Annotated in this window: 55 protein-coding genes (1 of these 55 cut by a window edge); 25 read left to right on the forward strand and 30 right to left on the reverse strand. The window is 67.8% G+C overall.

Annotation, left to right across the window (positions count from 1 at the left end; translation table 11 throughout):
• Positions 1-425, reverse strand: partial view of a phosphatase PAP2 family protein gene (locus BCO18175_RS23470; RefSeq protein ID WP_174984470.1) — the 5' portion only. 268 nt of this gene lie to the left of the window's left edge; only the first 425 of its 693 coding nucleotides appear in the window; it begins with the start codon at positions 423-425; its stop codon lies off the left edge, out of view.
• A 426-nt stretch (positions 426-851) separates the two neighbouring features.
• Entirely contained in the window at positions 852-2,084 is a 1,233-nt protein-coding gene (locus BCO18175_RS23475; RefSeq protein WP_174984473.1) for an MFS transporter, read from the reverse strand.
• Between the two features lie 101 nt (positions 2,085-2,185).
• Between BCO18175_RS23475 and BCO18175_RS23480 the strand changes: the two genes are divergently transcribed.
• Positions 2,186-3,169: a LysR family transcriptional regulator gene (locus BCO18175_RS23480; RefSeq protein WP_174984475.1), complete on the forward strand. Its 984-nt coding sequence runs from the start codon at positions 2,186-2,188 to the stop codon at positions 3,167-3,169.
• 18 nt (positions 3,170-3,187) lie between these two features.
• Here the strand turns inward: BCO18175_RS23480 and BCO18175_RS23485 are convergent, their stop codons facing one another.
• Positions 3,188-3,826 (reverse strand): 2-hydroxychromene-2-carboxylate isomerase, encoded by a 639-nt coding sequence (locus BCO18175_RS23485; protein ID WP_174971341.1) that lies wholly within the window; start codon positions 3,824-3,826, stop codon positions 3,188-3,190.
• Positions 3,827-3,964: 138 nt separating this feature from the next.
• Complete coding sequence (locus tag BCO18175_RS23490) at positions 3,965-4,786, reverse strand: IclR family transcriptional regulator (protein ID WP_254608158.1); 822 nt, start codon at positions 4,784-4,786, stop codon at positions 3,965-3,967.
• Between the two features lie 172 nt (positions 4,787-4,958).
• On the opposite strand from BCO18175_RS23490, the gene BCO18175_RS23495 reads away from it, so the two are divergent.
• The 4 genes from BCO18175_RS23495 to BCO18175_RS23510 all read left to right on the forward strand — a co-directional run bounded on the left by BCO18175_RS23495 (position 4,959) and on the right by BCO18175_RS23510 (position 9,745).
• Entirely contained in the window at positions 4,959-5,945 is a 987-nt protein-coding gene (locus BCO18175_RS23495) for a hydroxymethylglutaryl-CoA lyase (protein ID WP_174984477.1), read from the forward strand.
• Positions 5,942-7,222, forward strand: a complete 1,281-nt coding sequence (locus BCO18175_RS23500; RefSeq protein WP_174984480.1) for a CaiB/BaiF CoA transferase family protein — start codon at positions 5,942-5,944, stop codon at positions 7,220-7,222. The genes BCO18175_RS23495 and BCO18175_RS23500 overlap by 4 nt, the downstream gene beginning before the upstream one ends.
• An 83-nt stretch (positions 7,223-7,305) precedes the next feature.
• Complete coding sequence (locus BCO18175_RS23505; RefSeq protein ID WP_174984483.1) at positions 7,306-8,613, forward strand: MFS transporter; 1,308 nt, start codon at positions 7,306-7,308, stop codon at positions 8,611-8,613.
• Position 8,614: 1 nt separating this feature from the next.
• Positions 8,615-9,745 (forward strand): amidohydrolase family protein, encoded by a 1,131-nt coding sequence (locus BCO18175_RS23510; protein ID WP_174984486.1) that lies wholly within the window; start codon positions 8,615-8,617, stop codon positions 9,743-9,745.
• Between the two features lie 28 nt (positions 9,746-9,773).
• Here the strand turns inward: BCO18175_RS23510 and BCO18175_RS23515 are convergent, their stop codons facing one another.
• The 3 genes from BCO18175_RS23515 to BCO18175_RS23525 all read right to left on the reverse strand — a co-directional run bounded on the left by BCO18175_RS23515 (position 9,774) and on the right by BCO18175_RS23525 (position 11,188).
• Positions 9,774-10,250, reverse strand: a complete 477-nt coding sequence (locus tag BCO18175_RS23515) for an SRPBCC family protein (RefSeq protein ID WP_059487757.1) — start codon at positions 10,248-10,250, stop codon at positions 9,774-9,776.
• Between the two features lie 124 nt (positions 10,251-10,374).
• Complete coding sequence (locus BCO18175_RS23520) at positions 10,375-10,851, reverse strand: SRPBCC family protein (RefSeq protein WP_174971325.1); 477 nt, start codon at positions 10,849-10,851, stop codon at positions 10,375-10,377.
• Positions 10,832-11,188 (reverse strand): ArsR/SmtB family transcription factor, encoded by a 357-nt coding sequence (locus BCO18175_RS23525; protein WP_174984876.1) that lies wholly within the window; start codon positions 11,186-11,188, stop codon positions 10,832-10,834. Before BCO18175_RS23525 ends, BCO18175_RS23520 begins: the two co-directional genes overlap by 20 nt.
• A gap of 204 nt (positions 11,189-11,392) precedes the next feature.
• On the opposite strand from BCO18175_RS23525, the gene BCO18175_RS23530 reads away from it, so the two are divergent.
• Positions 11,393-11,923, forward strand: a complete 531-nt coding sequence (locus BCO18175_RS23530; protein ID WP_174984489.1) for a GNAT family N-acetyltransferase — start codon at positions 11,393-11,395, stop codon at positions 11,921-11,923.
• A gap of 11 nt (positions 11,924-11,934) precedes the next feature.
• Positions 11,935-12,720 carry a YhfC family intramembrane metalloprotease gene (locus tag BCO18175_RS23535; protein WP_174984492.1) on the forward strand — a complete coding sequence of 262 codons (786 nt, stop codon included), beginning with the start codon at positions 11,935-11,937 and terminating at the stop codon, positions 12,718-12,720.
• A 15-nt stretch (positions 12,721-12,735) separates the two neighbouring features.
• Here BCO18175_RS23535 and BCO18175_RS23540 read toward each other — a convergent pair whose 3' ends face one another.
• A complete protein-coding gene (locus tag BCO18175_RS23540) occupies positions 12,736-13,653 on the reverse strand; it encodes a DMT family transporter (RefSeq protein ID WP_174984495.1) in 918 nt (305 codons plus the stop codon).
• A gap of 283 nt (positions 13,654-13,936) precedes the next feature.
• On the opposite strand from BCO18175_RS23540, the gene BCO18175_RS23545 reads away from it, so the two are divergent.
• Positions 13,937-14,515 (forward strand): hypothetical protein, encoded by a 579-nt coding sequence (locus BCO18175_RS23545; protein WP_174984498.1) that lies wholly within the window; start codon positions 13,937-13,939, stop codon positions 14,513-14,515.
• A 93-nt stretch (positions 14,516-14,608) separates the two neighbouring features.
• Here BCO18175_RS23545 and BCO18175_RS23550 read toward each other — a convergent pair whose 3' ends face one another.
• On the reverse strand, positions 14,609-15,193 hold the full coding sequence (locus tag BCO18175_RS23550) for a TetR/AcrR family transcriptional regulator (RefSeq protein ID WP_174984501.1): 585 nt from the start codon (positions 15,191-15,193) through the stop codon (positions 14,609-14,611).
• Between the two features lie 343 nt (positions 15,194-15,536).
• Between BCO18175_RS23550 and BCO18175_RS23555 the strand changes: the two genes are divergently transcribed.
• Complete coding sequence (locus BCO18175_RS23555; protein ID WP_174984504.1) at positions 15,537-16,241, forward strand: SDR family oxidoreductase; 705 nt, start codon at positions 15,537-15,539, stop codon at positions 16,239-16,241.
• A 64-nt stretch (positions 16,242-16,305) separates the two neighbouring features.
• On the opposite strand, the gene fabV is transcribed toward BCO18175_RS23555, so the two are convergent.
• Complete coding sequence (gene fabV, locus BCO18175_RS23560; protein ID WP_174918006.1) at positions 16,306-17,508, reverse strand: enoyl-ACP reductase FabV; 1,203 nt, start codon at positions 17,506-17,508, stop codon at positions 16,306-16,308.
• 161 nt (positions 17,509-17,669) lie between these two features.
• Between fabV and BCO18175_RS23565 the strand changes: the two genes are divergently transcribed.
• From BCO18175_RS23565 to BCO18175_RS23590, 6 genes are all read left to right on the forward strand, one after another.
• Complete coding sequence (locus tag BCO18175_RS23565) at positions 17,670-18,203, forward strand: GbsR/MarR family transcriptional regulator (RefSeq protein ID WP_006480371.1); 534 nt, start codon at positions 17,670-17,672, stop codon at positions 18,201-18,203.
• Between the two features lie 89 nt (positions 18,204-18,292).
• Positions 18,293-19,600, forward strand: coding sequence for an SDR family oxidoreductase (locus tag BCO18175_RS23570; protein ID WP_254608159.1), 1,308 nt, complete (start codon positions 18,293-18,295; stop codon positions 19,598-19,600).
• The gene (locus BCO18175_RS23575) at positions 19,597-20,067 is read left to right on the forward strand and encodes a DUF2269 family protein (RefSeq protein ID WP_174984507.1); all 471 of its coding nucleotides are present in this window, start codon (positions 19,597-19,599) and stop codon (positions 20,065-20,067) included. Before BCO18175_RS23570 ends, BCO18175_RS23575 begins: the two co-directional genes overlap by 4 nt.
• Positions 20,068-20,167: 100 nt before the next feature.
• A complete protein-coding gene (locus BCO18175_RS23580) occupies positions 20,168-21,040 on the forward strand; it encodes a thiol-disulfide oxidoreductase DCC family protein (protein ID WP_174984510.1) in 873 nt (290 codons plus the stop codon).
• Positions 21,037-22,536 carry a TIGR01777 family oxidoreductase gene (locus BCO18175_RS23585; protein WP_174984513.1) on the forward strand — a complete coding sequence of 500 codons (1,500 nt, stop codon included), beginning with the start codon at positions 21,037-21,039 and terminating at the stop codon, positions 22,534-22,536. The genes BCO18175_RS23580 and BCO18175_RS23585 overlap by 4 nt, the downstream gene beginning before the upstream one ends.
• Before the next feature lie 72 nt (positions 22,537-22,608).
• A complete protein-coding gene (locus BCO18175_RS23590) occupies positions 22,609-23,232 on the forward strand; it encodes a glutathione S-transferase family protein (protein WP_174984515.1) in 624 nt (207 codons plus the stop codon).
• Between the two features lie 89 nt (positions 23,233-23,321).
• Here BCO18175_RS23590 and BCO18175_RS23595 read toward each other — a convergent pair whose 3' ends face one another.
• The gene (locus tag BCO18175_RS23595) at positions 23,322-24,722 is read right to left on the reverse strand and encodes a serine hydrolase domain-containing protein (RefSeq protein ID WP_174984518.1); all 1,401 of its coding nucleotides are present in this window, start codon (positions 24,720-24,722) and stop codon (positions 23,322-23,324) included.
• A 192-nt stretch (positions 24,723-24,914) separates the two neighbouring features.
• Positions 24,915-26,078, reverse strand: coding sequence for a hypothetical protein (locus tag BCO18175_RS23600; protein WP_174984521.1), 1,164 nt, complete (start codon positions 26,076-26,078; stop codon positions 24,915-24,917).
• Positions 26,079-26,373: 295 nt separating this feature from the next.
• Here BCO18175_RS23600 and BCO18175_RS23605 point away from each other — a divergent pair, with 295 nt between their 5' ends.
• The 5 genes from BCO18175_RS23605 to BCO18175_RS23625 all read left to right on the forward strand — a co-directional run bounded on the left by BCO18175_RS23605 (position 26,374) and on the right by BCO18175_RS23625 (position 30,541).
• Positions 26,374-26,793: an HIT family protein gene (locus BCO18175_RS23605; RefSeq protein ID WP_174984524.1), complete on the forward strand. Its 420-nt coding sequence runs from the start codon at positions 26,374-26,376 to the stop codon at positions 26,791-26,793.
• 249 nt (positions 26,794-27,042) lie between these two features.
• Positions 27,043-27,207 (forward strand): hypothetical protein, encoded by a 165-nt coding sequence (locus BCO18175_RS23610; RefSeq protein ID WP_011353821.1) that lies wholly within the window; start codon positions 27,043-27,045, stop codon positions 27,205-27,207.
• Positions 27,208-27,347: 140 nt separating this feature from the next.
• Positions 27,348-28,007 carry a methyltransferase family protein gene (locus BCO18175_RS23615; protein WP_174984527.1) on the forward strand — a complete coding sequence of 220 codons (660 nt, stop codon included), beginning with the start codon at positions 27,348-27,350 and terminating at the stop codon, positions 28,005-28,007.
• A 379-nt stretch (positions 28,008-28,386) separates the two neighbouring features.
• Positions 28,387-28,833 carry a hypothetical protein gene (locus BCO18175_RS23620; protein WP_174984530.1) on the forward strand — a complete coding sequence of 149 codons (447 nt, stop codon included), beginning with the start codon at positions 28,387-28,389 and terminating at the stop codon, positions 28,831-28,833.
• Positions 28,834-29,704: 871 nt separating this feature from the next.
• Positions 29,705-30,541: a bifunctional allantoicase/(S)-ureidoglycine aminohydrolase gene (locus BCO18175_RS23625; protein ID WP_011353825.1), complete on the forward strand. Its 837-nt coding sequence runs from the start codon at positions 29,705-29,707 to the stop codon at positions 30,539-30,541.
• 120 nt (positions 30,542-30,661) lie between these two features.
• On the opposite strand, the gene BCO18175_RS23630 is transcribed toward BCO18175_RS23625, so the two are convergent.
• Entirely contained in the window at positions 30,662-31,729 is a 1,068-nt protein-coding gene (locus tag BCO18175_RS23630) for a hypothetical protein (protein WP_174984881.1), read from the reverse strand.
• A 639-nt stretch (positions 31,730-32,368) separates the two neighbouring features.
• On the reverse strand, positions 32,369-33,163 hold the full coding sequence (locus BCO18175_RS23635; protein ID WP_174984533.1) for an aminoglycoside phosphotransferase family protein: 795 nt from the start codon (positions 33,161-33,163) through the stop codon (positions 32,369-32,371).
• Positions 33,164-33,401: 238 nt separating this feature from the next.
• On the opposite strand from BCO18175_RS23635, the gene BCO18175_RS23640 reads away from it, so the two are divergent.
• Together BCO18175_RS23640 and BCO18175_RS23645 are read left to right on the forward strand one after the other, a co-directional pair.
• The gene (locus BCO18175_RS23640; protein ID WP_174984536.1) at positions 33,402-35,519 is read left to right on the forward strand and encodes a penicillin-binding protein 1A; all 2,118 of its coding nucleotides are present in this window, start codon (positions 33,402-33,404) and stop codon (positions 35,517-35,519) included.
• An 8-nt stretch (positions 35,520-35,527) separates the two neighbouring features.
• Positions 35,528-36,139, forward strand: a complete 612-nt coding sequence (locus BCO18175_RS23645; RefSeq protein WP_174984539.1) for a trimeric intracellular cation channel family protein — start codon at positions 35,528-35,530, stop codon at positions 36,137-36,139.
• A gap of 86 nt (positions 36,140-36,225) precedes the next feature.
• Here the strand turns inward: BCO18175_RS23645 and BCO18175_RS23650 are convergent, their stop codons facing one another.
• The 10 genes from BCO18175_RS23650 to BCO18175_RS23695 form a co-directional block, all read right to left on the reverse strand.
• Positions 36,226-36,612, reverse strand: coding sequence for a VOC family protein (locus BCO18175_RS23650; RefSeq protein WP_174984542.1), 387 nt, complete (start codon positions 36,610-36,612; stop codon positions 36,226-36,228).
• A 112-nt stretch (positions 36,613-36,724) separates the two neighbouring features.
• Positions 36,725-37,546, reverse strand: a complete 822-nt coding sequence (locus BCO18175_RS23655) for a heme ABC transporter ATP-binding protein (protein WP_174971273.1) — start codon at positions 37,544-37,546, stop codon at positions 36,725-36,727.
• 19 nt (positions 37,547-37,565) lie between these two features.
• The gene (locus tag BCO18175_RS23660; protein WP_174984544.1) at positions 37,566-38,654 is read right to left on the reverse strand and encodes a FecCD family ABC transporter permease; all 1,089 of its coding nucleotides are present in this window, start codon (positions 38,652-38,654) and stop codon (positions 37,566-37,568) included.
• Positions 38,655-38,669: 15 nt separating this feature from the next.
• Positions 38,670-39,587, reverse strand: a complete 918-nt coding sequence (locus tag BCO18175_RS23665; protein WP_174984547.1) for a heme/hemin ABC transporter substrate-binding protein — start codon at positions 39,585-39,587, stop codon at positions 38,670-38,672.
• On the reverse strand, positions 39,584-40,675 hold the full coding sequence (locus tag BCO18175_RS23670; RefSeq protein WP_174984552.1) for a hemin-degrading factor: 1,092 nt from the start codon (positions 40,673-40,675) through the stop codon (positions 39,584-39,586). Before BCO18175_RS23670 ends, BCO18175_RS23665 begins: the two co-directional genes overlap by 4 nt.
• A gap of 49 nt (positions 40,676-40,724) precedes the next feature.
• Positions 40,725-42,992, reverse strand: coding sequence for a TonB-dependent hemoglobin/transferrin/lactoferrin family receptor (locus BCO18175_RS23675; RefSeq protein WP_174984555.1), 2,268 nt, complete (start codon positions 42,990-42,992; stop codon positions 40,725-40,727).
• A 238-nt stretch (positions 42,993-43,230) separates the two neighbouring features.
• A complete protein-coding gene (locus tag BCO18175_RS23680; RefSeq protein WP_174971261.1) occupies positions 43,231-43,458 on the reverse strand; it encodes a hypothetical protein in 228 nt (75 codons plus the stop codon).
• 199 nt (positions 43,459-43,657) lie between these two features.
• Positions 43,658-44,041 carry a DUF6232 family protein gene (locus BCO18175_RS23685; RefSeq protein WP_174971258.1) on the reverse strand — a complete coding sequence of 128 codons (384 nt, stop codon included), beginning with the start codon at positions 44,039-44,041 and terminating at the stop codon, positions 43,658-43,660.
• 124 nt (positions 44,042-44,165) lie between these two features.
• Positions 44,166-44,426: a DUF2866 domain-containing protein gene (locus tag BCO18175_RS23690; protein WP_174916372.1), complete on the reverse strand. Its 261-nt coding sequence runs from the start codon at positions 44,424-44,426 to the stop codon at positions 44,166-44,168.
• A gap of 207 nt (positions 44,427-44,633) precedes the next feature.
• On the reverse strand, positions 44,634-45,791 hold the full coding sequence (locus tag BCO18175_RS23695; protein ID WP_174984558.1) for a porin: 1,158 nt from the start codon (positions 45,789-45,791) through the stop codon (positions 44,634-44,636).
• Between the two features lie 308 nt (positions 45,792-46,099).
• Here BCO18175_RS23695 and BCO18175_RS23700 point away from each other — a divergent pair, with 308 nt between their 5' ends.
• Positions 46,100-46,906 carry a MetQ/NlpA family ABC transporter substrate-binding protein gene (locus tag BCO18175_RS23700; protein ID WP_174984561.1) on the forward strand — a complete coding sequence of 269 codons (807 nt, stop codon included), beginning with the start codon at positions 46,100-46,102 and terminating at the stop codon, positions 46,904-46,906.
• Between the two features lie 129 nt (positions 46,907-47,035).
• Here the strand turns inward: BCO18175_RS23700 and BCO18175_RS23705 are convergent, their stop codons facing one another.
• From BCO18175_RS23705 to BCO18175_RS23720, 4 genes are all read right to left on the reverse strand, one after another.
• On the reverse strand, positions 47,036-48,151 hold the full coding sequence (locus BCO18175_RS23705; protein WP_174984564.1) for a succinylglutamate desuccinylase/aspartoacylase family protein: 1,116 nt from the start codon (positions 48,149-48,151) through the stop codon (positions 47,036-47,038).
• Between the two features lie 226 nt (positions 48,152-48,377).
• The gene (locus BCO18175_RS23710; protein WP_174984568.1) at positions 48,378-49,160 is read right to left on the reverse strand and encodes an ABC transporter substrate-binding protein; all 783 of its coding nucleotides are present in this window, start codon (positions 49,158-49,160) and stop codon (positions 48,378-48,380) included.
• A gap of 226 nt (positions 49,161-49,386) precedes the next feature.
• Complete coding sequence (locus tag BCO18175_RS23715; RefSeq protein WP_174984571.1) at positions 49,387-50,307, reverse strand: LysR substrate-binding domain-containing protein; 921 nt, start codon at positions 50,305-50,307, stop codon at positions 49,387-49,389.
• A gap of 148 nt (positions 50,308-50,455) precedes the next feature.
• Positions 50,456-51,403 carry a GlxA family transcriptional regulator gene (locus tag BCO18175_RS23720; protein ID WP_174984574.1) on the reverse strand — a complete coding sequence of 316 codons (948 nt, stop codon included), beginning with the start codon at positions 51,401-51,403 and terminating at the stop codon, positions 50,456-50,458.
• A 106-nt stretch (positions 51,404-51,509) separates the two neighbouring features.
• Here BCO18175_RS23720 and BCO18175_RS23725 point away from each other — a divergent pair, with 106 nt between their 5' ends.
• Together BCO18175_RS23725 and BCO18175_RS23730 are read left to right on the forward strand one after the other, a co-directional pair.
• Positions 51,510-51,818 carry a DUF3817 domain-containing protein gene (locus tag BCO18175_RS23725; protein ID WP_174984576.1) on the forward strand — a complete coding sequence of 103 codons (309 nt, stop codon included), beginning with the start codon at positions 51,510-51,512 and terminating at the stop codon, positions 51,816-51,818.
• On the forward strand, positions 51,815-52,216 hold the full coding sequence (locus BCO18175_RS23730; RefSeq protein WP_174984579.1) for a CopD family protein: 402 nt from the start codon (positions 51,815-51,817) through the stop codon (positions 52,214-52,216). Before BCO18175_RS23725 ends, BCO18175_RS23730 begins: the two co-directional genes overlap by 4 nt.
• Before the next feature lie 31 nt (positions 52,217-52,247).
• Here BCO18175_RS23730 and BCO18175_RS23735 read toward each other — a convergent pair whose 3' ends face one another.
• Together BCO18175_RS23735 and BCO18175_RS23740 are read right to left on the reverse strand one after the other, a co-directional pair.
• Complete coding sequence (locus BCO18175_RS23735) at positions 52,248-52,841, reverse strand: hypothetical protein (RefSeq protein WP_174984581.1); 594 nt, start codon at positions 52,839-52,841, stop codon at positions 52,248-52,250.
• Between the two features lie 203 nt (positions 52,842-53,044).
• Positions 53,045-54,433 (reverse strand): NCS2 family permease, encoded by a 1,389-nt coding sequence (locus BCO18175_RS23740; RefSeq protein ID WP_174916357.1) that lies wholly within the window; start codon positions 54,431-54,433, stop codon positions 53,045-53,047.
• Positions 54,434-54,959 lie beyond the last annotated feature (526 nt).

The following is a 54,959-nucleotide window of genomic DNA, read 5'->3' on the forward strand; positions in this document are numbered from 1 at the left end:
AGCAGCGCGAACACGCCGACGCGGCGCGCGATGATGAAGATGCCGGTGGCGATCGCCATCCACAGCATTGCGTGATCGCTCGGAAACGAACTCCATGCCTGCAGCGTGGCCGCGCGCAGTCCGGCCGACGGGAAATGCAGGTGCAGGTCGGGGTTGTAGATCGGCCGCACGCGGAACGGCAGCACCTGTGCGAGCAGCCGGCCGAACGCGAGTGCGATGAGCCCGCTCGCGATCGTCGCGACGACCAGCTCGCGCTGCCGCTCGCGGTTCGGGCCCGGCTGGAACCACAGCCAGCACAGCACGGGAATGAGCACGAAGCCCTTGAACGTGTACAGGCCCGCGATCACGCGGATCGCGTGATTCATCAGCGGACCGAACGTCATGTGGGTGAGGAAGATCTGGATCGTGGTGTCGAAATTGTTCATGTCGTGAGACCCCGGCGGACCGCATGCATGACGTGCGACCGGCAGGATCTGGAAGCGCGCTCGCACCGGAGCGCAACGGGGGGCAAGTATGTCACCCGTTATTTCGAAGAAAATCCGAAAAAATACCGGGAATCCCCTGATAAATCGGGGCTGTGCGGCGGGGCCGGATGGGCGAGCGCCGCGTGGCGGGGTGCATCCGAATCGTCCGACGTTTGCGCATCGATGTGCACCGCCGTCGGAAAAATAATTGGTTGAACTGGATAATCGTGCGGGATCGTGCGGACCTTGCACGGGATGAGCGCTTTTTGAGTCCGGCCCGCGCGAATCTGCCAGGCTGCGCAGCATCATGCATGCGCCGATCGAAAATAAAAGAAAAGGCGGGCAAGCCCTGTGGGCCTGCCCGTCTTGTGTGTGCGATGCGGAATTTCAGTGGCGCCAGATCCGCACGGCGAGCGCGGCCAGCGACGTCACGACCGCCAGTGCAGTCACCGCATTCCAGCCCAGTTGCGCGAGCAACAAACTGCCGATCGCGGCGCCGGCCGCCATCCCGATGAACATGCCGACGAACAGCACCGCGTTGAGGCGGCTGCGCGACGCGGGGTCGATCCGGTAGACGATCGCCTGGTGCGCGATCAACGTGGCCTGCACGCCGAGATCGAAGCCGATCGTCGCGACCGCGAGCAGCACGAGTTGCGCATGCGGCGACATCAGCGGCGCGGCGGCCATCGACGCGAACGACACCGTCGCGATGCCGATGCCGATGCGCGTGACCCACTCGGGGCCGTGACGGTCGGCCAGGCGCCCGGCGATCGGCGCGGCCAGCGCGCCGGCGGCGCCCGCGAGGCCGAATGCGCCGGCGGCCGCGCTGCCGAGGTGGAACGGCGCGCCGTGCAGCATCACCGCGAGCGTCGACCAGAACGCGCTGAACCCGACGGCCAGCAGCCCCTGCGCGAGCGCGGCGCGGCGCAGCGCCGAATGCTGGCGCCACAGCGCGCCGAGCGATCCGATCAGTGCGCGATACGGCAGGCGCGTAGTCGGCTCGAAGTGCGGCAGCCCGCGCGCGGCCACGACGCCGATCGCGGCGACGCTGGCGGCCGCGAGCGCGAACATCGCGCGCCAGCCGGCCGTCTCGGCGACGAACCCGGCCACGACCCGCGACAGCAGGATGCCGAGCAGCAGCCCCGTCATCACCGTGCCGACGATGCGGCCGCGATGCGCGTCGTGCGCGAGCGTCGCGGCGGCCGGCACGACGTCCTGCGCCATCGTCGCGGCGAGGCCGATCGCGAAGCTCGCCGCAAGCAGCAGCCCGAGCGACGGCGCGATCGCGGCGAGCAGCAGCGCGACGACCAGCGTCGCGGCCTTGATCACGATCACGCGGCGCCGGTCGAAGCGGTCGCCGAGCGGTGCGAGCAGCAGGATGCCGAGTGCATAGCCGAGCTGCGTGAGCGTCGGCACGAAGCCGATCGCGCGCGCCGACGCACCGAGATCGGGGCCGAGCGCGCCGAGCATCGGCTGCGCGTAGTAGAGCGGGGCGACGCCGAGGCCGGCGGCGGCCGCGAGCAGCAGCACGAGCCGGCGATCGGGCATCGAATGGGCGGCCGGGTGGGCCGGGGCGTGTGCCGCGTGTGGCGCGGCATCGAGACGGGACGGGGTGGACATCGCGTGCATCCTGGGTTGAATGAAGGAATGGACGCGAGTTTGGCGATACGCGGCCGGCCACGGTAGTGCCGCCCTGCGCAGATTTGTTATACGCTCCACGCATGACTGAAAAACCTCCCTTCTCCCGCACTGCTGGCGGGTCTCCGCGCGTTCAGGCGGTGCCGGTGGACGGCGCCGGCTATCGTTTCGAGCTGATGGAAACCTTCGTGCGCATAGTCGAGGCCGGCAGCCTGTCGGCCGCTGCGGCGCAACTGCATACGACGCAGCCGACGATCAGCCGGCGGCTGCAGGCGCTCGAGCGCTCGCTCGGCATGCGGCTGCTGCAGCGGACGACGCATACGATGCGACTGACCGTCGATGGCGAGCGCTGCTTCAAGCGCGCGAAGGAACTGCTGGCGAACTGGGCGGCGTTCGAAGCCGATCTGCGCGGCGCACAGGAGGAGCCTGACGGGCTGCTGCGGGTCGCGGTGCCGCATGCGTTCGGCCAGGAGCGTTTCGTCGAGCCGCTCGCGCGGTTCCTGCGCGACTATCCGCGCGTGTCGGTCGAGTGGCTGCTGCAGGACGAGGTGCGGGATTTCGTCGGCAGCGGCATCGATTGCGCGATCCAGGTGGGCGAGCCGACCGATCCGGCCGTCGTCGCGATCCGGCTCTCGAAGGTGCCGCGCTTCGTGGTCGCCGCGCCGTCCGTGCTGAACGGCGCCGACGTGCCGGCCGACCCCGACGCGCTGGCCGCGTTGCCGTGGCTCGCGCTGCGCACGTACTACCGCACCGAGCTGGCGCTCACGCATTCGGTCACGGGCGAGACGCGGCGCATTGCGATCCGCCCGCGCATCACGACCGCGAACCTGTACGCGCTGCGCAGCGCGGCGTTGCTGGGGGTGGGGGCGTGCGTCGGCTCGTCATGGATGCTGGCCGACCACCTCGCGCGCGGCGAGCTCGTCCATCTCGCGCCTGAGTGGCAGGCCGCGCCGCTGCCTGTGTACCTGACTTACCCGCATGCGCAGTTCTATCCGTCGCGGCTCGTGCGGTTTGCCGCGATGATGCGCGAGGCCGTGCCGGGGCTGGTCGAAGGGCGTGACGCCTGATACGGGATGCGTCCGCCGTCAGCCGCGCCGGATCCCTTCGGGCAGCGCGCTGATGCGGCGCACCTCGGGCGAATCGAGCCACGCGCGCGACGTCGCGCAGTCGGCGAACATGTCGGTTGCATCCTCGCCCCAGAACAGGTCGCCGTCGAGTTCGAAGGTCGGCACGCCGAATACGCCGTGCGCGATCGCCGCATCGGTGTTCGCGCGCAGCGCGTCCTTTACCGGCTGGGCGTCGACGGCCGTCACGCCTTCCGGAAAGCCGACGGCTTCGCACAGCGCGGCGAAGCCTTCCGGCGTCGATACGTCCTGGCCGTCGCGCCAGATATGCCGGAAGATCCGCCGGATCGCGTCGGGTGAATTGCCCATCGCGATCGCGAGGCGCAGCGGCTTGATCGGATTGAACGGGTGCGCGGGCGGCATCCGGAACGGAATGGCGAGCTTGTCCGCGCGATATTGCGCGTGGCGATAGGTGAAGACGCGTTTCGCCGCAATCTCGGCCGGTGCTTTCTGGCCCCAGTGCGTGAGCAGTGCGCCGAGCACGATGGGCCGCGGCTCGAACGCGGCGGCGGCCGGCAACCGGTCGAACTGTTCCTGCTGCAGATAGGCGAACGGCGAAACGAAGTCGAAATACCAGGTGGCGGTGCGCGCGGCGTTCATGGTGGCTGCCCTCAAGCGTGTCCGGTTGGCGATGGCACGCGCGGCACGCCCGCAGGCGGCGCGCGATGCATTTATCGGTGGCCAGTGTCGCACGCGGTCGCCTTTTACGCTGTTACGTGGCCAGGCGCGCGCAGCCGGTTATGACGCTGCGTCGCCGTGGCCCGCCGCCGACACGAGCCGCGCGAGGCTGTTACGCACGGCAGCCGCGTCGTAGCGCGCGCCTGCGCCGCCGAGCGCCACGGTCGCCTTCTGCGCGAGCGGCAACAGCATCGCGAGCGCGGCCGCCATGGCCGGCGCGTCGGCGAGCCGCGATTTCGGGCCCGATACGGTCAGCGCGCCGACACACTCGCCGGCCGCACCGAACACGGGCGCGGATGCCGAAGCCGTCTCGGGGTCGCGCTCGCCGTACGACGCGGCCCACAGCTGTTCGCGCACATCGTTCCATTGCGCATCCTGCATGTCGGTGAACGCCAGCAGCACCTTCCCGGACGCGCCCTGGCGCACCGGAAATTCCTCGCCGACACGAATCGACACGCGCACCGCGCGAGCGGGCTCGACCCGGTACAGCACCGAGCGCATGTCGCCCTGGCGGACGTAGAACGACGCCGTTTCGCCGAGTTCGCGGCTCAGCGTCTCGAGCAGCGGCTCGACCACCGGGCCGACCCGGAACGAACGCTGGTACAGCGCGGCGAGCCGCTGCGGCTCGTGCCCGATCGCGTACTGGCCGTCGTCGAGCTTGCGCATGAAGCCGCCATGCTCGAGCGCCGCGAGCAGGCGCAGGATCGTGCTCTTGTACAGCCCGGTGCGGCGCGACAGCTCCGCGAGCGACAGCCGGTCGTCGGTCTGCCCGAACGCACGGAGGATCGCGAACGCGCGATCGAGAACGGCGACGCCGCTGGACGTTTCGTCGGCCGGCAAATCGGGCCCGTCGCCGGCGTGATCGGTGTGAGTCGTAGGCACTGCCTGCTTCCTTCGGATGGCGATCGGCCGACTATACCGTTCTGCCTGATAGAACTCAAGTTCCAGAAAATCGCAATTTCACGGGTATACCCCGCTTACAGCCCATTCGGCGCGCGCATAGAGTTCTATCAAACAGAACGATGTTCTTTCAGATAGAACGATGGAGTGTCAAATGAGCGTTTCCGAATATCCGAAGGTGCTGGTCAGCGAAGTCGGGCCGCGCGACGGCCTGCAGAGCATCAAGGCCGTGATGCCGACGGCCGGCAAGCTGCGCTGGATCACGGCGCTGGCCGCGGCCGGCCTGCGCGAGATCGAGGTCGGGTCGTTCGTGCCGGCCAGGCTTCTGCCGCAGATGGCCGATGTGCACGAAGTCGTCGCGCATGCGCTGACGATTTCCGGGCTGCACGTCGCCGCGCTCGCGCCGAACCTGCGCGGTGCCGAGGGCGCATTCGAAGCCGGCGTGCACAAGCTGACGCTGCCGGTCTCGGTGACGGAGGCGCATTCGCTGGCGAACATCCGCAAGACGCCCGCGCAGATGATCGACGAGGTGCGTGCGATCGTCGCGCTGCGCGACGCGCGGTTCCCGTCGGTGCAGATCGAGGCGGGCGTGTCGGTCGCGTTCGGCTGCACGATCGCGGGCGCCGTCAGCGACGACGAGACGATCGCGATGGCAGTGGCGATGGCCGAATGCGGCGTCGACGAGATCGGGCTGTCGGACACGAGCGGCTATGCGAACCCGGCGCAGGTGCGCCGGCTGTTCACCCGGCTGCACCGTGAAGTCGGCGACAAGGCCGGCGGCGCGCATTTCCACAACACGCGCGGGCAGGGGCTCGCGAACGTCGTCGCGGCACTCGACGCGGGCGTGACGACGATCGACGCGAGCCAGGGCGGCCTCGGCGGTTGTCCGTATGCGCCGGGTGCGACCGGCAACATCGTCACCGAGGATCTCGTGTTCCTGCTCGAAGCGATGGGATTCGACACGGGTATCGACGTCGATGCGCTGCTGGCCGCGCGCGCGATCCTGCACACGGCGCTGCCGGCCGAGGCGCTGTACGGCCATGTGCCGGACGCCGGATTGCCGAAGGGCTTCCGCTACGCGGACGGCCGTTCTCCCACCGCCGTGCAACCGGAAGGATGCCTGACGGGAGTCGCGCAATGAACGACCACCAACCGGCTTCGGCGCTGCCGTACGAAGGCGTGCGCGTGATCGAGATGACGCACATGGTGATGGGCCCGACCTGCGGGATGCTGCTCGCGGATCTCGGCGCGGAGGTCATCAAGATCGAACCGATCGCGGGCGACAGCACGCGCGCGCTGCGCGGTTCGGGCGCAGGTTTCTTCGGGATGTTCAACCGCAACAAGAAGAGCCTCGCGGTCGACGTGAAGGATCCGCGCGGGCTGGAAATCGTGCTGCGGCTCGTCGCGACGGCGGACGTCTTCAGCGAGAACTTCAAGAGCGGCACGATGGACCGGCTCGGCCTCGGCTATCCGGCGCTCTTCTCGCTGAATCCGCGCCTCGTGTACGTGTCGCACAAGGGCTTCCTGCCGGGGCCGTACGAGCATCGCACCGCGCTCGACGAGGTGGTGCAGATGATGGGCGGCCTCGCGTACATGACGGGCCCGGAAGGGCGGCCGCTGCGCGCGGGCGCGAGCGTGAACGACATCATGGGCGGCATGTTCGGCGCGATCGGCGCAATGGCCGCGCTCGCGCAGCGCGAGCGCACCGGCCGCGGCCAGCAGGTGCAGAGTTCGCTGTTCGAAAACAACGTGTTCCTCGTCGCGCAGCACATGATGCAGTTCGCGGTGACGGGGCACGCCGCGTCGCCGATGCCGAGCCGCATTTCCGCGTGGGCCGTCTACGACGTGTTTGCCGTCAAGGATGGCGAACAGATCTTTCTCGCGGTCGTGTCGGATACGCAGTGGGCGCTGTTCTGCGATGCATTCGGCCTGGCCGCGCTGAAGGACGATCCGCGCCTCGCGACCAACAACCTGCGCGTGCAGGCGCGCGAGTGGCTGCTGCCCGAGTTGCGTGCACGGCTCGCGCCGTATTCGGCCGCGGAGATCGGCGCGATCTTCGAATCGAACGGCTTGCCGTACGCGCCGATCACGAAACCGCATGACCTGTTCGACGACCCGCACCTGCTCGCCACGGGCGGCCTCGAAGCGGTGACGCTGCCGGCCGACGCGAGCTGTGCCGGGCGGCCGATCGACACGCGCACCGCGCTGCTGCCGCTGACGCTCGCGGGCGAACGCCTGCGGCTGCGCGCGGCGCCGCCGGCGCTCGGCCAGGACACCTGCGCGCTGCTCGGCGAACTCGGCTACACGCCTGACGACGCGCGTGCGCTGATCGAAGCCGGTGTCGTCGCGGGGCAGCATGGCGCGGACGACGCGGCACCGGGCGGCGCGCCGTCGCCGAACGAACTGGCGAGCGCGTAGCGCGGCCGCGATTCATCGAACGAACAAAGGCGTCCCGGCCGTGCCACGCACGGGCGCGGATCGCCCCATCCACGGAGACAACCATGACATCCGCTTCCCCGGCACTGGCCGCCGATCGCGAGACCGACGCGTCGATCGAGCAACGGGCCGTGCGCAAGGCCGCGTGGCGCTTCATCCCGCTGCTCGCGCTCGCGTACTTCTTCAACTACCTGGACCGCACGAGCGTCGGCTTCGCGGCGCTCACGATGAACCGCGATCTCGGGCTGACCGCGACGCAGTTCGGCTGGGGCGCGGGGATCATGTTCGCCGGCTACTGCGTGTTCGAAGTACCGAGCAATCTCGCGCTGTACCGTTTCGGCGCGCGCCGCTGGCTCGCCCGGATCATGATCACGTGGGGGCTGATGGCGGCCGCGACCGCGCTCGCGACCGGGCCGACGAGCTTCTATGCGATCCGGCTGCTGCTCGGCATCGGCGAAGCCGGTTTCTTTCCGGGCGTGATCTTCTTCCTCGCCGTGTGGTTTCCGGCGAGCTACCGCACGCGCGTGCTGGCGTGGTTCACCGTGTCGACGCCGCTGTCGTCGCTGATCGGCGGCCCGTTGTCGACCTGGCTGCTGCAGCTCGACGGCGTGCTCGGGCTCGCGGGGTGGAAGTGGATGTTCATCGTCGAAGGGCTGCCGGCGTGCGCACTCGGCTTTCTCGTGCTGAAGCTGTTGTCCGATTCGCCGACGCATGCCGCGTGGTTGTCGGACGACGAGCGTGCGGCGCTGCAGCGCGCGTTCGAGCGCGACGGCGCGGCCGCCGGCCGCAAGAAGCGCTTCGGCGTCGCGCTGCGTGACGTGCGCGTGTACGTGCTCGCGCTGATCTCGTTCGGCTTCACGATGGGTTCCTACGGGATCGGCATCTGGCTGCCGCAGATGCTGAAGGCGCACGGCATGTCGACGATGCAGACGGGCTGGCTGTCCGCGGTGCCGTACTTCTTCGCGACCGTCGCGCTACTGTGGTGGGCGAAGCGCGTCGACCGGCGCGGCGGCCCCGTCGTGAACCTGGCGATCGGGCTGTTCATCGGCGCGGTGGCGCTCGGCGTGTCGGCGCACTTCCTGACGCTCGGGCCGGCACTCGTCGGCATCACGCTCGCGCTGATCGGCACGATCGCCGGCCGCACGATCTTCTACACGCTGCCCTCGCGCTTCCTGTCCGGCCAGGCCGCGGCCGGCGGGCTCGCGCTGATCAACTCGATCGGCGCGCTCGGCGGCTTCGCGGGCCCTTATCTCGTCGGCTACCTGAAGGACAGCTTCGGCACCTTTACCGCCGGCATGCTCGGCCTCGCGATCGTGCTCGCGATCACGACGCTGCTCACGCTGTCGCTGTATGCGTTCGACCGGAGCGAATGACATGGACACGACAATTTCGATCAAGCGACGCCGGCTGCTCGGCGCGGCCGCCGCATCGCTCACGCTGCCCGCGTTCATCGAGACGCGCGCGGCAACCCAGGAGGGCGTTTCCCGCATGACGACGCAAAGCAACTATCTTGCGGTCCGGCCCGACTGGCTCGCGTCGGCGCTCGAACCCGCGCTCGAGCCCGACCTGCCGATCGTCGACGCGCATCATCATTTCTATGAGCGGCCGGGCTGGATCTACATGCTCGACGACTATTTGCAGGATGCGCGCTCGGGCCACAACATCCAGGCGTCCGTCTACATGCAGGCGCAGACGCGCTATCGCGATTCGGGCCCGGCCGAACTGAAACCGGTGGGCGAGACGGCCTACGTCGCGGGCGTGACCGAGCCGTTGCAGCACGGCCCGGTGGCGGTCGCGAAGGGCATCGTCGGTCACGCGGACCTGCGTCTCGGCGAACGCGTGCGCGAGGTGCTCGAAGCGCATCTCGAAGCCGGGCACGGGCGCTTCCGCGGGGTTCGTCACCTGACGACATGGGATGCCGATCCGACGCTCGCCAATCCGCTGTCGGCGGTGCCGCGCGGGCTGCTGCTCGATCCCGCGTACCGGGCGGGCGTCGCGCAGCTCGCGCCGCTCGGGCTTTCGTATGACGCGTGGCTGTTCTTTCCGCAACTGCCCGAATTGTTCGAGCTTGCGAAGGCGAACCCCGATACGCGCGTGATCGTCAATCACTGCGGCGGTGTCGTGCGGATCGCGAGTTATGCCGACAAGCGGCCGGAGGTGTTCGAACGCTGGTCAGCGTCGATGCGCACGCTCGCGCAACTGCCGAACGTGTACGTGAAGGTCGGCGGGCTCGGGATGCGCATCAACGGCTTCGATTTCGAGAAGGGCGAGCGGCCGCCGTCTTCCGTGCAACTCGCCGATGCGTGGAAGCCGTGGATGATGACCTGCATCGACGCATTCGGCCCCGAACGCTGCATGTTCGAGAGCAATTTCCCGGTCGACAAGGGCTCGTATTCGTTCGTGAACGGCTGGAATGCGTTCAAGCGGCTGACCGCGCAGGCCAGCCCGGACGAGCGAGACGCGCTGTTCCGCGGCACGGTCACGCGCGCTTACCGGCTCGGCTGACGCGCGCCGCGACCGGCGCGGCGCTTGCTCACCCGGCTTCCACCAGTGCCGCGAGCCTCGCCAGCGCCATTTGCCAGCCGGTCTCGTTGTCGGCGGCCGGCACGCCGGGCGGCACCCCGTCGTGCACGGCGTCCACGCGCGTGCCGCCCGCTTCGTCGGACAACGTGATCGTGATCGTCATCGCGCCGCGCAGCATTGGATCGTCGGTCTCGAACACGTCGATCTCGACGATCTGCTCGTCCGGTACGAGCGTGACGAAGCGGCCGTGATAGGTATCGGTGCGCGCGGTGGTCTTGCCGGTACCGGCTGACGGCGCGTCGTAGCTCAGCGACACGCGCAGCGCGCCGCCTTCGCGCGCGTCGTACGCATGCACGCGGCACGTCATGCCGTCGGGCACCTTCCATTGCTCGACCGCGTGCGGATCGAGCAGCGCGCGGTAGACGCGGCCGCGCGGGGCGTTCAGGTGCCGGCTGACCCGGGTTGAATGCGTGTGCGTGTGCAACATGTCGCCTCCCGCGGAACGCGCGCGACGGTGCACGCCGGCGGCCGGCGTGTCGTCATGCTTCCTTCAGGAATCCTAGGCGCGTGCGACGCGGCATGCAATCACCGCAAACGCTGTCGCGCTCGGCTCAGCGCAGCGCGGCGGCGAAGGCGTCGAGCTGCGTGATGCAGGTGTTCCAGCCCTCGAAGAAGCCGAGCGCTTCATGGCGTTCGCGCGTTGCGGCGTCCGGATGCATCACGCGCGCTTCGTAGCGGCTGCCCGCATCGTCGTCGGCCATCGTGATGATCGCCGTGAAGCCCATCCACGGCGCCTGCGGCCGCCAGCCGCCCGTGAGCATCGACGTGAACGCGATGCGCGATTCCGGCACGATTTCCAGGAAGCAGCCGGGATTGTCGCTCGTGCCGCCGTCGGGGCCGCGCATGAACGTGTGGAAGGCGCCGCCCGGCCGCAGGTCGAACGCGCGCACTTCGGTAGTCCACGGTTTCGGGCACCACCATTCCTTCAGCAGTTCGGGGTCGGTCCACGCGCGCCACAGCGCGTGGCGCGGCGCATGCAGCGTGCGCGTGATGACGAGATCATGGGCTTCAACGGGGTTTGCTGACATCGTGTTCCTCCTGGTGACGGCGTTCGACGAATTCGACGAGACGATCGGATCGTGCTTCCCACAGCGCGCGCTGCTCGGCGAGCCATGCCTCGGCCTCGGTCAGCCGGCTGCCGACCAGCGTGCAGGTGCGCGAGCGGCCGGCTTTGCGGGTCTGCACGAGACCGCTGCGCTCGAGCACCGCGACGTGCTTCATGAATGACGGCAGCGCCATGTCGAACGGCGCGGCCAGCGTGGAGACGGTCTGCTCGCCGCGGCCGAGCGCGCTGACGATCGCGCAGCGCGTCGGATCGGCGAGGGCGTGGAAGACGTCGCTGATGCTGGATTGAAGGTTAGCCATGTGGCTAAGTATAGGGAAGGTGAACGGCGATGCAACGGAAATTTTCGTCGCGTAGGATGATGGGGCGGCAACACGCGCCGACCGGGTGCGGCGTTGCCGCGCGCCTGCCGCCGTTGCGCGAGCCGCGATGACCGGCCGGTGTTCTTTCCGATCCGGCCGCACGCCGAACCCGCGCGTGCGGCCCACCTGACTACCGGAGATGGCATGACCGAACCCGTTACTGTCCGTCGCGTCGACGCGGGCGAAGCGATGACCCATGTCGATGCGCTGGCCGACGTCCTGATCGATTGCGTCGAGGGCGGCGCGTCCGTCAGCTTCATGTTGCCGATCGAGCGGCCGACCGCTGTCAAGTTCTGGACGAACGTCGCCGACGGCGTCGCGAACGGCGAGCGCATCCTGCTCGTTGCCGAGGACGCGGCCGGCCGCATCCTCGGCACCGTGCAGGTCGTGACCGCGCAGCCCGAGAACCAGCCGCATCGCGCGGATATCGCGAAGATGCTCGTGTCGCGGCACGCGCGCCGGCAGGGCATCGCCGCGCGGCTGATGGCGGCGGCCGACGCGGCCGCACGCGACGCCGGCAAGACCGTGCTGGTGCTCGACACCGTGACGGGCGGCGACGCCGAGCGGCTGTACGAGCGGGCCGGCTGGCAGCGTGTCGGCGTCGTGCCGAACTTTGCGCTGATGCCTGACGGCGCGCTCTGCGCGACGACGTATTTCCACAAGCAGCTGGCGTAACGGCATCCGTCATGCATCCCGTCGCCCCGGTGCTCGTGTTCCTCACGCTCGCGGCGGGTGTCGTGGCGCTGATTGCGCCGGCGTTGCTCGCGGCCGCGTGGTGGCGCCGCACGCAGGTTCCGTGGCGTGTGTTTTTCTACGGCATGCTGACCTTTTTCGTGTTCCAGCCGGTGCTGCGCCTGTCGTGGCAGATCCCGCTGTTCCACTGGCTCGGGTCCGGTCCGCGCTGGCATGTGCCGATGCTCGTGTTCGCGGCGCTGACGGCCGGGCTCTTCGAGGAATGCGGGCGCTGGGTCGCGTTCCGGTATCTGCTGCCGAAGCGGCACGACACGCAAACGGCCGTGATGCTCGGGCTCGGGCATGGCGGGCTGGAGGCGATGTTGCTGGTCGGCGTCGGGTTCGTCGTGCTCGGCACGGGCTACCTGCTCGCGCACGCGGGTTTCACCGTGTCGGCCGGCAATCAATCGCTGATCGGCGCGCAGTTCGCGGGCATGACGCTCGTGTCGCCGTTTCTCGCGCTGTTCGAACGCGCGAGCGCGATGGCCGCGCATGTGGGGCTGTCGCTGATCGTGCTGCAGGCGTTCGTCCGTGGCACGAAGCGCTGGCTCGCGTATGCGATCGCGTTCCATTTCATGTTCGACCTCGTTGCCGTACTGCTCACGCGGTACTGGCATGTCGATACCGTGCTGGTCGAGGTGCTCCTGTGCGTGTGCAGTGTCGTGCTCCTGTGGCTGGGGATGCGCTGGAGCCGCCGGGAAGCAGGGGCGGGCGATACGCGCACGGAGCGCGCCGCGTGAACGGGATGGCCGGTGTCAGCTTTGCGCGGCGGGGTTCGGCGGGCGGATGTCCGGCCGTTCTCCCGCACGCCACTGGCTGACGAGGCTCAAGCCCATCCCGGCCGTGACGATCGCGATGCCGGCCAGCGCCGGCGCATGCGGTCGTTCGCCGAGCAGCAGCATCGCCTCGAGCGTGGCAAGCAGCGGCATCAGCGCGGCGAAGGTCGCGCCGATCGCCGGGCCGAGCGCGACGACGGCCCGGCTGAAACAGTAGAGCGCCAGCACCGACATCAGCACGCCCTGGTAGATCGCCTGCGTGGCGATGGCCGCGGCCGGCGCATGCAGCACGGCGCCGCCGCGCACGGCCAGATAGAGCGGGCAGTAGAGCAACGCGGAGCCGACCGACACGACGGCCGTCGCGTGCAGCGCACCGGCGCCGGTGCGTTTCGTCGTGACGTTATAGACGGCCCACAGCAGGCCGCCGAGGACGAACAGCAAGAGGGCCGGCAGCGCGATCGCGCCGCGCAACGCATCGGATGCGGCCAGCGCGATGCCGGCCAGGATCGTGACGATGCCGGCAACCTGCGCGGCGGTCAGCCGCTCGTGCGCGACCTGCCGGCCGAGGATCGCCGTGAACGCGATCATGCTGCCGGCCGTCAGTGCGAAGTAGCCGACCGGCGCGCGGCTCAACGCCGCGGCGACGGTCAGGATGTAGGGCGCGCCGGCACCGGTCACCATCAGCGCGACCGACGCGGGGCGCAGCGTGCCGAGGCCGCGGCGCAGCAGGACGGGCAGCAGCAGCGTGCCCGATACGGCGAAACGGATGAACGCGATGTCGTATGCATCGAGGGCCGAGTGCGTGACGCCGAGGCGCGTGACGACCGGAAAGCCGCCCCAGATGAGCGCCGCGAGCAATCCGTAGCCGATGCCGGCGAGCCGTTCGTTTCCGTTCATGTGCTGTCCTCGTCGTGCGGCCACTGCGGGCCGGTAGAGGGCAAGGATGCGGTGCGCGCGGTAATGCGTCCAATATATTATTCAGGCGCTTTTAGGTCGTAAAAAGTCTTTGTTTTGACGAAATGGCCGATCGCAAAGGCAAGCATCGGAGCATCTCCCCGGTCGCGGCGCGCGCAGGCAGGCGGCCGGGTGCCGTCAGGGAATCAAGCAGGGCCGGAGACATCGCCGATCCGATATATTCACGCAGGAAGACTTCAGCAGAACACCCGGAACCACCGCCTCGATGAAACGCTCCCATGTCGCTTTCGCCCTCACGGGCCTGCTCGTCGCGCTGCCGATTGCCGCGTATGCGCTCGTCAAGCCGCTGCGCGTCGTCGCGCCCGCGCTGGTCCCCGGCGTGTCGTGCCCGAGTGCAGACATCTGCATCGACGATGCCGCGAAGCTCGGCGACGCGCGGCAGCTCTATCGCGACGGCTATGCGCGCGCGGCGGCGGCTGTCGGCGCATTCCAGGAGGCGCCGCGCGTCGTGTTCTGTTCGACGCGGGCGTGCGCCGATGCATTCGGCCTCGGTCAACGCGCGGCGCTGACGCTCGGGAATTTCGGCGTGGTCGTCGCACCGCGCGGCTGGCAGACCTACTTTCTCGCGCACGAGCTCATCCATCACCGGCAGGCGGAAGTGCTCGGCAACCTGGCCGTCGCGACCAAGCCGCGCTGGCTGATCGAAGGAATGGCGTATTCGCTCAGCGACGATCCCCGCCACCCGCTGGCGGAGCCGTTCGAATCGTGGCGCACGCGTTTTGCCGCCTGGAATGCGGCGCGCGGTGCACAGCCGCTGTGGGACGCTTCACGGGCGGTCGACTAGCGCGGCAAGACGCTGAAAGCGCGGTCGCGCACGTCGATACTGCGATACGCCGCGCAGGCCGACACGCCATGACGCCATGACGTCATGAAGCGACTACACCGGCGCGCCAGGATCGTCCCGCCCGGCGGTGAGCGTGTCCCGCCCTGCGGCGAGGATCTCGTCGGCCAGCGCCGGATCGGTGCCGGCGATCGCACGGGACAGCACGAGCGCGCCGACCATCTGGCTGAAGACGGCCATCGCGTCGCGACGCGTCTGCGCCGGCGTCGCACCCTCCGTGGCCACCATCCGTTCCAGCCGATCGAGATACGTGGCGAGGCCGTGCGCGTAGCACGCACGCGCCGCATCGGTCAGTCGCGGCGCATCGCCCGCGAAACCCGACAGCGGGCATCCGGCCTCGACGTTGTCGCGATGCGCGGCCGACAGATACAGCGCCACCTGCGCGTCGAGACTGCCGGCGTTCGGCGAATCCGCGCGGTCCTGCATCGCTTTGTCCATCACCTCGGCGACCAGCGCGTCTTTCGACTTGAAGTGGTTGTAGAAGCCGCCTTGCGTGAAGCCGGCTTCCTTCATCAGTTCCGTAAGCCCCACCGCATCGACGCCGCGCACGCGGAACAGCCGCTCGGCGGCCGCGACGATCGCGCTCCGGTTCTCGGCAGCCTGCTGTCTTGACACACCCATAGATCCCTCCCTGATTTTGCCGATCGCGTCGATTGGGAAACACAATGGCGATCACCATTGACATGGTCGAATTGCGCGAACACAATGCATCGCAAAGACAATGGTGATCAACATTGACATCGAGTGTAGCCGACTTGGCGGAGGGTGCAAAGCCACCGCCGGAACACCGGATGGCAATCGATCGGCGTCTTTGGCGCCGCCCGGGCGGACGGGCAGCGGACGGCTCACCGTCTGCCGCCTGCGGCGCAACGGTTCGATATGCAATGGCAGTCTGGTTTTCCACCGGATCTCATGCGCGCGGCGAGCCGGCGCGCATGCGATTCATCATGCGAAAGGAACAATCATGAAGATCGAAGGTGCAGTGGTGTTCATCACGGGCGCGAATCGCGGGCTCGGGCTCGAGTTTGCGAAGCAGGCGCTGGCGAGAGGGGCGCGCAAGGTCTATGCGGCGGCGCGCGATCCGGCCACCGTGACGCTGCCGGGCGTGGTGCCGGTGAAGCTCGACGTGACCGATCCGGCGGCCGTCGCCGCGGCGGCCGATGCGGCGCGCGACGTCACGCTGCTGATCAACAACGCGGGCATCGCGCGGCTCGGCAGCCTGACGGACGAAGGCGCGGCCGACGCGTTGCGCGCTCACTTCGAAACCAACGTGTTCGGGATGCTGGCGACGGCGCGCGCGTTTGCAGGCATTCTCGCCGGCCATGGCGGCGGCGCGATCCTGAACATCCTGTCCGTCGCGAGCTGGGTGAACCGGCCGATCCTGTCGAGCTACGGCGTGTCGAAATCGGCCGCATGGGCGCTGACCAACGGGCTGCGCCATTCGTTGCGCGAGCAGCGCACGCAGGTCGTCGGGTTGCATGCCGGCTTCATCGATACCGACCTGACGGCCGGCCTCGACGTGCCGAAGGCGACGCCCGCCGACGTCGTGCGCCAGGCGTACGAAGCGATCGAAGCGGGGGCGGAAGAGGTGTCGACCGACGAACTCACGCGGCACGTGAAGGCCACGCTGTCGTCGGGCGTTTATCTGGAAGAACCGGCGCAGCGTTGACGTCGCCGGAATCTCGACCCTGCCGCCCGCGCCGCACACACGGCACGGGCGGCGGGCCGCACCGTCAGACGGTGGTGTCGATGATGCCCGGGATCTTCACGTCCGGGTTCACGTCCGCGTCGTAGTCGACGCCGGCGATCTCGAAGCCGAACAAACGCAGGAACTCGGTCTTGTAGCCGGTGAAGTCGGTCAGCTCGTACAGGTTGTCGTTCGTCACGTGGTTCCACTGCGCGACGACCTTCGCCTGCACCTGCGGGTCGAGCTCCTTGTAGTCCGCGCGCAGGCGGCCTTCTTCGTCGACGTGCGGCGTCGCGCCGTACAGGCTGTCCTTGAACAGGCCGTACACCTGCTCGATGCAGCCTTCGTGCGTGCCGGTTTCCTTCATCGTCTTGAACAGCAGCGACAGGTACAGCGGCATCATCGGGATCGCCGAGCTGGCCTGCGTGACCACGGCCTTCAGCACCGACACGCGCGCGTCGCCGCCGTGCGCGGCCAGCTTGTCGCGGATCGACAGCACTTTCTTGTCGAGATCCTTCTTCGCTTCGCCGATCGAGCCGTTCCAGTAGATGTCGTGCGTGATCTGCTCGCCGAGATACGTGAACGCGGTGGTCTTCGCGCCGTCGGCCAGCACGCCGGCTTCATCGAGCGCGTCGATCCACATCTGCCAGTCCTCGCCGCCCATCACGGCGACGGTGCCGTCGATCTCTTCCTGCGTTGCCGGTTCCAGCGTGACGTCGCGGATCACTTCCTTGTCGGTGTCGAGGCCGCGGAACGTGACCGTCTTGCCGATCGGCTTGAGCGTCGAGCTGATGGTTTCGCCCGTCTTCGGGTGCGTGCGGCGCGGTGCCGCGAGGCTGTAGACGACGAGATCGACCTTGCCGAGATCCTGCTTGATGGTGTCGATCGTGACCTGCTTGACCTTGTCGGAGAATGCGTCGCCGTTGATGCTGCGCGCATAGCGCCCCTTTTCGGCGGCGAATTTCTCGAACGCGGCGCTGTTGTACCAGCCGGCCGTGCCCGGCTTCGTTTCGCTGCCGGCACGCTCGAAGAACACGCCGAGCGTGTCCGCGTCCGCGCCGAACGCGGCCGAGATCCGGGCGGCGAGGCCGTAGCCGGTCGACGCGCCGATCACGAGCACCTTTTTCGGGCCGTTGGCGATCGGGCCGTGCGAAGTCACGTAGTCGATCTGTTCCTTGACGTTGGCTTCGCAGCCGACCGGATGAGTCGTCACGCAGATGAAGCCACGCACGCGCGGTTTGATGATCATGGAAACCTCTAGTCTGAAAGGCGGAAACGGCCTGAATTCGGGAAAATCCCGCGCATTGTAAAGGAAGCGGCCGATCGCGGGCGGGCGCGGCCGGAACCGGGGCGGATCGCCAGGTTATTTCTCTCTTGACAGAAATAACTGAAATGCCTAAATTTCACGTCATGGAACTCACACCGATTGCCGAACGATTCATTCTCCACTGGGGCGAAATGGGCTCGCGGTGGGGCGTCAACCGCACCGTCTCGCAGATCCACGCGCTGCTCTATCTGGCCGGCCGGCCGGTCGCGGCCGACGAGATCGCCGAGACGCTCAACGTGGCGCGCTCCAACGTCAGCACGAGCCTGAAGGAGCTGCAGGCGTGGCGGCTGGCGAAGGTCGTGCACGTGCTGGGCGACCGCCGCGACCACTTCGAGACGTCGACCGACATCTGGGAGCTGTTCAAGCTGATCGTCGAAGGGCGGCGCCAGCGCGAGATCGAGCCGACGCTCACGGTGCTGCGCGATTGCCTGACGAATCCGGAGATCGCGAACGAGAGCCGCGAGACCGAGCAGCGCATCCGCGACACGCTGCAGTTCGTCGAGACGCTCACGACCTGGTCGGACGAGATGCTGCGGCTCAAGCCCGATACGCTGATGAAGGCGCTCGGCATCGGCGCGAAGATCAGCCAGACGGTCAGGCGCAAGCCGTCGAAGTAAGCGGTATGCGCAGTGCGGGCAGCCAGCCCGCTTTTTTTTGGGGTTGTTATTTCTGTCTGTACAGAAATAACTGTAAATAGAGGATGAAAATGAACACTGTCTTGCCGTCGACCCACCCGCATGGCCGCACCGGGGCGCGCAGCATGACCGTCCTCGTGTGCGGCGCGAACGGCTTCATCGGGCGGGCACTGTGCGCGCAACTCGAAGCCGGCGGCCATCGTGTGCTGCGCGGCGTGCGCCATGCGGCCGGCCCGTGCGATGTCGCGATCGACTTCGCGAAGGACGTCGATCCCGACGCGTGGCTTGCGCGGCTGGACGGCGTCGACGTGGTGATCAATGCGGTCGGTATCCTCGCCGATCAGCGCGGCGCGACGCTCGACGCCGTGCATCGCGCCGCGCCGTGCGCGCTCTTCACCGCGTGCTGCCGCGCAGGCGTGCGGCGCGTGATCCAGATCTCGGCGCTCGGCGTCGAGCGTGGCGATACGCGCTACTTCGCCAGCAAGGTCGCGGCCGACCGCTTCCTGCAGACGCTGCCGATCGACTACCGGATCGTGCGTCCCGCGCTCGTCTACGGCACGGCCGGCGCGTCGGCGCGGTTTTTCCGGATGCTTGCGAGCCTGCCCGTGCAGGTGCTGCCGGCGGGCGGCCATCAGCGGCTGCGCCCCGTGCACGTTGACGATCTCGCCGAAGTCGTCGCGCGGTGCGTCGATGTGCCGGCGGCCGGCCGCGCGGTGATCGACGTGGTCGGCCACGACGAAGTCGAATACCGCGAGATGCTGGCCCGCTACCGCGCCGCGCTGGGGTTTCCGCCGGCCGCCCGCATTGCATTGCCGGGCCCGCTGGCCGGCGCGGCGGCCGTGCTGCTCGGCACGCTGCCGGGTGCGATCTTCACGCGCGACACGTGGACGATGCTGCGCGGCGGGAACACCGGCGATCCGGCCGCCGTCACGGCGATGCTCGGCCGCCCGCCGCGCGGGATCGACCGCTTCATCGGCGCGGAGGCCGCCGCGCTGCGTCGCGATGCGCTCGCGATGTGGCGTCGTCCGCTGCTGCGCGGCGCGCTTGCGATCGTGTGGATCTGGACGGCCATCGCCAGCGCGTTCGTTCATCCGCTGCACGCGAGCCTTGCACTGCTCGCGCCTGCGCACCTGACGGGGCTGCCTGCGCTGATCGCGCTCTATGCGGCCAGCGCGCTGGACTTCGCGTTGGGCATCGCGACCGTCGCCGCGCCGTCACGCCGCCTGTGGGTCGCGCAAGCCGCACTGATCCTCGCGTATTCGGCCGTCATCGCGGTCACGATGCCGGGCCTGCTCGCTGAACCGTTCGGCCCGGTGCTCAAGAACGTGCCGATTCTCGCGATCCTGTTGATCCTTTTTTCAGAAGAAGAACAAGCTTGAATACCTATCTCGTCATCAAGGCGCTTCACATCCTGTCGTCGGTGCTGATGGTCGGCACGGGGTTCGGCACCGCGTTCTACCTGTTCTTCGCGAACCGCACGCGCTCGGTGCCCGCGATCGCGGCCGTGTCGCGCCTCGTGGTGCGCGCGGACTGGTGGTTCACGACGCCGGCCGTGATCTTCCAGCCGGCATCGGGGCTCTGGCTCGCGCACACGGCCGGCTGGCCGTGGCATACGCCGTGGCTCATTGCGTCGATCGTGCTGTATGCGATCGCCGGCGCGTGCTGGCTGCCGGTCGTGTGGCTGCAGATCGAGCTCGCATCGATGGCGAAGCTCGCACACGCGAACGGCGCTGCCGCGCTGCCGGAACGGTACTGGCGCTATGCGAAGCGCTGGGAGCTGCTCGGCTATCCGGCGTTCTTCGCGATGCTGACCGTCTACTTCCTGATGGTGCTCAAGCCGATGTAAGCGCGCCGGCGCCGCTGCACGGGAGCGGCGGTTCGGCACAGCGGAAAGCAGTTGATCGATTCATGAAGCATGCGACAGACAAAAAGAAGGAATGCGAATCATGGACTCAAGTGAACTGGTGCTGTACTTCGACGGACGATGTCCGTTAAGCGTGGCGGAGATCAAGCGTCTCGGGGCCCGCGATGCGCGACGGCGGCTGGCTTTCGTCGATATCGCCGCGCCGGGTTTCGATCCCGCGCCGCTGGGCGTCGGCCTGCCCGCGCTGAATCGCGAGCTGCACGCGCGCCTGCCCGACGGACGCATGCTGACCGGCGTGGACAGCCTCCTGGCCGCCCATGCGCTGACCGGGCACCGCCGGCTCGTCCGGCTGCTTCGCGTGCCGGTCGTGCGCGGTGTGCTGGCGCCGCTGTATCGCCGCTTCGCGCGCAACCGGCATGCGGTATCGCGCTGGCTCGGCTACGACGCCGACGCGCAGTGCGACGGGGCGGCGTGCAGTAGCGGTCGCGGCCGAGCCGCCGAACCCAAGGCGGCTCGGCCGGCGGGTGACGCTGCACGCAGCATCGTGGTGACCTGGATGTACGGCGCGGCAATCGCACACCTGCTCGTCGGCATTGCCGTTCCGTGGGTAGCCGGCGCGCCATGGCTCGACACGTATCACCGCGTCATCGAGCTGCATTTCTGGGCGGGAGCGGCGCCCGATCCGGCGCGTGCGCAGCAGATCTGGTGGATGTCGCTGATCGGCGCGACGGTGCAATGCGCATCGGTCTGGATGCTGGCGCTCGTCCACCTCGGCAACCGGCTGCGCCGGCGCGAAGTGTGGGGCTGGCTGCTGGCCGGCCTGTTGATCTGGGCGCCGCAGGACATGCTGTTTTCATTGCAGGCCCATGTATCGGGCCACGTGGCGATCGACGCGGCGGCACTCGTCGCGATGGTGCCGCCGCTCGTCTGGCTGTGGAGGAGAGATACCGTATGAACACCTTGCCTGCTTTCGACTGGGCGCTCAACCTGCTGATCGTGCAGGGCGCGATGGGCGCATTCGATACGCTCTATCACCATGAACTCACGCAGGATCTGCCGCACAGCCCGGGTGCGCGGCTCGAGCTGGCGATTCACGCGGTGCGTTCCGTGCTCTACGGCCTCGTGTTCGCGTCGATCGCGAACGTCGCGTTTCATGGCGCGTGGGTCGCGGCCCTCGCGGCGGTGGTGGTCGTCGAGGTGGTGCTGACGCTGTGGGATTTCGTCGTCGAGGACCAGAGCCGCAAATTGCCGGCGACCGAGCGTGTGCTGCACACGCTGCTGGCCGTCAACGGCGGCGCGCTGTTCGGGATGATCGCGATGCAACTGGCCGCGTGGGCGCACGAGCCGACCGCGCTGCAGCCGCTCGATCTCGGCTGGCGCGGCTGGCTGCTGAGCCTCTTTGCCGTCGGCGTGACGGTATCGGGAATCCGCGACGGGATCGCGGCCTGCCGGATCGCGCACCGCGCGCCGGTCGCCAATCCGTTCGCGGGGCAGCCGCCGGGGAACGTGCTCGTGACCGGCGGGACCGGCTTCATCGGCGAAACCCTCGTGAACCAGCTGCTCGACGCGGGGCATGCGGTCACGTTGCTGGCGCGCGATCCGCTGCGCGCGGCGTATCAGTTTCACGGCCGCGTGCGTAGCATGACGGCCGTCGAGCAGCTGCAGCCGCACGAGCGTTTCGACACGGTCATCAATCTCGCGGGGGCGCCGGTGCTGGGCGCACGCTGGAGCAAGCGCCGGCAGGCGGTGCTGCTCGCGAGCCGCGTCGGCGTCACGGAATCGCTGATGCGCTGGGTCGAGACTGCCGAGGTCAAGCCGCGCACGTGGATCCAGGCATCGGCGATCGGTTACTACGGCGTGCGCCCTGCCGACGAGCGGCTCGACGAGAGCAGCAGCGCCGGCACCGGCTTCATGTCAGAGCTGTGCCGGCAGTGGGAGCAGTCCGCGCAGGCGCTCGAGCGCCACGGCGTGCGCTCGGTCGTGCTGCGGCTGGGCGTCGTGTTCGGCCCTGGCGGCGCGCTGCGCCCGATGCTGCTGCCGCATTACTTCGGGATGGGCGGACGATTCGGCGACGGCGCGCAGGTGATGAGCTGGATCCACCGGGACGACGTGCTGCGGATCATCGCGCGTGCGATGGCGAACCCGGGCATGCACGGCGTCTACAACGCGGTCGCGCCCGCGCCGCTGACCCAGCGCGAGTTCGTGCAGGTCGTGTCGAAAGTGCTGCATCGTCCGGCCTGGCTGCACGTGCCGGCCGCGCCGCTGCGCATCGCGATGGGCGAGATGGCCGAGCTGCTGCTGGACGGCCAGCGGGTGATGCCGGCGCGGTTGCATCAGGACGGATTCATGTTCCGGTTCCCGACGGCCGAGCGCGCGCTGCGTGACCTGACGAATCGTCCGCACGCGGATTTTCCGCGTACGGCATGTCGTTTGCCACGTGGTCGTGTATAAATTCGGCGTGAACGCGTTCGGGACGTGTGGTGCGTCCCGGGCGCTCCGCATCCGACCTCACAAGGAGACTGCATGCTGCACATCCTCGGCAAGATCCCGTCCATCAACGTTCGCAAGGTGCTGTGGCTGTGCACCGAGCTGAACCTGCCGTTCGAACAGGAAGACTGGGGCGCGGGCTTCCGCACGACCAACGATCCGGGCTATCTCGCGCTGAATCCGAACGGTCTCGTGCCCGTCATCAAGGACGACGATTTCGTACTCTGGGAATCGAACACGATCATCCGCTACCTCGCGAACCGCTATGGCGGCGACGCGCTGTATCCGGCCGAGCCGCAGGCGCGCGCGCGGGTCGATCAATGGATCGACTGGCAGGGCGCGGACCTGAACCGTTCGTGGGTCGGCGCGTTCCTCGGCCTCGTGCGGAAATCGCCCGATCACCAGGATCCGGCCGGCATTGCGCAGTCGATCGCGGGCTGGACGAAGCACATGCAGGTGCTGAACGCGCAGCTCGAAGCGACCGGCGCGTACGTGGCCGGCAACGGCTTCACGCTCGCGGACATTCCGATCGGCCTGTCGGTGAACCGCTGGTTCGGCACGCCGTTCGAGCATCCGGATTTCCCGGCGGTGTCGCGTTATATCGAACGTCTCGCGACGCGCGAAGGCTTCCAGAAGTACGCAGGCAGCGCGAACCCGTGATGCGTTGCCGGTAGTGCGCGGCGCGGAGGCATGGCAAGCGCCGCCGCGTTCGCGTCATGACCGGTATGCACGGGCCCGCGGGCCCGTTGTCACGCGCCGGGCGCCGGCACCGCGTCGAGCACGCGCGCGAGAAACGCCTCGTGGTTCCACGCGGATTCCGGCCGCGACAGCCCGAGCCGCACGACCACCAGTTGCCGGCTCGGCACCACGCTCACGAACTGGCCTTCGTGGCCGACCGCATGAAACGCGTCGGCCGGCATCGCGGCCGCATGCGGATCGCGATCGTTGAACGGCTCCGGCACCTTGACCCACAGCTGCGCGCCGTACTCCTGCCGCTCCGACTGCGGCGTCGCGCGCGTCAGGTAGCGCACCCAGCCTTCCGGCAGCAGCCGCTGCCCGTCCCACACGCCGTCCTGCAGCAGCAGCTGCCCGAAGCGCGCCCAGTCGCGCGCGCTCGCATACATGTACGACGCGCTGACGAGCGTGCCGGCCGCATCGGGCTCGAACACCGCGCTGCGCATCCCGAGCGGCGCGAACAGCGCACGGCGCGGAAGCGCGAGGTAGTCGCCGTCGCTGCCGCCCAGCGCTTCGCGCATCACGCGCGCGACGATCGCGCTCGTGCCGCTCGAGTAGGACCACCGTGTGCCGGGTGTCGCGGCGAGCGGCTTTTCCGACGCAAACCGCGCGGTATCGGGCTGCGCGTACAGCATCAACGCGACGTCGGACAGCGGGTCGTCGTAGTCCTCGTTGAATTGCAGGCCGCTCGTCATCCGCAGCAGCTCGTCGAGCGTAATGGCCGCGCGCGGATCGCCGCTGCCGCGCCATTCGGGCAGCAGCGCCGACGCATCGGGCGACAGCTTGCGCTGAGCGACGAGCCTGCCGACCAGCGCGGCCGTCACGGTCTTCGTCATCGACCAGCCGGGCAGCGGCGTGTCGGCCGTGAAGCCGGGTGCATAGCGTTCGGCGATCACCTGGCCGTGCCACATCACGACGACCGCGCGCGTGCGCCGTGGCCGTGCCGGATCGGGCTCGTCGAACGCGCGGTCGAGCGCGGTCTGCAGCTTTTGTGCGTCGATGCCGGCCGGCGGCGTGGCCGGTGCCGGTTGAGCGGCAGGCGGATCGGGGAGAGGCGGCAGCGCGGCCGGCAACGCGCCGGGCGACGGCCCGATCGCGAGCGTGCAGCCGAGCCCCGGCCGGAAGTCGGCTTCGCGTTCGGCGAAGCCGGCGAAGGTGGCCGTTGCGCGATGATGGTCGGGATCGATCGACGGGTGCACCAGTTTCAGCAGCGGATGCACGCCGGCCATGATGTCGACGTCTATCACGGACGTGGCCGGGCGGCCCGATACGTACACGCCGGAACACAGCGCCTTCGCCGCATAGCCGGTCGCGATCGGCGCGAGCCGGGACAGCATGTAGCCCGTGTAGCCGACCGCGGCGACGACGGCGAGCGCGACGCCGCGCAGGATCAGCTTCTTGAGGGGGATCGTCATGCGCGAGCGTCCTCGGTTGTCTGCAGGCGGAACATGAACCGGCAGTGTCGCAGGTTCGGGCCGGCGGTGGCAATCGCGGGTGCGGGAGGTGCCGGGCGGCGTCGCTAGGGCGCACGTTGCCCGGCGTGTGTGAATCGTGTGTGTCGATCGGCCATGTCGAACGGGCCGTGTGCGGCCCGTTCAACTGGTGCGTCATTGCGCGTTGTCATTGTCGAAGCGCAGGTTCCAGACCGTCGCGGTGTTCGTGTTGTCGTCGACGGCCGCGAATTCCAGTTGGCCTTTGCTACCGCGCCCGAATGCAAGGCCGAACGCCGCCCCCGACACGGTGTCGACCTGCATTTGTGCGATGAAGCGCCCGTCCACCGTGAATTCGACGATCTCGCTCGGCTGCAGCGGATCGGCGTTGACCGCGTCACCGTTCGCGGTCACGAGATGGCCGTTCGGTGCGAGCGCCAGTGCGAGCGGGCCGTGCAGGTGCGCCGCGTCGAAGTAGATCATGCGTCCGACGCCGCCGTTGCGATTCGTCGACGCGGCGTTCTGGATCGCGAACACCGCGTTGTCGCCGGTGGAGGCGACATACAGCACGTCGATGTTCGGGTCGTACGCGAGGCCGGTCGGGCCGACGACGAGTGCATTGGGATCGGTTCGATTCACGTAGCCCGACGCGATGACGCGCGAGCCCGGCAGCATCGTGACGCCGTTGTCGCCGATCGCGAGCTCGATGCGCGAGACCGTCCCGTTCAGCACGTTCGACACGAACGCGGTCACGCGCTGGCCTCGATCGATCACGGTCATGTCCCACGGCCCGTCGAGCAGCGCCGCGCTGGACAGTTGCGTGACGAGATTGCCCTGCGGACCGATGACGAGCAGCGAACCCGGCGGCACGACGGTCTTGCCGTCCGGCGCCGGCACGTTGCCGACCAGCACGAAGCCGCTGCGCAGCACCACGAGCGCGGTCGTCAGGCCGAGATTGGTGCCCTGGAAGAACGTCGCCGGCGTCTTGCCGGGCGACAGCTTCACGATCGTCGTGCCGGTGCCTTGCGTGTTCGATGACGCGTTGAAGTTGGACACGACGACGTCGCCGGGTTTCAGCGTGCTCCAGGTCGGCACGCCGCGCGGCACGAATGCGATGCCGTACGGATTGACATCGCCATTGGCGGGCACGGTCGATGCGGTGAACGATGGAATCGGCAGGATGATGTCGCTGCCGCCGGCCCACGCGAACGCCGACGACAACGCGACCAGCCCGGCGCCGCAAGCCGCACGACAAAGCGCGTGCCGGACGCGCGCGAGGACAGGCGGATCAGCCGCGAACACGGCCGCGGCGGGTGAACGACAGGAGGGGAGAGGGTCCATGGCATGACTCCGGTTGATGATCGCGATCAGTCATCCCGGCTGCCGGCCTGCGCAGCCGACGGGTGTCCGGCGCGGGTTCGCGATCGTGCACTGGCCACGTGAACCCACGCTCGAAATAAACGGATGGCGAGGGCCGGATATTCCAATCTGTTACGGATGTTGCATGCGGGCTGGCGTCCATTGTTCGCGGAAAGGGCGATGCGGCCTGACAAGTTGAAATCCGACCCGCCGTCGGCCGATAATCGTCCGGCATCGCTCTCCCACTTTCCCAATCCAACCGTTATCGGAAAACGCCATGTCCTACGACAACAACAACCCGTTCGCCAAAATCCTGCGCGGCGAACTGCCGTGCGTGAAGGTCGCGGAAGACGACGCGACCCTCGCGATCATGGATCTGATGCCGCAGGCCGACGGCCACGTGCTCGTGATCCCGAAGGAGCCGGCCGCGCAGATCTTCGAGTTGTCCGGCGACGCAGCCGCGGCCGGCATCCGCATGACGCAGCGCGTCGCGGCGGCGGTGCGCGCGGCGCTCGAGCCGGACGGCGTGTTCATCGGCCAGTTCAACGGCGCGGCAGCCGGCCAGACGGTTCCGCACGTGCACTTCCACGTGATCCCGCGCTGGGAAGGCGCCGAGCTGCGGATGCATGCGCGCGAGATCGCCGACGCGGCGACGCTCGAAGTGCTCGCGCAGCGCATTCGCGCGCGCTTCGTGTAACGCATCGATCGCACGCGGCACGGCACGGTGCACCGGCCGGCCGCCGTGCCATCGGGTGTTTCGGCGGTCACGCGAGGTAACACCTGTAACCGCCGGCGAAACTCGTCCCGGTCAACCCGGCGCTAGACTCCGCGCATTGCTTCACTGAGCGACAGGAAGGGCGGATCGCCTCTTCGTGCCGGCCGCCGCACGTCGCGGCGATGCGGCTTTCGCGAGGTGCCATTCGTCTTTCGCGCCGGGAATCGAGCCATGACCAGACTTCTCATCACGCTTGCCCTGATCGGCGGCCTGTCCGGCTGCTACGTCGCGCCGCCGTACGGCTACGCGCCCGCGCCGGCCTACTACGGCTATGCGCCGGCGTATTACGCGCCGCCCGTCAGCGTCGGGATCGGCGGCAACTTCCGTATCCGCTGATCGGGCACCAGGCGCGGCGCTGGCCGCAGCCTTTCGCCGGACGATTCGCGCGGATTCGCGTACCGCATGACGGCGGTGCACTGCGCGGCGTGCGCGCGGTTCCTATACTTCACAGGAAAGCGCACTCCGGCGAGGCAGTCATGACAGTCACACGCAAGGTCGCAGTCGTGTCGGGCGTCTCCACGCTCGTCTATCTCGGGCTCGCGGTGCTCGGCAGCGGCGGGTTCGCGGCCTTCTTCTCGCATCCGCCACTGACTGTTGCTGTCGTCGCGACGCTCGCGATGGCCGTCGTCGCGATGTTCACCGAAGGCAACCTGAGCAGCGGCGAGCGCGAGAACCGTGACAACCGCTGGGTGCTCGCGGCGTTCGGGGTAAGCGGGTTGCTGCTCGCGTACCTGCCCGCGCTGACTGACCGGCTCGACTTCTGGACCTTCGGCGGCGATACGGTGCGCTGGATCGGCGTCGTGCTGTACATCGCGGGCGGCGTGCTGCGCATCTGGCCGGTATTCGTGCTCGGCAAGCGCTTCAGCGGGCTCGTCGCGATCCAGCCGGGCCATACCCTCGTGACCGACGGCATCTACCGCCGCATCCGCAATCCGAGCTATCTCGGCCTGCTCGTCAATTCGGTCGGCTGGGCGTTGGCGTTTCGCTCGGGTGTCGGCTTGCTGCTGGTCGTGCTGACGATGGTGCCCCTCGTCGCGCGCATCCGCTCCGAAGAGGCGCTGCTGCGTGCGCAATTCGGCGCCGAATACGACGCGTATTGCGCGCAAACCTGGCGTCTGCTGCCCGGCGTGTACTGACCCCCTTCATTTCTCCGCGACCGTCGTTTCGGCGTCCGCCCGCGATTCGTTCCCGATGTGTTGCCACGTGTGTCGCAAACGTGCGACGCCGTGCATCGCCGGATCGTTCCTCCGCAGGGCCGGACCCTCGGCGAAGCCAATGCCGGCGCGGGTTTGCGGGCATTCCGGTGCGCGTGTTCGAGATCGCTTATTCGTAAACAACTTGTTACCAGAATGTCCACGGCAAGGATGTGGGACCGGTGCTATTCTTCGCCGCAAGCTCATTGAAATGAATTGGTCCACGGTTCGGCACAATGCCTGACCCGACGTCGATCGATTCAGATCGTCGTACCGAGCGGACCTTCAATAAACCAGATTGCGAACAAGGAAGAATACGGGAATGTGGAAGAAAATCGCCCCCGCTCTCGTCGTCGCCGTGCTGACCGGCGCGACCTCGCTGCCGGCATTGGCCGGTGACATGAACAACGCGCTTGGCGGCGCGCTCGGCGGGGTAGCCGGCGCAGCGGTCGGCGGTGCGCTCGGCGGCAGCACGGGCTCGGTGATCGGCGGCGCCATCGGCGGCGGCGCGGGTGGCGCGGTGACGTCGAACCGTCACGAGCGCACCGGCGCGATCATCGGCGGCGCCCTCGGCGGCGGTGCAGGTACCGCGGCAGGCAACGCAATGGGCGGCCGCACGGGCGGCCTGCTGGGTGCGGCGGTTGGCGGCGGCGCCGGCGCGGCGCTCGGCGGCAACATGTCGCGCAACTCGTACGAGCGCGATTACGGCGGCCGCGGCGATCGTGGCTATCGCCACCGCAAGCATCGTCATCACCGCGACTGGGACTGATCGCCGCTGGCGCGGCTCGGTGCGCGAACGGCGCACCGGCGCGCCGACGGCGTCGGCACCCGACGCGAGATTCGGCCCGGCGGCCTGCCGGGCCGTCATCGCCGGCCAGACCGGCGAACACTTTCCGGCTTCTTCAGCCGCGGCCGGATGCCCGATCGACGGGCAGGCAAGTTTCCCTCCTCGCTGCATTTCCCCGTTTCCCGACTACATCGCGTCTCGTGACTGAATGCGTCCGGGCAGCGTCGACACCATTCGCGTTTCGTTCGATTTCCGTTGGCCCGTCTTCCAGCCTGACGATCACTCATGATCGGCGCGGAGCAGCCCGCTGACGTGCGCGCGTCGCACCTCTTCAATCTGCGTAACCAGATGTGTCGCGACCCGCACGCGTGACCGGGATGGCTGCGGTTACTCGCCTGCGCCTCTTGCGTCCCGGCGAACGAGTGCGCTGCCCCGCCCGTCAGGATTTCCCTGATAGCCAGACCGTCGCGCCACGCTTCCTCACCGCGCATCGCGGCTGCCAGCTAGTAGTGGGAAATCGAATGGAATCCATCGCAACATTTAATTGGTCGATTGCGAACGTCTTCGCTATCGTCGGCGATGCTCGCGTACGGCATCGCACCGTGCCGCTGGCCGCGCCTCGCCGCATGATCGCGAGCGCCACGGCCCGACCGCCGGCCCCACAACCATGGGCCGCCGCGTCCGATGAACCGGACGAACCCGTCGCGAAGCCTGGCCGACCGAACGAAGGCGCATGCGCTTTCAAGCCACCCCGGCAACGACGTCCCGCCGCCGCATGCGTGCCCCACGCGTGTGCGTGCCGCCCGATGCCGTTTGTGTACGGGGCCGGACCAACCCATTGCCTGGATGCACTATGTCTAAGACAACGTATTACGCGCCGCATGGCGGCCACCCGCCGCAGACCGATCTGCTGACCGATCGCGCGATGTTCACCGAGGCGTACGCGGTGATCCCGAAGGGTGTGATGCGCGACATCGTCACGAGCTGGCTGCCGTTCTGGACGAACACGCGCCTGTGGGTGATCGCCCGCCCGCTGTCGGGGTTCGCCGAAACCTTCTCGCAGTACATCGTCGAAGTGAACCCGGGCGGCGGCAGCGACAAGCCCGAGCAGGACAAGAACGCCGAAGCCGTGCTGTTCGTCGTCGAAGGTGAAGCCGAGCTGACGCTGCAGGGCAAGAAGCACGTGCTGAAGCCGGGCGGCTACGCGTTCATTCCGCCGGGCGCGGACTGGACGCTGCACAACGTCAGCGATGCCGCGGTGCGTTTCCACTGGGTGCGCAAGCACTACCAGGCCGTCGACGGCATTCCGCTGCCGGAAGCCTTCGTGACCAACGAGCAGGACGTCGAGCCGATCCCGATGCCGGGCACCAACGGTGCATGGGTGACGACGCGCTTCGTAGACATGAGCGACATGCGCCACGACATGCACGTGAACATCGTGACGTTCGAGCCGGGCGGCGTGATTCCGTTCGCTGAAACGCACGTGATGGAGCACGGGTTGTATGTGCTCGAAGGCAAGGCCGTGTATCGCCTGAACCAGGACTGGGTCGAGGTCGAAGCGGGCGACTTCATGTGGCTGCGCGCGTTCTGCCCGCAGGCATGCTATTCGGGTGGCCCTGGCCGCTTCCGTTATCTGCTGTACAAGGATGTGAACCGTCACATGAACCTGTTGCTGAACCCGGCGCGTTAAGCGTCGAGGAAGCAGTTGGATGTGAAAGCCCGCCGGGGAATGCCGGCGGGCTTTTTTTTCGGGTTCTTCGTGGATTAAAAGCCGGAACCCAGCCAGTGCGTGTTGCAAGCACACCGACCGTCAGTCGGATGCCGCTGGCGACTCATTGCCCTGCGTAGCACCACATTGATGGCAATGCGGGAAGAAGAAGAAATTCCGGCCGCCGCATCCGCATACGTTGAAGAGCCTCAATCCGCAATGCACGCAGAACGTGGAGTCGTCGCCGCCGAGATTCCATTGCTTGTCGCATGACGGGCAGCGCTTTTTTTCGAGTGAGCGAACGGCCTTTTCGTATCCGATCGTGCGCGCACGTTCTCCCTGATCCTGCTGCAATTCGAGCCGCTTGCGTTCGGCATAGCGCTGAAAGGCCTTCATCATGTAAAGGCCGGCGAACACCGTGAGCGCAATGCCGACCAGGACCCGGACATAGCCGCCGCAATTCGGCAGGTACGGGACCAGTTCGATGAAAAATGCACTCAATGAAAACAGGCCAAAGCCGTACACGAAAGGCCAGTAGCGCATCTTGCGATAGCGCATGAACAGCCAGATCGCAATCAGCAGTATCGGTAACGTGAGCGCAAGCCGCAGTCCGAACACCTGCAACTCGTAATGCCGTTCCGCCGTTTCGAAGCGCCGTTCGGCTGCCGCGTCCGCGTCGGCGATTTGCGTGTCCACTTGAGTCTGCCGCGATGCCAGTGCCCGTTGCTGGTCGCCGATCGCATCGATCTGATGCTGCCAGTTGACGACCACTGCCTGGAGCGTATCCAGCTTGCGAGTTCGCGCCAGAATGTCCGGGTCCCTCGCACTGTCTCCCGTCACCGAGCGGGTTGCCAGCCAGTTGCGGAAACTTTCTTTCTCGGCCGCGTACTCCTTCGCCGCACGTCCGCGTGCCACTTCCATTGCGTCGGCCTTCTCGGCGAGCGTGTCGTGCTGCGCCTGCAGATCGCGCCGTGCTGCGTCGAGCCGCGCCTTCGCTGGAGCATCCGCGAATTGCTCGACGACGGGCGGCCCGCCCCTCGGAGCGAAGGCCATGTCGCGAATCACGAGACTGCCGAGCATGTTCAGAAAGACCGCGAAGATGATCGCAATCACCCACGAGGCGAGCCGCAGGAGACGCGCTGGACTGGTCAGGCCGTCGCTGGAAGTCATCATTGTTTTGCCCTTGTTGGAATGGTTATATAAGCAGACCGTCGCGAGCAACGGCCTCAACGTCATTCGAGCGCCGCCGGCCACCTTGCCGGCGACACACGTCAGGTCGGGCCAGCACCGGAAGGAAACGCGGCTGACTCGTCGAACCACCGAAGGAATTCATGGATGGCTTCGGTCACTGCGGGTACCGACATATGTAACGACAGGCCCCTGTCCATGGTGCGCGACAGCACGACTAGATTTATCGGCTGCGCCCGGGGGAGAGAAAATGAACGCGTTGCCTTCGCGATCGAACTGCTCCCCCAGTTGGTCGAGAAGTTACGCCGGATACAACGAACATCGAGGAATGGTTCGGTCGCCCATCGCAGCATTTGTACATCCTGCTCGCATCCGCCCATAGACGGCGGAGGGAGGCACCAGGCCGGGCTCAATGATGGCCTCTGTTGCAAACTGCGGTTTCGTACCGAATAACTTCGATCAGGTCGGTAGTCGTCAGGCGAATGCGTCTTGATCGGTCGCAATGATTGTCGACGATTCCCGCACCCTTGTCGAACGTCCCCCTCTGACCGAGAGCCGTCGGTCTTCCCGGCGTTCCCCGGATATTCATGAAGAATCTGGCTTTATGGGCGATGCGTATTGCTACAGGCCGAGTGCGGCCGCCGCAAGTGTCGCGACCTGCAGCCTTGTATCGGGCGGCAGGCCGTCCTCGATCAGCCACACCGCCGACAAGCCCGACCATGCGAGTATCCACTGCAGCAGCCGGTGCCGGTCGAACTGCGCGGCATTGGCCACGAGCGTGACGCGCTGCGCGAACCGCACAGGATCGACCGCAATATCGTGCGAAGGATTGCAGAACAGGTTCGCGTAGTCGAATGCTCGCTCGCCGCGCAGCCCTTTCGGATCGATCGCACGCCAGCCGCGATCGCCGAAATGGAGGATGTTGCCGTGATGGATGTCGCCGTGCAGGACGACTTCGTCGACGGGCGGCCCGGCCAGCAACTGGCGCGCGACCGTGGCCGAGCGGTGCAGCACGTCGCTGCCGGAAGTATCCGACAGCAGCGCATGGAACCAGTCGTGCAGCGGCACGACCGCAGGCGGCTCCGGAGCACGATGCGCATGCAGCCGCGCGACGACATCGCACGCGATGCGCATCGCGTCGTCGTCGTGGCCCGATGCCGAAAAACCGGCCAGCGTCGGTGCCGGCCGCGCCCGTTCGAGCAGGACCGCATCGCTGTCGTGCTGCCACACCTGCGCGGCGCCTTGCCCGTTCCACCAGGTCATCAGCGCATTGCCGCGGCGCTCTTCGTCGCAGGTAGCGACCTTCAGCATCGCGGGCCGGCCCTGCCAGACAACGGGCAGCAGGCCGCCGCTCGCGGTCAGGATCGGGCCGCCGTCGGGAACGAGGCCCCACAGGCCGAGGTATCGATCGAACATCACACGATGCTACAGCCGAACCGGATCGCGCGCAGCGCGGTTCGTCCGACAGTGCGTCACACGGTCGCAGGTGTGACGTGAACGGCCCCGGCACACTTTCCTAAATAAAATTTAGCCAGCCAAACTTTGGCTAAAGAATGTTCCGGTTTCGCGCCATCCCTTCGACAATGCGCGCCTTTCGTGACCAGTCGGTGCCTCTCGCGCACCGGCCGTCACAGCATCGAAGAAGGAGCCCGACATGACCGACCACACCGCATCCCCGCCGCCACCACCCGCACCGCCGCCACGCCGCCGCCGCGTATGGCGCACGCTCGCGGGCGCGCTGCTCGGCCTGACGGTCGCATGCGCGGGTATCGGCGCATGGACGATCCAGCGCATCTGGACGCAGTTGCCGTCCGTCGAGCACCTCGCCGTGTATCGTCCCGCGCTGCCGCTGCGGATCTTTTCGCGCGACGGCGACCTGCTGGCCGAATACGGCGTCGAGCGGCGCGAGTTCGTGCCGCTCGAACGCATCCCGCCGCTGATGCGGCAGGCGCTGCTCGCGGCCGAGGACGCGAAGTTCTACCAGCACGGCGCGGTCGATTTCAGCGGCCTCGCGCGCGCGACGTTCGCGAACGTCGTGACGGGGCAGCCGGGGCAGGGCGGCAGCACGATCACGATGCAGGTCGCGCGCAACTTCTACCTGACGCGCGACAAGGTGCTGAGCCGCAAGCTCGCCGAGATCCTGATGGCGACCAAGCTCGAACGCGAATACAGCAAGGACAAGCTGCTCGAGCTGTACATGAACGAGATCTATCTGGGCGAGCGCGCGTACGGTTTCGCGGCGGCTGCGAACGTGTATTTCGGCAAGCCGCTCGACGCGCTGAGCGCGGGCGAGGCGGCCGTGCTCGCGGGGCTGCCGAAGGCGCCGTCCGCGTTCAACCCGGTCGTCAATCCGGCGCGCGCGACCGCGCGGCGCAACTACGTGCTTGGCCGCATGCATGCGCTCGGCCAGCTCGACGACGCGACGTACCGCGCGGCCGTCGACGCGCCGATCGCGCTGGCAACCACGCCGCCGCCGGGGATCATCGCGGCGCCGTACGTCGCCGAGCGCGCGCGCCGGATGATGGTCGAGCGTTTTCACGACGACGCCTATACGCTCGGCCTCGACGTGACGACGACGATCTCGATGCGCGACCAGCGTGCGGCCGAAGCGTCGCTCGAACGTACGCTGAGCCGTCAGCCGCGCGTGAAGCGCGATGCGCGCAACGGGCTTGAAGGCGCACTGATATCGCTCGACGCGGCAACGGGCGACATGCTCGCGCTCGTCGGCGGCGCGGATTTCAACCGCAACGTGTTTGACCATGCGCTGCAGGCGTATCGCCAGCCGGGCTCGAGCTTCAAGCCGTTCGTCTATTCGGCGGCGCTGGAAAAGGGCTACTTCCCGGGCGTGCTCGTCGACGATACGCAGCGCACGCTCACGCATGAGGAAACCGGTGCGCGGCCGTGGCGCCCGCGCAATTTCGCCAACAACTACGAGGGCTTCATCCCGGTGCGTCGCGGGCTCATGCGCTCGAAGAACCTCGTCGCGGTCAGCCTGATGCAGGCCACCGACGCGCGCTACGTGCAGCAGCACGCGGTGCACTTCGGCTTCGACGCGCAGCGCAATCCGGCGTCGCTGCCGCTCGCGCTCGGCGCGGGCGCCGTGACGCCGCTCGAACTGGCGAGCGCATACAGCGTGTTCGCGAACGGCGGCACGCGGATGGAGCCGCGCCTGATCCTGTCGGTGAAGCAGCGCCACGGTGGCGCGATGTACGAGGCGACGGCGCCGGCGGGTGAGCGTGTCGTGTCGGCGCGCAACGCGTTCGTGATGGACAGCATGCTGCGCGACGTCGTGAAGTCCGGCACCGCGCGCGGCGCGCTTGCACTGCGCCGCGACGACGCGGCGGGCAAGACGGGCACGTCGAACGGGTCGAAGGACGTGTGGTTCGCAGGTTACTCGTCGGGTGTCGTCGCGGTCGCGTGGCTCGGCTACGACACGCCGCGCCCGATGGGGCGCGCGACCGGTGCGACGCTGGCGCTGCCGGTCTGGCTCGACTACATGAAGACGGCCGTCGATGGCCGTACGCCGGTCGAGGCAACGCCGCCGCAGGATGTCGCGCTCGTCGACGGCGACTTCGTGTACGCCGAATACACGCGCGGCACGTGCACGGCCGACGTGCCGTCGTACATCCGCAGCCGCTTCGCGTGCGGCGGGGCGGCGGCCGAGGTGTCCGACACGCCGGTCGACCACGGCAAGCCTGCCGAGCCGATGCCGGCCGCGGTCGATGCGGTCGAGCGCGAACGCGTGCTCGACCTGTTCCGGACCGATGACTGACGCGCACCATGCATACGCTCTACTTGATTGCAATCGTCGCGGAAGCGATGTCGGGGGCGCTGATGGGCATGCGCCGCGGGATGGACCGCTTCGGGCTCGCGCTTGTCGGCGCGGTGACGGCGCTCGGTGGCGGCACCGTGCGCGACGTGCTGCTCGGCCACTATCCGCTCGGCTGGATCGCGCATCCCGAGTACCTGGTGATCACGCTCGTCGCGGCGACCGTGGCGTCGTGGGTCGCGCGGCATGTCACGCGGATGAAGACGCTGTTCGTCACCGTCGACGCGATCGGCCTCGCGGCGTTTACGATCATCGGCTGCGATATCGGCGCATCGACGGGCACCGCGCCGATCATCGTCGTGCTGGCCGGCGCGATCACGGGCGTCTGCGGGGGGATGCTGCGCGACCTGCTGTGCAACGAGATGCCGTTGATCCTGCGTGAGGAACTGTACGCGAGCGTCGCGTTCGTCACGGGCGCGTTGTATGTCGGGATGCAGTACCTTGGCATCGATGCCGGGGTCGCGACGGTGGTCGCGCTCGTGGCTGGCTTCGCGATGCGGATGCTCGCCGTGCGGCTCGGCTGGAAGATGCGGACGTTCGGCGCGGCGGACGTCGGGCATTGAGCGGGAACGCGTGCCGCGCGCGCGGCGCGCGGGCACGGATCAAGCTGGCCCGGGCACTCCTGTGAGCACCCGGGCCGGACGGAACGTCAGTCAGCCTGCATCACCTGGAAGACGTTGCCTTCCGGATCGATGCCGTCGTACATCGTGTACGCGAACCCGTCGTAGCGCTTGAGATCGCGCACCGTCACGCCGCTGCCGGCCAGCCGGTCGCGATGCGCGCCAATGTCCTGTCCGATCGAGAACACGATCTTCACGTGGCTGGCTTCCACGCGCGCTTCCGCATCAGCAGGCACCGCGTGGCGGAACGCCGGGCCGGCGAGATGCAGCGCGAGTTCAATGGCGCCCGCGCCGAGCACGGCCCACTCGTTTTCGATTTCCTCGACGACGGGCAGATCGAAATGCTGTTGGTAGAACGCCTTCAGCAACGCGACGTCTTGAACGTACAGGATGATGCGGGTCATCGGAAGCGGCACGTGGGTCTCCTCGAAGGGGATGCGCGAAGCGCAAATGATGCGTTGTGAAAGTCGTTGCTGTCGATAAGACGGGATATGGAGCGCCGCAATGACCCTGCGGCGCCCGCCAGCGTTACGCAGGCACCATCACCGGCGGCGCGCCGTCGCCGGTGTCCACCATCTTCACCGCGAACCCGTAGCACTGCGCGATATGGGCCGGCGTCATCACGTCGCGCGGCGTGCCGTGCGCGACGATCGTGCCGTCGGCGAGCATCGCGATCGTATCCGCGTGCCGCGCGGCGAGATTCGGATCGTGCACGATCGCGAGCACGCCGAGCTGCCATTCTCGTGCAACCGCGCGCACGGTTTCGAGCAGGCGGTGCTGATGCGAGAGATCGAGCGCGGCGGTCGGCTCGTCGAGCAGCAGGTAGCGCGGGCCGCTTTCCGGCGCATCGTCGTCCGGCCACAGCTGCGCGAGCACACGGGCGAACTGCACGCGCGCGAGTTCGCCGCCCGACAGCGTCGTCACGTCGCGGCCGACGAGCGCATCGGCGCCCGCGCGTTCGAGCGCGCTCCATGCGATGTCGCGGTCGCGATGCGACGTCGCACCGCTGCGCCGTGCATGCGGATAGCGGCCGAGCAGCACGATTTCGTCGACGCTGAACGGGAACGCCGGCTGCGCGGCCTGCGGCAGCACCGCGCGCAGGCACGCGAGCCGCGGCGCGTCGATGCGCGCGAGCGGTTCGCCGTTCAGCGTGATGTCACCGGTCACGCGCACGCCGTTCGGCGCGACGCTGCCGGTGAGTTCGCCGGCGAAGGTCTTCAGCAACGTGCTCTTGCCCGCGCCGTTGCGGCCAAGCAGCGCGGTCACGCGGCCGGGTTCGATCGACAGCGACAGGTCGCGCAGGATCGCATTGTGTCGACGGGCGACGTCGAGGTGATGGGCGGTCAGCATGGTCGTCGTGAGGGAAGGGTTAGCCGCCGAGCGCGCTGCGGCTCTTCCACAGCAGCGCGAGAAAGAACGGTGCGCCGAGCAGCGCGGTCAGCACGCCGAGCGGGATTTCGGCGGGTGCGGCAACCGTGCGCGCGGCGAGATCGGCGGCGAGCGTCAGCAGCGCGCCGAGCAGCGCGGCGCCGGGCAGCACAACCCGTTGGTCGGGACCGCACGCGAGGCGCACACAATGCGGCGCGACGAGCCCGATGAAGCCGATGATGCCCGCGCACGACACCAGTGCGCCGACCGCGAGCGCGACCGCGACGAGCACGCGCCGCTTCAGCCGCTGCACCGGTACGCCGAGATGCAGCGCCTCGGTTTCGCCGAGCTGCAATGCATTCAGTGCGTCGCGTTCGCGCGCGAGCAACACGCAGCCGATCGCGACGCACGGCGCGACGGCCGCCAGCGCGGACCATTGCGCGCCACCGAGGCTGCCGAGGCTCCAGAAAGTCAGCGAGCGCAATTGCGCGTCGTCCGCGACGAACGTGAGCAGACCGATCGCCGCACCGACCAGCGCGTTGATCGCGATGCCGGCGAGCAGCAGCAGCGGTAGCGCGAGACGGCCGCGCGACGCGGCGAGCCGGTACACGAGCGCCGCGACCGCGAGCGCACCCGCGAACGCGGCGACAGGCAACGCGGCCGCGCTCACGTGCGCGGCAAAAAGCGCGGGGCCGAGCACGATCATCGTCGTTGCGCCGAGCGCGGCACCGCTCGACACGCCGACGAGCCCCGGATCGGCGAGCGGGTTGCGGAACAGCGCCTGCATCGCGGCGCCGGTCGCGCCGAAGCCGCCGCCGACCAGCAACGCGAGCGCGACGCGCGGCGCGCGGATGTCGAACAGCACCGCGCGCGCCTGCTGCGCGGCCGCATTGCCGGTCAGCGCGGCCCAGGCTTCCGCGAGCGGAATGCGATAGGCGCCGACGCACAGCGCGACAACGGACATCGCGCACACGAGGCAGGCGAGCGCGGCCAGCACGAACGGCGCGAAGCGGCGCGACGTGCCGATGCGCGCGGCGCCGGAGCGCGATGCGGGCGACGATGCGGGGAAAGGCGAAGCGTGAACGGGCATCGGGGCAATCCGGAATCAGGCGAGCGCATCCGACAGGCGTCGGTGCAGGGTCGTGACGGCGAGCGGCAGGCGCGGGCCGAAGCCGAGCAGGAACAGCGCGTCAAGTGACACGACGCGCTGCGCGCGGCCGGCCGGCGTCGCGCCGAAGCCTGGCGTCGCGAGCAGCGCGGCGCGGCCGCCGACGGCCGCGAGCCCTTCGTCGGAGATCAGCACGACGTCGGGCGCGGCGGCTGCCAGCGCTTCGGTCGTCAGCGGCTTGTAGTGATCGAAGCCCTGCATCGCGTTGCGCGCGCCCGTGTAGCGGATCATCGCGTCGGCGGCCGTGCGCTGGCCGGCGACGAGCGCCTGGTTGCCGGTATGGTTCAGCACGAACAGCACGCGCGGCGGCTGCCCGCCGCCGGGCGCGCGGGCAGCGACTGCGTCGCGCGCGGCCTGCCAGTCGCGGTCGAAACGCTGCAGCAGCGCGGCGCCCGCGTCGCGCACGTCGAGCGCCTGCGCGACGCCCGTGATTTTCGCGCGCACCGATTCGACGTCGTGGCGCTCGTCGAACGTCGTCACCGCGACGCCGGCGCTTTTCACCTGCGCGATCGCGGTGGGCGGGCCGGCTTCCGCGGACGCGAGCACGAGATCGGGCCGTAGCGACAGCAGCCCCTCGGCCGACAGCGCGCGCTGGTAGCCGACCTTCGGCAGCCGTTTGGCTGCGTCGGGATACGTGCAGGTGGTGTCGGCGCCGACGAGCCGGTAGCGCGGCGTCTCGGCGCCACCGAGCGCGAACGCGGTTTCCGCGAGTGCGCCGCCGATCACGACCACGCGTTTCGGCGCCGCCGGCGCGACCTGGGCGAGCACGCTGCCGGGCAGCACGCCCGCGAGCACGCCGGCCGCCGCGCCCGCCAGCACCGCGCGGCGGCGCGGATCGAACGGTCGCGCGCTCACCGCGCGCCCCCGCGTGCCGCGGCCGGCAGCGTCGCGACGAGCGCGCGCCAGTCGTCGCGCTCGACCTTGCCGGGCTTGCGCTCGCCGAACAGCAGCGCGACGTGGTCGCCCTGCCGGTCGAACAGCTCGAGCGACGTGACGATGCCGTCGCTGGTCGGCTTCTTCACGACCCACGCGGCCGCGATCAGGTCTTCACGCACGTGCAGGTTGAAATCCGGGTCGAGCACGTTGATCCATGCGCCGACCTCGCGCACGTTCGCGACGGGGCCCGTATGGATCTGGATCATCCCCGCGTTGCCGACGAACACCATGATCGGCTGGCCGCTTGTTGCGGCCTGTTCGAGCACGTGACGCAGCGCATGTGCGGTTTCGACCGGATACGCGTATTGCGGATCGGCAAGGCGCAGCGCCTGCATGCGGCTCACACCGAAGCGTTGCGTGATGCCGAAGAACTGGTGCGTGTCGGTCATCGCGTCCCACGCGGCGCGGAAGCCCGCGACGTCGATCTCGGTGTCGGCGCGCTCGGGCGTTTTCGGTGCGGCGGGCGCGACCTCGAGCCCCGGCTCCTGCGACGGCGCACGCCAGCGCTCGACGAACGCGTCGTACGCGGCGTGGTCGCTGTGCGCGCGCAGGTAGACCTTGTGGATCGCATGGCCCTGCGCGTCGAAGAACTGGAGGCTCTTCAGCGGGCCGTGCGTGGTCTCGTCGCGCACCGCGAACGCCGACACCCAGTGACGATAGAAGATGCGCAGGTCGATATCGCCGAGTGCGAGGCCGACGGGGCCGTCGTGGCTCATCTGCGCATACTCGCCGTCCTTTTCGTGAACGGCCGTGTCGTTGCGCGTGAGCGCCATCACGCGGCCGAGGCGCGGCATTTCCTCGAACATCGCCGGAAAGCGTGCGTCGAGCCGCACGACGTGCTCGCCGACGAACGCGGCGAGCGCCTCGCCTTCGCTGACGCCGAGCGCCTGCGCGACGTCGCGGTTGCGCAGCTGGCGCTCGGTCTTGAGCTTGATGAACGCGTCGCGCAGCGCGGCGGCCGCGCGGGCCGGCGTGGCCGGTTGACCGGGAAGGGCGGATTGCATCATGTCGGACTCCTTCAAGTAACGGTTGGGGTGGCAGCGCGGGCGGCGCGCATCAGAAATCCACTTTCATGCTGACGGCGACCGTGCGTCCGGACGACGTATACGCATCGAGCACCTGCGAATCGGCCGCGATGCCGCGCACGTCCGACCAGTTCCAGTACTTCCGGTCGAACAGGTTGCGGATGCCGATCGTCGCGCTTACGTGCTTGTTGAAGCGGTAACCGCCGCGCAGGTCGACGACGAACGACGACGGCGGCGAGAAGCACGCCTTGTTCGAACAGTCGGACTTGTCGATGTCCTTGTCGCGTTTCGCGGCCTGGAACAGCAGGTCGGTCTGCACGTACCAGCGCTCGGTCGGCTCGTAGCGCACGCCGAACACGGCCGAGAACGGGTTGACGGTGTTGAGCGGCTGGCTGGCCGCACCGTTGTTCTGCGTCGAACCCTTCGTGAACGCCATCGCCGTCTTCAGCGTGATGCCGTTCGGCATCACCCATTCGGCGCGGCCTTCGAGGCCGTGGATCCGCGCGTCGGCGAAGTTCACGTACTGGAACACGAACGGGTCGGTTGGCCGGCCGCTGCCGGCGATCGTCGTGCGCGAGATGAAGTTGCGGTAGCGGCCGGTGAACGCGGCTGCGCTGTAGCGCACGACGCCGTAACCGGTGCCTGCCTTGCCGCGCAGGCCGGCTTCGAACGTGTCGCTCGTCTCGGGCTTCAGGTTCGGGTTGCCGATCGACGTGTAGCCGTACACCGGGTTCGAGAAGCTGCTGTTCACCTGGTCGGGCGTCGGCGCGCGGAAGCCGTGCGCGTACTGCACGTACGGAATGACCGCGGGCGTGATCTCGTAGAGCACGGCGACGCGCGGCGACAGTTCGTTCGCGATCGTCGACACGGCCTTGCCGGTGAACAGCGGATCGTTCTCGGTCGGGCTCAGCCGGTACGTGTCGAAGCGCAGGCCCGGCGTGACGAGCAGGCGGCCGTAGCCGATCTGGTCCTGCACGAACGCGCCGAACAGCGTGTAGTCGGTGTCGGGGAATGCCTTGTTCGGGAATGCTTCGCCGACGCCCGGCACCGTGCCGTCGCGCATGTTCGTCACGCGCGACACGCTGCCGTCGACGCCGTACAGCAGCTTGTGTGCGAACGGGCCGGTCGCGAAGCCGCTTTCGGCGAATGCGGAACCGCCGAACGTGCGCTCCTTGTACTGGTTGTCGCGCGAACGCGAAGCCGCCCGGCCGCGCGTCTCGAACGCGTACTGGTCCTGCTTCGCGTCCTGGTAGTAGAACTGCACGTGCGCGGTCTGGAACCAGCGGAACGCGTCGTCGCGGAAGTCGTAGTCGACGCTGAAGCGGTTGCGCTCGAGCCGGTCGTAGGTGGTGAGGCCGAGCGTGGTCGGCGGGCTGATTGCCGACAGCACGTCGGTGCTCACGCGGCGCTGCACCGTTTCGGCGGTGAACTTGATCGTGTCGCGGGTGGTCGGCGTCAGCACGAGCTTGCCGAGCAGCGATTCCGAATAGACGTCCTGCGGGTTCGACGTGGTGCGCAGCGTGCTCGCCGAGTTGTTGCTGCCGCGCGTGTCGACCTCGTGGCCGCGCCGGCCATCGGCGATGATCATCCCCTGCACGCGATCGTTGCCGCCCGCGGCCGACATGGTTGCGCCGACGCTGCGGTCGGCCGAGTCGTAGCTCGGCCGGAACGAGAAGTAGTAGGGCTTGTTGTAGATCGACAGCAGGTCGCGCGGATCCTTCGTGATGAAGTTCACCGCGCCGGTCAGGCCGTCGCTGCCGTAGAGCGCCGAGGCCGGCCCGCGCAGGATCTCGATGCGCTTGAGCGTGTCGAGATCGGCGTAGTCGCCCCGCCCCGCTTCGAGCGGGCCGAATGAAAACGCATTCGGCAGGCGGATGCCGTCTTCCATCAGCAGCACGCGATTGCCTTCGAGGCCGCGGATGTTGATGCTCGAATCGCCGTCGCGGCCGCCGCCGAGCGCGGCGCTGCCGGGCCGGTATGCAGTGCGGCGCACGGTGACGCCCGGCTCGTAGCGCAGTGCGTCCTTGATGTTGGTGGCCTGCTGTTCTTCGAGATCCTCGTCGGTGATCACCGAGACGGACGCAGCCGTGCGGCTCGCGGCCGTGGCCGTGCGGTTGGCCGTGACGGTGACGGGGTCGAGCAGCGCCGCATCGCCGCGCGTGGACGCGGCGACGAGGATGGTGGAAGGCGGGGTGGCGCCTTGCGGCGTCGAATCGGCGTGAGCCGAGGCGGCGGACAGGCCGAACGCGCCGAACAGCGCGGCACAGATCGGCCGCCGCGCCAGCGTATAGCAATGCACAGGTGGTCTCCCATTGATGATGACAAGCCCGAAGGCTGGCTGGGTGACGCGTTCACCTGGCTGGCCCGCCCGCGCACGGAAGGCGGCGAGCGGCGAATTGAAAGGCAACTGATAACTTTGTCAGTGTAAATGAGAATTATTATCAATACAAGAACGGAACGCGGCGCGCGTGGGTGAGCGCTTACCTGCGCGGCCCGGGCGAGCCGCGGCGGGAAATTCGGGAGAAACGCGGGCCCGGCTAGGCGAGGGCTTCGATGCGGATCAGCAGGTTGCGCGCATGCGTGATGAACGCGTCGTGCGTCGCGCGATCGCTGTGACTTTCGAGGCCGGCCTGTTCGGCGAACGCGATCTGTTCGGTGTAGAGGTCGACGAGCGCACGGCGTGCGTCAGGGGGAAGCGCGCGGATCATCGACACGATCAGCAGTTCCTGCGCGCGAAGCGTGCCGGACAGCGTCTGGACGTTCATGCTGGCCTCCATCGGACGATGCGGCGGCGAGCCGCTCTTTCCATACTAGGCGGTCGGCGTACGCAGCGCAGGCGCAGTGTTGGCCATGAGGAGGCGGAACGCGATTCGACGGGGCAATCGAGGGCGCCGTTGCGCGACGCGAAACGCGCCGCGCGCGGCCGGGCACCGTGAATCGAAGCGTGCAGGGATGCGAATGGAATCAGCCGGCCGTCGTCGCGGCCTGCGCATCGCGCACGACCTGTGCGACGCGTTCGACGAACTCGACGTCGACGCTCGACAGCGCTTCGCGCTTGCCGTCGGGCATCTCGACCATCAGGCGATAGGTGATGTCCTGCGTGGCCCACGCGAGATAGCCGACGACGGCGAGCATCACACCGACGACGAGCGCGGCGCTCGATCCGGCGATGCCGCCTGCGACGGCGGCGGCCGCGCCGATCAGCGAGATCAGCGACGGTACGAGGCGGTTCTTCGGAATCTTGACGACATCGACCTGGCGGATGTCACGCAGTGCGAATACCTGGCCGGCGGCCGACAGGCCGTTGCGTGTGATCATCACGCCACGTTCGTTGAATGCGTTTTCCATCGTGTGTTGCGTGGACGAAAACGCGCAGCGTAGCAGGTTTCGTTGCTGCATCAAACGAGACCGACTGCCGCACGACGCGTGCGGCATGGCCGAAAGGCGGAAAGTGGGTGAAGCGGGAAGGGGTTCAGAACTGCAGCCTGCCGTCGCCGTACAGCCGGCCCGGCACGTGCGATGCGACGGCCTCGGCGATCTCTTCGTCGGTCGATTCGGCCGGCACGATCTGGCGCCGCGCGGGCGCGTCGAGATGCATCGTCCATTCGACGAGGCGGTACGGGCGGCCCCACGGGCGCTGCATTTCGACCGATACGCGGCAGCTCTGGACCGGCATCGAGTGTTGGCACGTCAGAATCGCGTGCAGATGGCTGAAAACGGTATCTTCGATCATCATGGCCTCCGATCCTGTCTTGTGGGCTATCGATGGCGGCGCCGTCGGTGTATCAAAAAAAAAGCCGCCGATGCTCAGGCGGCCAACAGGGGGGGTGAGAGCATCCTCTCAGCCCAGAATTAAGCGAAACTTAAAAGCACATAAAAAAGCGCCCCGCGTGGAGCGGGGCGCTTCTTGCCGTCGTGATCCGCGAGTTAAGCGGATGCTTTAGAACTTGTGACGGATACCGATACGTGCGGCGATCTGGTTCTTCGAACCCGTGCCCGACGTATTGAAGTAGCTCGTGCTCGAGCCGATCTGCGCTTGCACGCCCTTGCCCGATGCCTGCTGGTACACGACCAGGCCGTACACGTCCGTACGCTTGCTGAGTGCGTAGTCGGCGATACCGTTGACCTGGTTCCAGTGCCACGAGTTGCCGCTCTGCGTTGCGTTCGTGTACGTGTAGCCGAGGCCGCCCGACAGAGCCGGCGTGAATGCGTACTTCGCGCCTGCTTCATACGCGTTGTAGAACGTGCCGCCCGCGCCCGAAACGGTCGAGAACTGCGTACGCGTCCACAGCAGCCATGCCGTTGCCGGGCCCCAGACGTAGCGGCCACCGACGCCGTACGTGCGCAGGTCGCGGACGTTGCCCGTGCTCAGGTTCGCGATCGACGTCGAGAAGGCCGGCGTCGACTGGCTCGGGAAGCGGATGTCCGTGTAGGCTGCGCCGACCGACAGCGGGCCGTTCGCGTAGTTCAGGCCGAAGCTGTATGCGCGCGACGAGCCTGCCGTCGTCGTCGTGCCCGACGTCGTCGCGGCTGCGCCGGCGAAGTCCGTCGAGTTCGAGAAGCCGTACAACGCGCCGAACGTGAAGCCCGAGTAGTTCGCGCTCTGGAACTTCACGGCGTTGTTGATGCGGCTCGACGTGAGCTGGTCGATGTCGTTCACGTGGTACGCGTAGTTACCCGCGACCGTGTTGCCGCCCGTCGAGTAGTTCGAGCCGAGGATGTCGGTCGAGAACGAGTACTGACGGCCGAACGTGACCGTGCCGTATTGCGATTGGCTCAGGCCGACGTAGGCCTGGCGACCGAAGATCGCGCCGCCCTGGCCGAGCGTGCCGTTGCCGCTGTTGAAGCCGTTTTCGAGCACGAAGATCGCCTTCAGGCCGCCACCGAGGTCTTCGGTGCCGCGCAGGCCCCAACGGCTGCCTTGGGCAACGCCGTCGTCATACTTGAACAGCTTGCCCGTGCCGCCGTTGGCGGTCTTGCTGTGGTTCACGTAGCTGATACCGGCATCGATGACGCCGTACAGGGTCACGCTGCTTTGTGCGTGCGCCGTGCCGGCCGTTGCTGCCAGGACGGCGATGGTCAACAGTTTCTTGTTCAAAGGATTCTCCGAGCGAATAAATGGCGTGTCCAGTTGCGGTTCCGGCGCTCTCTATGGGCGCTTTCACGTACCGGCGGCAACTTTATCGGCGGGTCACGTAATGAATATGACAGCGACTGTCATATGAAGAATGTGTGGCGCCGATGCGACACTGAATTCTGCCCGCTTGTATAGTCGGTGGTTATACCGATTCAGACTGAGATTCGATCGAAATCAGGAATATGCACATGAAATAAGCTTGGTTGGTGGCGTTCCGGCCCCATGCCACGATCCGTGTTCCAACAAACGACACGGGACAAGAGGACACCATGCGACGTTCATTCCTGACCGGCCTCGGCGCACTCGCCGCCGCGCTGGCATTCGCGGCGCCCGGCGCGCACGCCGATTCGCAAACGCTGAAGATCGGCACGATGAGCGGCCCCGACGCGCAGATCTGGACCGAAGTGACGAAGGTCGCCGCGCGCGAAGGCCTCGCGATCAAGGTCATCGAATTCAACGATTACGTGCAGCCGAACGCGGCGCTCGATTCGGGCGACCTCGACGCGAACGGCTTCCAGCACCAGCCGTTCCTCGACAGCCAGATCAAGCAGCGCGGCTACAAGATCGTGAACGTCGGGCTCACCTACACGGCGCCGATGGGTTTCTACTCGAAGAAGCTCAAGTCGCTGAAGGACTTGCCGGTGGGGGCGAAGGTCGGGATCCAGAACGATCCGTCGAACGGCAACCGCGCGCTGTTGCTGCTGCAGAAGTACGGGGTGATCAAGCTGAAGGCGGGCGCCGGCACGAACGGCGTGAACGCGACGCCGCTCGACGTGGCCGAGAACCCGAAGAAGATCAAGATCGTCGAACTCGACGCCGCGCAGCTGCCGCGCGCGCTGCCCGACGTCGATGCCGCGTCGATCAACACCGACTACGCGGTGAAGGCCGGTCTCACGCCGGTGAAGGATGCGATCGCGATCGAGGACCTGCGCGGCCCGTACGCGAACCTGATCGCGGTGCGTGCTCAGGACAAGGACAAGCCGTGGGTGAAGAAGCTCGTCGCGGCCTATGAATCGGACGACGTGCGCAAGTTCATCGACCAGAAGTTCGGCGGCGCGATCGTGCCGGCGTTCTGAACGGTTCCACGTACCGGATGGCCGGATCTCGACGATCCGGAAAGCAAATCGCCCGCGCAAGCGGGCGATTTCGTTGGGGCGAGCGGGTGTGCGTGATACGCGCCGGGGCCCGGCGCGCACACCGGCCGCTCAGGCCGACAGCAGCGAACCCGTGCGGATCGCGGTCGCGCCGGCAATCCGCGCGACCTCCATGCCGGCCGTCGCGAAGCGCACGATCTGGCGCGCGTACAGCACGCCCGACACGCTGCTCTTCAGCGTGACGACGCGATCGGTCAGCGGATCGACGATGTCGGCCACGGCCTCGCCGGCCTCGATCATCACGCCGACCGGCGTGCGGAACACGATCACGCCCGATACCGGCGCGACGAGCGGATCGGTGCCTGCGAGCGGCGTGGCCGGATGCGCGAGCGGCGGCAGCGGCGCCGGCTTGCCGTCGACGACACCGCGCTCGGTCAGGTATTCGACGATTGCCTGCGCGTCCTTTTCGGCGAATTCGTACGACACGTCGCGCTCGCTGCGCAGCTCGATCGTGACGGAAATCGCGCCGTTCGGGATCGGGTAGCGGTCGCCGAAGCGGTTGCGCAGATCCGACCAGCAGAAGCTGTGGATCTCGTCGAACGGGTTGCCGACCGAATTCAGCGCGAGCAGCGACGCCTGCGCGTCGAGATAGCGCGACAGCGGCTCGACGTCCGGCCACAAATCGGGATTCGTGTAGAGGTGCATCACCGCATCGCTGTCGCAGTGCAGGTCGAGCACGATATCGGCGTCGAACGACAGCTTCTGCAGTGCGAGGCGCTGCGAGTCGAGCTCGGTGCGCGGCTTCTGCTCGTCGAGCGCTTCGCGCATCGCGGCGCGCACGGCGACGAGGTTGTGCTGTGCGTCGTTCGTCAGGCGGCTTTCGACGCGCGGCAGCACGAGTGCCGCGAGATCGTAGAAATTGCGGTTGAAGTTCTGCATCGAGCCGAGCTCGAAGCGGCCGAGGTGATCGCCGAACACGTGTTGCGACAGGCCGATCGGGTTCGGCACGGGAACGATGACGACTTCGCCGCGCAGCTTGCCGGCCGTCTCGAGCGCGGCGATCTTGCGGCGCAGCAGCGTGGCGACCAGCATGCCGGGCAGTTCGTCCGCGTGCAGCGACGACTGGATATAGACCTTCTTGCCGCCGCGCGGGCCGTAGTGAAAGCTCGTGATCTGGCGTTCGGTACCGACGGCGGGGGAAATCAGCGGATGGGTCTGCGTTTGCATGATGGGGGAGTGCGGCGCAGCCGCGAATGATCCGGTGTGCGTGGAAGATCGATTGTACGTTGCCTTCATCACCGCCATCAAACCGGCGCCAGAACACGCCGATTTTCGTTGAGAATCATCAGGTTGGTGCGAAAAAAATAACGCTGCCGGCGCCGCGCGGGCAAAAAAAACGGGCTCCTTGCGGAGCCCGTTCGTGCCGAACCGAAGCGTGTGCTTGGCTGGCGGATTACTTGCCGTAGACGTCGAAATCGAAGTACTTCTTCGCGATCTTCTCGTACGTGCCGTCCTTGCGCATGCCGGCGATCGCGCCGTCGATCTTCGTCTTCAGGTCGGCGTCTTCCTTGCGCAGGCCGATGCCGGCGCCGTTGCCGAGCGTCTTCGGATCGTCGATGTCCTTGCCGGCGAAATCGAAGTTCGCGCCGCGCGGGGTCTTCAGGAAGCCGATTTCGGCCTGCACCGCGTCCTGCAGCGCGCCGTCCAGACGGCCGGAGATCAGGTCGGCGTAGACCTGGTCCTGGTTCTGGTAAGGCACGACGTTCACGCCCTTCGAGGCCCAGTACGTCTTCGCATAGGTTTCCTGGATCGTGCCCTGCTCGACGCCGACCGACTTGCCCTTCAGCGATTCAGCCGTCGGCATCAGGCCCGTGCCCTTCTTCGTGACGAGGCGCGTCGGCGTGTTGAACAGCTTCGCCGAGAAGGCGATCTGTTCCTGACGCGCCGGCGTCATCGACATCGACGACAGCACGCCGTCGAACTTGCGGGCCTTCAGCGCCGGGATCATCCCGTCGAAGTCGTTTTCGATCCACACGCATTTCGCGTTCATGCGGCGGCAGATTTCGTTGCCGAGATCGACGTCGAAACCCACAACCTTGCCGTCAGCGCCTTTCGATTCGAAAGGCGGGTAGCTTGCGTCGACGCCGAACCGCACGGTCGACCAGTCCTTCGCGTACGCGCCGCCGGCCGATACGGCGAGCAGGGCAACGGTCACAGCCGCAAGAATCTTTTTCACTCGGTGACTCCTCGTTTTGTTCGATGGGTGCGCGGTTGTGCCGCGCCGTAAGCATTCGGTCCGCCGCGGCTTCGCGTCGGACTGTCCGTTTCGCCCGCCCAATGCGGGCGCGCGACGTGCGCAAGATTATCAAGACAAAATACCGGCAGGGCGCCTAGGACAAGCCCCGATACCGGGCCCGGCGGCGGCGCGTCGGGTGCGCCGCCGTTTCACACACATGAACGATTCAGCCGAGCGTTTCGTTGACCGCACGCTGCAGGCACGTGACGAATTGCGTGACGGCGGGCGTGGGCAGCAGGTCGCGGCGCGCAATGATCGACAGGTCGAAGCGCGGCATGCTTTCGTCGAGTTCGGCCGTGCGGATGCCGAGCGGCGCCACCATCGTGGCGAGCGGGCGCGTGAAGCAGCCGATCACGTCCGAGCGCGCGACGAGCCCGAGCGTCACCGCGAACGACATCGGCGAGCGCAGCAGGCGCTTCGGCAGCGGTAGCCCGTGCGCCTCGAACATGCCGACCATCACGCTGTGCGGGAACTGCTCGGCGCCGACGGTGACGATCCACTCGGCGTCGAGCAATTCCTCTAACCGGCGTGCGTGCGCAAGCGGGTGACCTTCGCGCATCACGACGGTGAATTCGGTCGACAGCAGCGGCGATTGCGTGAAATCGCGGTCGAGCGCGGGCACATGGTGCATCGCAGCGATGTCGAGCGTGCCGTTGCGCAACTGCGCGAGCGCGTCGGGCACCGTCACTTCCTCGAGATGCAGGCTCACGTTCGGCATCGACTGGCGGAATGCCGTGACTGCGCGCGGCAGCGCCGTCAGCGCGATCGACGGCATCGTGCCGACCGCGACGCGCCCCGACATCTCGCCTTTCACCTGCTCGACGGCCTCGACCGTGCGGCGGATATCGCCGAGCAGTTGCTCGGCGCGCGGCAGCAGAGCATGGCCGCACGCGGTCAGCTCGACGCCGCGGACGCTGCGCGCGAGCAGCTCCGCGTTGAGTGCCGTTTCGAGCTCGCGGATCGTATGCGTGATCGCGGGCTGCGTGACGCCGAGTTCGCGCGCGGCGGCGCGCAGGCTCTTGTGATGCGCGGCGGAGACGAACGCCTGGAGCTGCGCGATGTTCAGGGGGTTGCGGATGCGGGTCATCGATCGGGTCCGGTTGGCGCGATACTGCGGCGGGCAGCGTGGTGTGGCGGATTTCGGTAGCGATCCTGACGGTTGCGTGCGCATGGTTTTGCGCCGCGACAGCGAAGTATCGCGAGCCAGGGTGCGGCGGGAAGCGACGAGGTGGTCATCATGCGCCGGATCGCGCACGGAACGTCCGGCGATACCGCTGCGGCGACGTGCCGACGATGCGCGCGAACCGTTCGCGAAACGCGGTGACCGAACCGAAGCCGGCCTCCGTCGCGACATGCTCGATCGACAGCTCCGTGACTTCCAGCAACTGCTGCGCGTGCCTGACGCGCGCGGTCTGCAGCCATTGCCGCGGCGACGTGCCGGTCTGCTCCTGGAAGCGCCGTGTCAGCGTGCGCACGCTCGTCGACGCCTGGCGGGCCATTGCGTCGAGCGTGAGCGGCTTGCGCAGGTTGGCCTGCAGCCAGTCCATCAGGCCTTGCAGGCCGTCGGTGCCGCTCGGCCATTCCGGCGCGATGAACTGCGCCTGCCCGCCTTCGCGGACGCGCGGCGCCACTGCGCAGCGCGCCGCGTCGACGGCGACTGCCGCACCGTAGTCGGCCTGGATCATGTGCAGGCACAGATCGAGGCCGGCCGCCGCGCCGGCCGACGTCAGGATCTGCCCGTTGTCGACGAACAGCACGTTCGGGTCGACCGCCACGCGCGGATAGCGGCGCGCGAGTTCGGCGGCCGCGAGCCAGTGCGTCGTCGCGCGCAGGCCGTCGAGCAGCCCGGCTTCCGCGAGCACGAACGCGCCGCTGCAGATCGATGCGATCCGGCAACCGCGCACGGCCGCCGCGCGCAGCGCCGCGATCACGTGGCGCGACGTGGGCGCGAGCGGTATGGACGTGCCGGGAACGACGATCGTATCGGCATCGGCGAGCGCGTCGAGGCGAAACGGGGGGCGCAGGTCGAACAGGTCGCCGGTGACATGCGCGTGCTCGCTGCACACGCGGACGCGGTACGGCTGCGCCACGTTGGGCGAGCGCACGCGCGCGAAGGTATCGCACGCCATGCCCAGATCGAACGGGACGACATCGGGCAGGGCGAGCACGGCGACCGTATGCATGGCGTTCAGGGGCGTGGCCAGAATCCGTCTAAAGATGTCATTTTAGCCAATGGCCCGGAACGACACCACACGCGACAATCGTTGTGGACCAACCTGGAGACTGCCGATGCAACAAGACGATCGCAATGCGCTGCGGAACCTGCAATACCTGTCGTTGCTGGAGGCGACCACGCTCGTCGTGCTGGTGTGCGTTGCCGTGCCGCTCAAGCACCTGGCCGGTTACCCGGCCGCCGTCTCGATCATGGGCCCGGTGCACGGCATCGCGTTCGCGATGTACGTGTGGGCGGTCGTCGGCACCGCGTCGAGCGGGCTGTGGAGCAAGGCCGAAGTCGCGCGGCTCGTGCTCGCGGCCGTCGTGCCGTTCGTGGGCCTGACGAGTGCCGGATGGATCGCGCGCAGGAGGAACGCGCAATGATCTACCTGTGGCTCAAGGCCGTACATGTCGCCGCCGTCGTCACGTTCGTCGGCGGCCTGCTGATGCTGTCCGTCGGCGTGCGCATCGCCAACCTCGCCGTGCATCGCGCGGTGCGGCGCTGGGACCGAACGGTGACGGCACCCGCGCTCGGGCTTGTGTGGATCGCGGGGATCGCGCTCGCGCTGAACGGTCACTGGTTCGGCGCGGCGTGGCTGTCGGTGAAGCTCGTGGTGGTCGTCGCGCTGTCGGCGCTGCACGGGATTCTGGCCGGCACGCTGCGGCGCATGGAACGCGACGATCTCGTCGTCGTGCCGGCGCCCTGGCTCGGGCAGGCAGCGGGTGCGGTCGTGGCCGCGACGGCGATCGTCGTCGGGCTGGCCGTGGTCAAGCCGTTTTGATGCGCAGGCTGGCCCTCGGCAGAGACAGGCCCTAAGCCAGCGCCATCTCGACCGCCGCCAGCGTGCGGCGCCGAATCCAGCCGCTCGCCATCCGGATCGTGAGCCAGTACGGCATGAACAGCAGCCGCGTGCGGGCGGTCGGGCAATGCACGAAGGTTTCGGTGCGCAGCATGTGTGCACCCGATGCCAGCCCGACGACCTCGAAGCGGAGCACCAGTTTCGCGTCGCGCGGGTCGTCGTGCTGCACGAACGCGGCCGCGTCGGCGATCGTCAGCACGCCGAGGTCCGGACGCCAGAAGCGGCCGACGAGGCCGAGCGACAGCGACCGGTCGTCGCGATGCAGCGGCGTGAACGCATGGAGGCCGAAGCGTTCGCGTTCACCGCGCGGGGTGCCGTGGCGCAACGACGCGGCAAGTGCTACGGGGAATTCGCGGACGTTGAGCAGCGCATCGACGACTGGATCCGTGCGCATGTCGAGCGCGGCGACTGCGTCGATGATGCGTGCCGGAGTGGCATCGATCGGCTTTGATTCATGCACTTCGTGGAAGCCGAACGACGGGATGAACGGCGGCTTGCGCGCCGAGGTCCGGGTGCTCGATTCGGAGACGATGCCGAGCGCGTTCATGGGGGCTCCTGGAGGCAAAGCACGATCGTAGCATCGGGTGCGGATTCGCGCCGCGCCGTTTCCGCGACGTGCGCCGCATCCACAAAAAAAGCCTGGAAACTTGCGTTCCCAGGCCTGGAGACCATCAACGATGATGGTGGAGGAGACGATGTCGTCCCGATGCGCGCCGTCCTTCTGCCGGCGACGTCGCGCACGATTCGCGGTCAGATCGCCCAGCCGCCGAGATAGAACGTGACGAGCACGGCCGCGATGAGCACGGTGCCGACGTTGAGCTTGCGGAATTCGCCGCTGGCGATGCGGCCGATCACGAGCGTCGAGAAGCCGAGCATGATGCCCGTCACGATGTTCGCGGTCAGCACGATGAACACCGCGCACACGAGGCCCGACATCGCGTCGACCATGTCGTCCATGTGCAGCTTGCTCACGCTGCCGAGCATCAGCAGGCCGACGTACATCAGTGCCGGTGCCGTGGCGTACGACGGCACGAGGCCCGCGAGCGGCGAGAAGAACATCACGACGAGGAACAGCAGGCCGACCACGGCGGCCGCGAGGCCCGTCTTCGCGCCGGCGGCCACGCCGACGCTCGACTCGATGTAGGCCGCCGCCGGCGCGCCGCCGAGGAAACCGGAGAAGATCGAGCTGAGCGAATCGGCGGTCAGCGCACGGCCGCCGTTGATGATGCGGCCGTTCTCGTCGAGCTGGCCGGCTTGCCCGGCGACCGCGCGGATCGTGCCGGTCGCGTCGAACACGGCGGTCATCACCAGCGCCAGCACGCTCGGCAGCACGGCCATCGACAGTGCGCCCTTGATGTCCATCGCGCCGATCAGCGACGCATGGCCAGGTGCGCTCAGCGACGGCAGTGCGAAGATGCCGTGGTATTTCACGCTCGGATCGAAGATCAGGCCGAACACCGAGATCGCGATCACGACGAGCAGGATGCCGCCCGGCACGCGACGCTTCTCGAGGCCGAAGATCGCTGCGAGGCCGATGACCGACATGATGACCGGGAACGCGGTGATCTGGCCGAGCGAGACCGGCAGGCCGGCGCCCGGGTTCTTGATCACGAGGCCGACGTCGTTCGATGCGATCAGCAGCAGGAACAGGCCGATGCCGATCCCGGTGCCGTGCGCGACGCCCGCGGGCAGGTTGCGCAGGATCCACGAACGCACGCCGGTGACCGAAATGCCGGTGAACACGAGGCCCATCAGGAACACGGCGCCGAGCGCGACCGTCGGATGCAGGCCCTTGCCGAGCACGAGGCCGAACGCGGTGAACGCGGTCAGCGAGATCGCGCAGCCGATCGCGATCGGCAGCTTCGCCCACAGGCCCATCAGCAGCGAACCGAATGCGGTCGTGAGGCAGACCGCGACGAACACGGCACTCGTGTCGAAGCCGGCCTTGCCGAACATGCCGGGAACGACGAACACGGAATAGACCATCGCGAGGAAGGTCGTGACGCCGGCAATGATCTCGCGGCGCTGTGTGCTGCCGCGCGAAGAAATGCCGAAGTACCGGTCGATGACTCCCTTGGTGCCAAAGTCAGTTTCTTCCGCGCCGACGCCGACCGTCGGCTGCACCGGGGTATCACTCATGAGCTTGCTCCTTTATCAGCATGCTGAAACGGCCCGTAGCGAACCGTCGTCAGGGTGTCTCGAATCTAGTTGGGATTGTCGGCAACGTCGTGGGGACGAATGACGCGTGATCCGTGTCGTTACGTGTGAATCGAAACGATCGCGAGGGTGTCGCGTCGTGCGACGCGTTGTGTTGTCGACCCCGTCACGTGTGCTTTGCCGTAGCGAAGGTTAGGCGAACCGCCCATCACGTCCCATTGGGGGAAGAGCATGCAGCGCATGTCTCAGCGCTTATATCGGCGTGCAACGGGGCTCCGTCGCGATAACACGCGTGTATACGCCTAGTTCGAATCCGTTAAGGCGATTATTTGAATGCGGGGTCGACGGGCAGGGGGAAGCGGGGGATGCATCTGAAATTACAAAGATCTTTCATTGGGGCCGGGCAGGCCGGTGGAAACAGGGGCCGGTGACGGGATTCGGCATCGCGTGCAACCCGCATTCGGACGATAGCGCCAGCGCGCTGGGGCGGTTTTCGTCCTCGCCCCGG

Origin of the sequence: Burkholderia lata (assembly GCF_902499335.1) — a bacterium.
In the GTDB taxonomy this organism is placed as follows: Bacteria; Pseudomonadota; Gammaproteobacteria; order Burkholderiales; family Burkholderiaceae; genus Burkholderia; species Burkholderia lata_B.

Excerpts from the sequence above, each read along its gene's own strand:
- BCO18175_RS23600 (WP_174984521.1), bottom strand. The coding sequence starts at position 26,078 with ATGGACCCTCTCCCCTCCTGTCGTTCACCCGCCGCGGCCGTGTTCGCG.
- BCO18175_RS23725 (WP_174984576.1), top strand. The coding sequence starts at position 51,510 with ATGCAACAAGACGATCGCAATGCGCTGCGGAACCTGCAATACCTGTCG.
- BCO18175_RS23565 (WP_006480371.1), top strand. The coding sequence starts at position 17,670 with ATGGAACTCACACCGATTGCCGAACGATTCATTCTCCACTGGGGCGAA.
- BCO18175_RS23680 (WP_174971261.1), bottom strand. The coding sequence starts at position 43,458 with ATGAACGTCCAGACGCTGTCCGGCACGCTTCGCGCGCAGGAACTGCTG.
- BCO18175_RS23485 (WP_174971341.1), bottom strand. The coding sequence starts at position 3,826 with ATGAACGCCGCGCGCACCGCCACCTGGTATTTCGACTTCGTTTCGCCG.
- BCO18175_RS23475 (WP_174984473.1), bottom strand. The coding sequence starts at position 2,084 with ATGTCCACCCCGTCCCGTCTCGATGCCGCGCCACACGCGGCACACGCC.
- BCO18175_RS23605 (WP_174984524.1), top strand. The coding sequence starts at position 26,374 with ATGTCCTACGACAACAACAACCCGTTCGCCAAAATCCTGCGCGGCGAA.
- BCO18175_RS23660 (WP_174984544.1), bottom strand. The coding sequence starts at position 38,654 with ATGCCCGTTCACGCTTCGCCTTTCCCCGCATCGTCGCCCGCATCGCGC.
- BCO18175_RS23500 (WP_174984480.1), top strand. The coding sequence starts at position 5,942 with ATGAACGACCACCAACCGGCTTCGGCGCTGCCGTACGAAGGCGTGCGC.
- BCO18175_RS23615 (WP_174984527.1), top strand. The coding sequence starts at position 27,348 with ATGACAGTCACACGCAAGGTCGCAGTCGTGTCGGGCGTCTCCACGCTC.
- BCO18175_RS23540 (WP_174984495.1), bottom strand. The coding sequence starts at position 13,653 with ATGAACGGAAACGAACGGCTCGCCGGCATCGGCTACGGATTGCTCGCG.
- BCO18175_RS23690 (WP_174916372.1), bottom strand. The coding sequence starts at position 44,426 with ATGATCGAAGATACCGTTTTCAGCCATCTGCACGCGATTCTGACGTGC.
- BCO18175_RS23510 (WP_174984486.1), top strand. The coding sequence starts at position 8,615 with ATGGACACGACAATTTCGATCAAGCGACGCCGGCTGCTCGGCGCGGCC.
- BCO18175_RS23530 (WP_174984489.1), top strand. The coding sequence starts at position 11,393 with ATGACCGAACCCGTTACTGTCCGTCGCGTCGACGCGGGCGAAGCGATG.
- BCO18175_RS23635 (WP_174984533.1), bottom strand. The coding sequence starts at position 33,163 with ATGTTCGATCGATACCTCGGCCTGTGGGGCCTCGTTCCCGACGGCGGC.
- BCO18175_RS23715 (WP_174984571.1), bottom strand. The coding sequence starts at position 50,307 with ATGACCCGCATCCGCAACCCCCTGAACATCGCGCAGCTCCAGGCGTTC.
- BCO18175_RS23620 (WP_174984530.1), top strand. The coding sequence starts at position 28,387 with ATGTGGAAGAAAATCGCCCCCGCTCTCGTCGTCGCCGTGCTGACCGGC.
- BCO18175_RS23480 (WP_174984475.1), top strand. The coding sequence starts at position 2,186 with ATGACTGAAAAACCTCCCTTCTCCCGCACTGCTGGCGGGTCTCCGCGC.
- BCO18175_RS23670 (WP_174984552.1), bottom strand. The coding sequence starts at position 40,675 with ATGATGCAATCCGCCCTTCCCGGTCAACCGGCCACGCCGGCCCGCGCG.
- BCO18175_RS23545 (WP_174984498.1), top strand. The coding sequence starts at position 13,937 with ATGAAACGCTCCCATGTCGCTTTCGCCCTCACGGGCCTGCTCGTCGCG.
- BCO18175_RS23595 (WP_174984518.1), bottom strand. The coding sequence starts at position 24,722 with ATGACGATCCCCCTCAAGAAGCTGATCCTGCGCGGCGTCGCGCTCGCC.
- BCO18175_RS23495 (WP_174984477.1), top strand. The coding sequence starts at position 4,959 with ATGAGCGTTTCCGAATATCCGAAGGTGCTGGTCAGCGAAGTCGGGCCG.
- BCO18175_RS23700 (WP_174984561.1), top strand. The coding sequence starts at position 46,100 with ATGCGACGTTCATTCCTGACCGGCCTCGGCGCACTCGCCGCCGCGCTG.
- BCO18175_RS23720 (WP_174984574.1), bottom strand. The coding sequence starts at position 51,403 with ATGCATACGGTCGCCGTGCTCGCCCTGCCCGATGTCGTCCCGTTCGAT.
- BCO18175_RS23520 (WP_174971325.1), bottom strand. The coding sequence starts at position 10,851 with ATGTCAGCAAACCCCGTTGAAGCCCATGATCTCGTCATCACGCGCACG.
- BCO18175_RS23625 (WP_011353825.1), top strand. The coding sequence starts at position 29,705 with ATGTCTAAGACAACGTATTACGCGCCGCATGGCGGCCACCCGCCGCAG.
- BCO18175_RS23685 (WP_174971258.1), bottom strand. The coding sequence starts at position 44,041 with ATGGAAAACGCATTCAACGAACGTGGCGTGATGATCACACGCAACGGC.
- BCO18175_RS23515 (WP_059487757.1), bottom strand. The coding sequence starts at position 10,250 with ATGTTGCACACGCACACGCATTCAACCCGGGTCAGCCGGCACCTGAAC.
- BCO18175_RS23630 (WP_174984881.1), bottom strand. The coding sequence starts at position 31,729 with ATGACTTCCAGCGACGGCCTGACCAGTCCAGCGCGTCTCCTGCGGCTC.
- BCO18175_RS23590 (WP_174984515.1), top strand. The coding sequence starts at position 22,609 with ATGCTGCACATCCTCGGCAAGATCCCGTCCATCAACGTTCGCAAGGTG.
- BCO18175_RS23570 (WP_254608159.1), top strand. The coding sequence starts at position 18,293 with ATGAACACTGTCTTGCCGTCGACCCACCCGCATGGCCGCACCGGGGCG.
- BCO18175_RS23505 (WP_174984483.1), top strand. The coding sequence starts at position 7,306 with ATGACATCCGCTTCCCCGGCACTGGCCGCCGATCGCGAGACCGACGCG.
- BCO18175_RS23730 (WP_174984579.1), top strand. The coding sequence starts at position 51,815 with ATGATCTACCTGTGGCTCAAGGCCGTACATGTCGCCGCCGTCGTCACG.
- BCO18175_RS23555 (WP_174984504.1), top strand. The coding sequence starts at position 15,537 with ATGAAGATCGAAGGTGCAGTGGTGTTCATCACGGGCGCGAATCGCGGG.
- BCO18175_RS23535 (WP_174984492.1), top strand. The coding sequence starts at position 11,935 with ATGCATCCCGTCGCCCCGGTGCTCGTGTTCCTCACGCTCGCGGCGGGT.
- BCO18175_RS23550 (WP_174984501.1), bottom strand. The coding sequence starts at position 15,193 with ATGGGTGTGTCAAGACAGCAGGCTGCCGAGAACCGGAGCGCGATCGTC.
- BCO18175_RS23610 (WP_011353821.1), top strand. The coding sequence starts at position 27,043 with ATGACCAGACTTCTCATCACGCTTGCCCTGATCGGCGGCCTGTCCGGC.
- fabV (WP_174918006.1), bottom strand. The coding sequence starts at position 17,508 with ATGATCATCAAACCGCGCGTGCGTGGCTTCATCTGCGTGACGACTCAT.
- BCO18175_RS23740 (WP_174916357.1), bottom strand. The coding sequence starts at position 54,433 with ATGAGTGATACCCCGGTGCAGCCGACGGTCGGCGTCGGCGCGGAAGAA.
- BCO18175_RS23735 (WP_174984581.1), bottom strand. The coding sequence starts at position 52,841 with ATGAACGCGCTCGGCATCGTCTCCGAATCGAGCACCCGGACCTCGGCG.
- BCO18175_RS23645 (WP_174984539.1), top strand. The coding sequence starts at position 35,528 with ATGCATACGCTCTACTTGATTGCAATCGTCGCGGAAGCGATGTCGGGG.
- BCO18175_RS23640 (WP_174984536.1), top strand. The coding sequence starts at position 33,402 with ATGACCGACCACACCGCATCCCCGCCGCCACCACCCGCACCGCCGCCA.
- BCO18175_RS23580 (WP_174984510.1), top strand. The coding sequence starts at position 20,168 with ATGGACTCAAGTGAACTGGTGCTGTACTTCGACGGACGATGTCCGTTA.
- BCO18175_RS23655 (WP_174971273.1), bottom strand. The coding sequence starts at position 37,546 with ATGCTGACCGCCCATCACCTCGACGTCGCCCGTCGACACAATGCGATC.
- BCO18175_RS23705 (WP_174984564.1), bottom strand. The coding sequence starts at position 48,151 with ATGCAAACGCAGACCCATCCGCTGATTTCCCCCGCCGTCGGTACCGAA.
- BCO18175_RS23585 (WP_174984513.1), top strand. The coding sequence starts at position 21,037 with ATGAACACCTTGCCTGCTTTCGACTGGGCGCTCAACCTGCTGATCGTG.
- BCO18175_RS23525 (WP_174984876.1), bottom strand. The coding sequence starts at position 11,188 with ATGGCTAACCTTCAATCCAGCATCAGCGACGTCTTCCACGCCCTCGCC.